General features: G+C 42.0%; 51 protein-coding genes, 4 tRNA genes and 1 other annotated feature (1 of these 56 running past the window's edge). Of the genes, 43 read left to right on the top strand and 12 right to left on the bottom strand.

Annotation, left to right across the window (positions count from 1 at the left end):
• Window positions 1–268: the start of an MBL fold metallo-hydrolase gene (locus PR766_RS02060; protein ID WP_036967174.1), read on the bottom strand. 605 nt of this gene lie to the left of the window's left edge; the window shows 268 of its 873 coding nt (coding positions 1–268); it begins with the start codon at window positions 266–268; its stop codon lies off the left edge, out of view.
• Window positions 269–393: 125 nt separating this feature from the next.
• On the opposite strand from PR766_RS02060, the gene PR766_RS02055 reads away from it, so the two are divergent.
• Window positions 394–1,308: a LysR family transcriptional regulator gene (locus PR766_RS02055; protein WP_006662637.1), complete on the top strand. Its 915-nt coding sequence runs from the start codon at window positions 394–396 to the stop codon at window positions 1,306–1,308.
• On the opposite strand, the gene PR766_RS02050 is transcribed toward PR766_RS02055, so the two are convergent.
• A complete protein-coding gene (locus PR766_RS02050; protein WP_036962643.1) occupies window positions 1,288–2,223 on the bottom strand; it encodes a LysR family transcriptional regulator in 936 nt (311 codons plus the stop codon). The genes PR766_RS02055 and PR766_RS02050 overlap by 21 nt on opposite strands.
• 123 nt (window positions 2,224–2,346) lie before the next feature.
• On the opposite strand from PR766_RS02050, the gene lysA reads away from it, so the two are divergent.
• Complete coding sequence (gene lysA / locus PR766_RS02045) at window positions 2,347–3,606, top strand: diaminopimelate decarboxylase (protein ID WP_154636357.1); 1,260 nt, start codon at window positions 2,347–2,349, stop codon at window positions 3,604–3,606.
• Window positions 3,607–3,943: 337 nt separating this feature from the next.
• Window positions 3,944–4,390: a sel1 repeat family protein gene (locus tag PR766_RS02040; RefSeq protein WP_230086835.1), complete on the top strand. Its 447-nt coding sequence runs from the start codon at window positions 3,944–3,946 to the stop codon at window positions 4,388–4,390.
• 118 nt (window positions 4,391–4,508) lie between these two features.
• Here the strand turns inward: PR766_RS02040 and fadE are convergent, their stop codons facing one another.
• Window positions 4,509–6,974 (bottom strand): acyl-CoA dehydrogenase FadE, encoded by a 2,466-nt coding sequence (gene fadE / locus PR766_RS02035; protein WP_006662633.1) that lies wholly within the window; start codon window positions 6,972–6,974, stop codon window positions 4,509–4,511.
• A 338-nt stretch (window positions 6,975–7,312) separates the two neighbouring features.
• Between fadE and lpcA the strand changes: the two genes are divergently transcribed.
• Entirely contained in the window at window positions 7,313–7,891 is a 579-nt protein-coding gene (gene lpcA, locus PR766_RS02030; protein ID WP_006662632.1) for a D-sedoheptulose 7-phosphate isomerase, read from the top strand.
• A 26-nt stretch (window positions 7,892–7,917) separates the two neighbouring features.
• The gene (locus PR766_RS02025) at window positions 7,918–8,685 is read left to right on the top strand and encodes a class II glutamine amidotransferase (protein ID WP_006657390.1); all 768 of its coding nucleotides are present in this window, start codon (window positions 7,918–7,920) and stop codon (window positions 8,683–8,685) included.
• On the opposite strand, the gene PR766_RS02020 is transcribed toward PR766_RS02025, so the two are convergent.
• Complete coding sequence (locus PR766_RS02020) at window positions 8,656–9,393, bottom strand: L,D-transpeptidase family protein (protein ID WP_154636358.1); 738 nt, start codon at window positions 9,391–9,393, stop codon at window positions 8,656–8,658. The two genes, PR766_RS02025 and PR766_RS02020, sit on opposite strands and share 30 nt — an antisense overlap.
• 415 nt (window positions 9,394–9,808) lie before the next feature.
• On the opposite strand from PR766_RS02020, the gene PR766_RS02015 reads away from it, so the two are divergent.
• The 8 genes from PR766_RS02015 (at window position 9,809) to nqrM (ending at window position 17,152) form a co-directional block, all read left to right on the top strand.
• A complete protein-coding gene (locus tag PR766_RS02015; RefSeq protein ID WP_154636359.1) occupies window positions 9,809–11,152 on the top strand; it encodes a Na(+)-translocating NADH-quinone reductase subunit A in 1,344 nt (447 codons plus the stop codon).
• Window positions 11,153–11,156: 4 nt separating this feature from the next.
• Window positions 11,157–12,395, top strand: a complete 1,239-nt coding sequence (locus tag PR766_RS02010; RefSeq protein WP_036962636.1) for an NADH:ubiquinone reductase (Na(+)-transporting) subunit B — start codon at window positions 11,157–11,159, stop codon at window positions 12,393–12,395.
• Entirely contained in the window at window positions 12,388–13,182 is a 795-nt protein-coding gene (locus PR766_RS02005; RefSeq protein WP_006657394.1) for a Na(+)-translocating NADH-quinone reductase subunit C, read from the top strand. The genes PR766_RS02010 and PR766_RS02005 overlap by 8 nt, the downstream gene beginning before the upstream one ends.
• Window positions 13,175–13,804, top strand: coding sequence for an NADH:ubiquinone reductase (Na(+)-transporting) subunit D (locus tag PR766_RS02000; protein WP_006657395.1), 630 nt, complete (start codon window positions 13,175–13,177; stop codon window positions 13,802–13,804). Before PR766_RS02005 ends, PR766_RS02000 begins: the two co-directional genes overlap by 8 nt.
• A 4-nt stretch (window positions 13,805–13,808) precedes the next feature.
• Window positions 13,809–14,405 carry an NADH:ubiquinone reductase (Na(+)-transporting) subunit E gene (gene nqrE, locus PR766_RS01995; RefSeq protein ID WP_006657396.1) on the top strand — a complete coding sequence of 199 codons (597 nt, stop codon included), beginning with the start codon at window positions 13,809–13,811 and terminating at the stop codon, window positions 14,403–14,405.
• A gap of 15 nt (window positions 14,406–14,420) precedes the next feature.
• On the top strand, window positions 14,421–15,647 hold the full coding sequence (gene nqrF / locus PR766_RS01990; protein WP_006657397.1) for an NADH:ubiquinone reductase (Na(+)-transporting) subunit F: 1,227 nt from the start codon (window positions 14,421–14,423) through the stop codon (window positions 15,645–15,647).
• A 230-nt stretch (window positions 15,648–15,877) separates the two neighbouring features.
• Window positions 15,878–16,909, top strand: coding sequence for an FAD:protein FMN transferase (locus PR766_RS01985; protein ID WP_006657398.1), 1,032 nt, complete (start codon window positions 15,878–15,880; stop codon window positions 16,907–16,909).
• Between the two features lie 15 nt (window positions 16,910–16,924).
• A complete protein-coding gene (gene nqrM, locus PR766_RS01980; protein WP_006657399.1) occupies window positions 16,925–17,152 on the top strand; it encodes a (Na+)-NQR maturation NqrM in 228 nt (75 codons plus the stop codon).
• 69 nt (window positions 17,153–17,221) lie between these two features.
• On the opposite strand, the gene PR766_RS01975 is transcribed toward nqrM, so the two are convergent.
• Window positions 17,222–17,587: a hypothetical protein gene (locus PR766_RS01975; RefSeq protein ID WP_036962634.1), complete on the bottom strand. Its 366-nt coding sequence runs from the start codon at window positions 17,585–17,587 to the stop codon at window positions 17,222–17,224.
• Window positions 17,588–17,811: 224 nt separating this feature from the next.
• The gene (locus PR766_RS01970; RefSeq protein ID WP_154636360.1) at window positions 17,812–18,708 is read right to left on the bottom strand and encodes a glycerophosphodiester phosphodiesterase family protein; all 897 of its coding nucleotides are present in this window, start codon (window positions 18,706–18,708) and stop codon (window positions 17,812–17,814) included.
• Between the two features lie 233 nt (window positions 18,709–18,941).
• Between PR766_RS01970 and dinB the strand changes: the two genes are divergently transcribed.
• Window positions 18,942–19,997 (top strand): DNA polymerase IV, encoded by a 1,056-nt coding sequence (gene dinB / locus PR766_RS01965; RefSeq protein WP_036962630.1) that lies wholly within the window; start codon window positions 18,942–18,944, stop codon window positions 19,995–19,997.
• A gap of 71 nt (window positions 19,998–20,068) precedes the next feature.
• Here dinB and pepD read toward each other — a convergent pair whose 3' ends face one another.
• The gene (gene pepD / locus PR766_RS01960) at window positions 20,069–21,529 is read right to left on the bottom strand and encodes a beta-Ala-His dipeptidase (protein ID WP_036962628.1); all 1,461 of its coding nucleotides are present in this window, start codon (window positions 21,527–21,529) and stop codon (window positions 20,069–20,071) included.
• A gap of 319 nt (window positions 21,530–21,848) precedes the next feature.
• Here pepD and gpt point away from each other — a divergent pair, with 319 nt between their 5' ends.
• From gpt to luxS, 18 genes are all read left to right on the top strand, one after another.
• Window positions 21,849–22,313: a xanthine phosphoribosyltransferase gene (gpt, locus tag PR766_RS01955; RefSeq protein ID WP_006662626.1), complete on the top strand. Its 465-nt coding sequence runs from the start codon at window positions 21,849–21,851 to the stop codon at window positions 22,311–22,313.
• Between the two features lie 180 nt (window positions 22,314–22,493).
• Window positions 22,494–23,744, top strand: a complete 1,251-nt coding sequence (frsA, locus tag PR766_RS01950; protein ID WP_154636361.1) for an esterase FrsA — start codon at window positions 22,494–22,496, stop codon at window positions 23,742–23,744.
• 71 nt (window positions 23,745–23,815) lie between these two features.
• Window positions 23,816–24,217, top strand: coding sequence for a sigma factor-binding protein Crl (crl, locus tag PR766_RS01945; protein ID WP_154636362.1), 402 nt, complete (start codon window positions 23,816–23,818; stop codon window positions 24,215–24,217).
• Between the two features lie 115 nt (window positions 24,218–24,332).
• Window positions 24,333–25,436, top strand: coding sequence for a glutamate 5-kinase (gene proB / locus PR766_RS01940; RefSeq protein ID WP_154636367.1), 1,104 nt, complete (start codon window positions 24,333–24,335; stop codon window positions 25,434–25,436).
• A gap of 2 nt (window positions 25,437–25,438) precedes the next feature.
• Window positions 25,439–26,692 (top strand): glutamate-5-semialdehyde dehydrogenase, encoded by a 1,254-nt coding sequence (gene proA / locus PR766_RS01935; RefSeq protein ID WP_154636363.1) that lies wholly within the window; start codon window positions 25,439–25,441, stop codon window positions 26,690–26,692.
• A 293-nt stretch (window positions 26,693–26,985) separates the two neighbouring features.
• Window positions 26,986–27,483 (top strand): shikimate kinase AroL, encoded by a 498-nt coding sequence (gene aroL / locus PR766_RS01930; RefSeq protein WP_006662621.1) that lies wholly within the window; start codon window positions 26,986–26,988, stop codon window positions 27,481–27,483.
• A gap of 126 nt (window positions 27,484–27,609) precedes the next feature.
• On the top strand, window positions 27,610–29,754 hold the full coding sequence (aas, locus tag PR766_RS01925; protein WP_006662620.1) for a bifunctional acyl-ACP--phospholipid O-acyltransferase/long-chain-fatty-acid--ACP ligase: 2,145 nt from the start codon (window positions 27,610–27,612) through the stop codon (window positions 29,752–29,754).
• A 1-nt stretch (window position 29,755) separates the two neighbouring features.
• Window positions 29,756–30,958, top strand: a complete 1,203-nt coding sequence (gene lplT / locus PR766_RS01920) for a lysophospholipid transporter LplT (protein ID WP_006662619.1) — start codon at window positions 29,756–29,758, stop codon at window positions 30,956–30,958.
• 14 nt (window positions 30,959–30,972) lie between these two features.
• Window positions 30,973–31,488 carry a nicotinamide-nucleotide amidase gene (gene pncC / locus PR766_RS01915; RefSeq protein ID WP_036962717.1) on the top strand — a complete coding sequence of 172 codons (516 nt, stop codon included), beginning with the start codon at window positions 30,973–30,975 and terminating at the stop codon, window positions 31,486–31,488.
• 92 nt (window positions 31,489–31,580) lie between these two features.
• Window positions 31,581–32,648, top strand: a complete 1,068-nt coding sequence (gene recA / locus PR766_RS01910; RefSeq protein ID WP_006657414.1) for a recombinase RecA — start codon at window positions 31,581–31,583, stop codon at window positions 32,646–32,648.
• 325 nt (window positions 32,649–32,973) lie between these two features.
• Window positions 32,974–35,601: an alanine--tRNA ligase gene (gene alaS / locus PR766_RS01905; RefSeq protein WP_154636364.1), complete on the top strand. Its 2,628-nt coding sequence runs from the start codon at window positions 32,974–32,976 to the stop codon at window positions 35,599–35,601.
• 226 nt (window positions 35,602–35,827) lie between these two features.
• Entirely contained in the window at window positions 35,828–36,013 is a 186-nt protein-coding gene (gene csrA, locus PR766_RS01900; protein WP_004264815.1) for a carbon storage regulator CsrA, read from the top strand.
• A 436-nt stretch (window positions 36,014–36,449) separates the two neighbouring features.
• Window positions 36,450–36,542: transfer RNA gene (locus PR766_RS01895), tRNA-Ser, on the top strand.
• A gap of 11 nt (window positions 36,543–36,553) precedes the next feature.
• Window positions 36,554–36,630, top strand: a tRNA-Arg gene (locus PR766_RS01890).
• 157 nt (window positions 36,631–36,787) lie between these two features.
• Window positions 36,788–36,864, top strand: a tRNA-Arg gene (locus PR766_RS01885).
• A 102-nt stretch (window positions 36,865–36,966) separates the two neighbouring features.
• A tRNA-Arg gene (locus tag PR766_RS01880) sits at window positions 36,967–37,043 on the top strand.
• A gap of 187 nt (window positions 37,044–37,230) precedes the next feature.
• Entirely contained in the window at window positions 37,231–38,790 is a 1,560-nt protein-coding gene (gene gshA, locus PR766_RS01875) for a glutamate--cysteine ligase (protein ID WP_006662617.1), read from the top strand.
• 154 nt (window positions 38,791–38,944) lie between these two features.
• Window positions 38,945–39,460, top strand: a complete 516-nt coding sequence (luxS, locus tag PR766_RS01870; RefSeq protein ID WP_006660916.1) for an S-ribosylhomocysteine lyase — start codon at window positions 38,945–38,947, stop codon at window positions 39,458–39,460.
• 80 nt (window positions 39,461–39,540) lie between these two features.
• On the opposite strand, the gene PR766_RS01865 is transcribed toward luxS, so the two are convergent.
• Both PR766_RS01865 and PR766_RS01860 read right to left on the bottom strand, forming a co-directional pair.
• Window positions 39,541–40,827: a CNNM domain-containing protein gene (locus PR766_RS01865; RefSeq protein WP_006662616.1), complete on the bottom strand. Its 1,287-nt coding sequence runs from the start codon at window positions 40,825–40,827 to the stop codon at window positions 39,541–39,543.
• A 42-nt stretch (window positions 40,828–40,869) separates the two neighbouring features.
• Window positions 40,870–41,661: a cytochrome C assembly family protein gene (locus tag PR766_RS01860; protein ID WP_006660914.1), complete on the bottom strand. Its 792-nt coding sequence runs from the start codon at window positions 41,659–41,661 to the stop codon at window positions 40,870–40,872.
• A 285-nt stretch (window positions 41,662–41,946) separates the two neighbouring features.
• Here PR766_RS01860 and ffh point away from each other — a divergent pair, with 285 nt between their 5' ends.
• The 8 genes from ffh (at window position 41,947) to PR766_RS01820 (ending at window position 49,965) form a co-directional block, all read left to right on the top strand.
• Complete coding sequence (gene ffh, locus PR766_RS01855) at window positions 41,947–43,308, top strand: signal recognition particle protein (RefSeq protein WP_006660913.1); 1,362 nt, start codon at window positions 41,947–41,949, stop codon at window positions 43,306–43,308.
• A gap of 137 nt (window positions 43,309–43,445) precedes the next feature.
• Entirely contained in the window at window positions 43,446–43,694 is a 249-nt protein-coding gene (gene rpsP / locus PR766_RS01850) for a 30S ribosomal protein S16 (RefSeq protein ID WP_006660912.1), read from the top strand.
• An 18-nt stretch (window positions 43,695–43,712) separates the two neighbouring features.
• Window positions 43,713–44,261, top strand: coding sequence for a ribosome maturation factor RimM (gene rimM, locus PR766_RS01845; RefSeq protein ID WP_006660911.1), 549 nt, complete (start codon window positions 43,713–43,715; stop codon window positions 44,259–44,261).
• Between the two features lie 37 nt (window positions 44,262–44,298).
• Complete coding sequence (gene trmD, locus PR766_RS01840; protein ID WP_006660910.1) at window positions 44,299–45,063, top strand: tRNA (guanosine(37)-N1)-methyltransferase TrmD; 765 nt, start codon at window positions 44,299–44,301, stop codon at window positions 45,061–45,063.
• 41 nt (window positions 45,064–45,104) lie between these two features.
• Window positions 45,105–45,458, top strand: coding sequence for a 50S ribosomal protein L19 (gene rplS, locus PR766_RS01835; protein WP_006660909.1), 354 nt, complete (start codon window positions 45,105–45,107; stop codon window positions 45,456–45,458).
• Window positions 45,459–45,887: 429 nt separating this feature from the next.
• On the top strand, window positions 45,888–46,982 hold the full coding sequence (locus PR766_RS01830; protein WP_006660908.1) for a 3-deoxy-7-phosphoheptulonate synthase: 1,095 nt from the start codon (window positions 45,888–45,890) through the stop codon (window positions 46,980–46,982).
• 13 nt (window positions 46,983–46,995) lie between these two features.
• Window positions 46,996–48,117, top strand: a complete 1,122-nt coding sequence (gene tyrA, locus PR766_RS01825; protein ID WP_006662613.1) for a bifunctional chorismate mutase/prephenate dehydrogenase — start codon at window positions 46,996–46,998, stop codon at window positions 48,115–48,117.
• 291 nt (window positions 48,118–48,408) lie between these two features.
• A complete protein-coding gene (locus PR766_RS01820) occupies window positions 48,409–49,965 on the top strand; it encodes a methyl-accepting chemotaxis protein (RefSeq protein WP_154636365.1) in 1,557 nt (518 codons plus the stop codon).
• A 64-nt stretch (window positions 49,966–50,029) separates the two neighbouring features.
• Here PR766_RS01820 and pheA read toward each other — a convergent pair whose 3' ends face one another.
• From pheA to bamD, 3 genes are all read right to left on the bottom strand, one after another.
• Entirely contained in the window at window positions 50,030–51,202 is a 1,173-nt protein-coding gene (pheA, locus tag PR766_RS01815) for a bifunctional chorismate mutase/prephenate dehydratase (RefSeq protein ID WP_006660905.1), read from the bottom strand.
• 25 nt (window positions 51,203–51,227) lie between these two features.
• Window positions 51,228–51,347, bottom strand: a sequence feature (Phe leader region).
• Between the two features lie 168 nt (window positions 51,348–51,515).
• A complete protein-coding gene (gene raiA, locus PR766_RS01810; RefSeq protein ID WP_006662611.1) occupies window positions 51,516–51,845 on the bottom strand; it encodes a ribosome-associated translation inhibitor RaiA in 330 nt (109 codons plus the stop codon).
• A 363-nt stretch (window positions 51,846–52,208) separates the two neighbouring features.
• The gene (bamD, locus tag PR766_RS01805; protein ID WP_154636366.1) at window positions 52,209–52,937 is read right to left on the bottom strand and encodes an outer membrane protein assembly factor BamD; all 729 of its coding nucleotides are present in this window, start codon (window positions 52,935–52,937) and stop codon (window positions 52,209–52,211) included.
• Window positions 52,938–53,074: 137 nt separating this feature from the next.
• Between bamD and rluD the strand changes: the two genes are divergently transcribed.
• From rluD to clpB, 3 genes are all read left to right on the top strand, one after another.
• On the top strand, window positions 53,075–54,052 hold the full coding sequence (gene rluD / locus PR766_RS01800) for a 23S rRNA pseudouridine(1911/1915/1917) synthase RluD (RefSeq protein WP_006660902.1): 978 nt from the start codon (window positions 53,075–53,077) through the stop codon (window positions 54,050–54,052).
• A complete protein-coding gene (yfiH, locus tag PR766_RS01795; RefSeq protein WP_036962614.1) occupies window positions 54,052–54,786 on the top strand; it encodes a purine nucleoside phosphorylase YfiH in 735 nt (244 codons plus the stop codon). The genes rluD and yfiH overlap by 1 nt, the downstream gene beginning before the upstream one ends.
• 125 nt (window positions 54,787–54,911) lie before the next feature.
• Window positions 54,912–57,485, top strand: coding sequence for an ATP-dependent chaperone ClpB (gene clpB, locus PR766_RS01790; protein WP_006660900.1), 2,574 nt, complete (start codon window positions 54,912–54,914; stop codon window positions 57,483–57,485).
• The last annotated feature ends 186 nt before the right edge of the window (window positions 57,486–57,671 follow it).

The following is a 57,671-nucleotide window of genomic DNA, read 5'->3' as shown; positions in this document are numbered from 1 at the left end:
AATAGTAATCAGGATCAGAATGGCTGATATAAATAGTTGTCAGTTTTTTATCCAGTTTTTTGATTTTATCCACTAACTGCTGGGCGTCATTATTTTGAAACTGAGCGTCAATCAATACCACTTCTTTATCGCCACTGATAATTTCAGAGGAAACGGGAAACACACTGTTATTGCCTGGGTTATAAACATCTAAGGTTAAGTTCGCCGCTTGAGCAAAGTGAGTGGCAGTGGCAAACGCGGTTGCAGTTAATACAGTCGATAATTTCATTTGTCTATCCTAATGTTGAGTGATGTTGTGTGCCTGGTTCGGCTTGGTGTGTATATTAAATTGCAATTAAGGTGAGAAAAACGCCATAATAAGGTCATGTTTGTTGCATAAATCGGTCAAATGATATGGATAGACTCAAAGCGGTTCAGGTGTTTATTACCATCGTAGAGCAAGGGAGCCTCAGCGGTGCGGCAGATAAACTGGATATGTCACGTGCGATGGTGACGCGCTATCTGGCAGAAATGGAACAGTGGGCGGGAGTTCGCTTACTTAACCGTACCACTCGGCGGCTAAGTTTGACCTCAGCAGGTGAAGGGGTTTATCAACAATCACTACAATTGAATGCTCTCTCGCTCAGTGTACCCGTCGAGCAAAAGCATGATGCTAAAGCGCTAGCAGGGCTTGTGCGTATTAGTTGTTCTCAGTCGATTGCTCAAAGTGCGCTATCTCTTGCGATTTCTGAGTTTTTACAGATTTACCCTAATATGATGATTGATATGCAGATTTCGAATAAATCGGTGAATTTAATCGAGGAGCGTATCGATCTGGCTATCCGCATTACCAATCAGTTAGAACCGAATTTAATTGCCAAGCCGCTATCAACCTGCCATTCCGTAATTTGTGCTTCACCTAAATTTTTGCAAGGCAAACATTTGCCAATAAAACCTGAAGATTTGGTGTTGATGGAATGCTTAACTTACAGCTTTTTTGGGCGCAGCATGTGGCGTTTTGAAAAAGAGGGGGAGGAATCGACCGTATTAGTGGATGGACGTTTAAGTGCCAATGAGTCGGTTTTTTTGATGGAAGCCACGTTGAATGGCGCAGGTATTTCAATGCAACCGTATTATTCTGTAGCTAACTATTTGCAATCGGGGGAGTTGATCCAGCTACTACCTGACTACACACCAATGCCTTTAGGAATTTATGGTGTGTATACCAGCCGCCAGCATATGCCAACGCCATTACGCGCGGTTATCGATTTTCTCGGCAACTGGTTTAAAACATCCCCGCATTGGCTGTCACTGATGTCGCAACGCTGAAGCGAGGTCATGCTCAATTTGAGCAAAGGTACGTTGTAGGTGCTCGGTGAAAATATGAGTGAGCTGCGAAGAAGGGCGATGATTTGGGGTAATTAAGCTCACTGTAAATGGAATTGAAAAACTGAGTGGGCGGATCACCAGCTTGCCTGAGGATTGCTGATAAAAATCTAACGCGGTGAGAGGGTTAACGATGGAGACGCCAATCCCTTTCAGTGTCATGGCACAAATCGAGGAGGCAGAATGGGTTTCCATCACCATTTTTCGCTCTACTTGGTGTTCGGCAAAGGTGGTATCAATTAATTGCCGATAGCTATCTGTTAACGAGAGGCTAATAAAGCGCTCTTGGTGAAAATCTTGTGGAGTGAGGACTTTTTTTTGCTCAAAAGGATGTCCCGCAGGGAGTACGCACACTTCATTCAATGAACCTAATGTCAGTTGTTCCGTGCCCGGCGGAGTTTGTAAGTGCTCAGTTAGCCCAACATCATAGCGCTGGGCAGATAGCCACTCTTCTAATACGGGGGACTCCTGAGGGATCACCGTTAAGTTCACATCAGGGTAATTTCCCATAAATGTTTGGCACACTTGTGGCAGTAACGATTGGGCGAATGCCGGTAAGCAGGCAATAGAAATTTGGGCGTGTTCAAAGCGACGAATAGTCTCTGCCGAATTGCGAATGCGTTCTAGACCATAATAAGAGTGTTCGACTTCTTCATGAAAACGCAAGCCTTGCGCCGTGGGGTGCAGGCGACCTTTGACCCTATCGAATAATTTAAATTGTAATAAATGCTCGAGTCTCGCCAGTTCTCGGCTGATGGTTGGCTGAGAGGTATTTAGCAATGAAGCCGCTTCCGTGAGGTTGGGCGTGGTCATTACCGCACGAAAAATTTCAATATGTCGCCAAGAAATAGCCTGCATGATTGCTCCTCTCGTATTTATATATCAGATATGAATAGACTCTAGCAAAAAGGATATTTTTTTTCCCGTCTTATTCGTCTAATAATCGAACTTACTATAATAAAACTTGCCAACGAGGTTCCGATGACCACATTCGCCAACACCACCAGCCAGTATTTAACCCCTGAACATTTACGTACACTGCCTGCGCAGTTTGGTACGCCAGTCTGGGTGTATGATAGTGAAGTGATTATTGACCGTATTGGGCAATTAAAAGTGTTCGATACCGTCCGTTTTGCTCAAAAAGCTTGTTCCAACATTCATATTTTGCGTTTGATGCGTGAGCAGGGCGTGAAAGTGGATTCGGTGTCATTGGGTGAAATTGAGCGTGCATTAGTGGCGGGCTTTCAGCCGGGTCGTGAAAAATCGGAAATCGTGTTTACGGCGGATGTGCTCGATCCAGCTACGTTGCTGAAAGTGACAGAGTTAGATATTCCGGTGAATGTGGGCTCTATCGATATGCTGCAACAGATTGGTGAGCATAAAGCCGGCCACCCCGTTTGGCTGCGTATTAATCCGGGTTTTGGGCATGGTCATAGCCAAAAAACTAATACGGGTGGAGAGAACAGCAAGCACGGAATTTGGCATCAAGATTTACCGGAAGCATTAGCGAAAATCCAGCAGTACAACCTAAAGTTAGTGGGCATTCACATGCACATTGGCTCCGGTGTTGACTACCAGCATCTTGCCAATGTGTGTGATTCTATGGTGGAGCTGGTGATGTCTGCGGGCGTGGATATTGAGGCTATTTCGGCGGGTGGTGGTTTATCAACGCCTTATCGTGAGCATGATGAAATCATTGATGTTCAACATTATTACAGCTTGTGGGATAACGCTCGCCAGCGTATTGAGCAGCATCTAGGTCATCACATTGAATTAGAAATTGAACCGGGGCGCTATTTAGTTGCAGAGTCGGGTGTTTTACTGGCACAAGTGCGCGCGGTTAAGGATATGGGTAGCCGCCACTATGTGTTAGTTGATAGCGGTTTTAATGATTTAATGCGCCCTGCGATGTATGGCAGTTATCACCATATTTCGGTATTGCCAGCAGACGGCAGCAGCGTTGGCCATCAGCCATTAAAAGAAACAATTATTGCAGGACCACTTTGCGAGTCGGGTGATGTATTTACTCAGCTAGAAGGTGGAATGGTGGAAACGCGCTTATTGCCAGATGTAAAAGTTGGCGATTATTTAGTATTTCATGATACTGGAGCTTATGGTGCATCGATGTCTTCTAACTATAATAGCCGCCCATTGCTGCCAGAAGTGTTGTTCGTTGACGGTAAGCCTACATTAATTCGTCGTCGTCAAACTATTCAAGAGTTACTAGCCTTAGAACTGTAAATTAATTTTGAATACTTAATATTGGCTTTTTAATATCGATAAAAGACTCTGCTAGCAGGGTCTTTTTTATGATTTAAATAACTCATTTAGGGGATTTTCTATTTTATAAATAAATGTAAGGTTTAACCTCTTTTATTCACATATTCGGCGAAGAGATGAAATTAATTCTATTTTTAACGTTATTAATTATTCAAGGCTGTCATTCTAATGATAAGGAACATACTGATTTAGCGACAAAAGCATACTTTCTTTTAGTTACTCTAATGAGTATAGACAATATGACCCCAAATTATTATCTAACACTCCTCCTCCCAGAACACAAATTGATTATAACTATTTGAGATTACAGTCAAGTAAAGGTGACTCAAATAGTAGCTTGTTACTTTTTCATCTTTTCTATATTAGTTCAAACTGTAACTTTGTTGATTTAAATAATGTTGAACCGACTAAGAGATGCCTTAGAGCTATCGACTATTTAAATAAATCCATAGATCAAAATCCAGATAATAGCCTCGCATTATATGAAATGGCTGTTTTACATCATCGTGGTATTGGCTTTTCAGTAAGTAGAAAAAACGCTATTAAATATTTAGAGAAAGTTATTAATAAAGGAGGTAAAGACAGTGATTTAGCCTGTGAATATATTGGTTATATTTATTATTTTAATGATGATGGTGAAGGGAAGGATATTGAGAAAATGAAATATTATTTTGATTTGGGGGCCAAAAAAGGTGGGAAGATTTGCCTAAAAAACCTTAAAGATACAATGGAGTTATCACGTTAGTCTTACAATTAAAGGAAAATATATCATGCATGACGAACTACTAACCAAAATTAACAAGGGAGCCATTGGCTCCCTTGTTGTTTTTAGTACGGTGACAATTTTTAGCGCGTTAGATTAATTATGCCGCTTTTTTCTTTTTCGACTGAGATTCATCCTCTGACTCAGTGTGTGGCTTTTTTGATGGAATCACACCTAAATCGTCGAAATCAAATTCGTCGACATTAATCGTACGTAAGCGGCTGGCTTCGGCTTTACGTAAAATGTCGGCTTCTTCTTGGGTGATAATGTTTTCTGGCAACATTTGATCAGCTAACTTATCCAAACGCGTGAAGCTGAATTTACGCTCTTTTAAGCGGCAGATACGTTCGAAAATTGGCTCTGCGGCAATAATGTCATAGAGCGCTTGGTTTACTAAACCGTGAGGGTTATTGGCAACCGGTGTTAAGAACTGTCCACGTCCAATTCTATCGCGCGTTTCAGATGGTTCCATAATCAATTGTGCCAGCTTGTGATCCAGTCTATCGGATGGCATTGACATGGCACGACCTGTCGGGAACAACACTATGCGTAATGCACCTGCGATAAAGCGATTCGGGAAGTTCTTCAGTAAATCATCCATCGCTTTTTCAGATTGATACAGACAATCTTCAACCGCCCATCTCACCAGAGGTAAATCGGCTTTTTGACGGCCTTCATCTTCATAACGTTTTAACGTAGCTGATGCGAGGTACAGATGGCTCAGAATGTCACCAAGACGTGCAGATATGCGCTCACGACGTTTTAAACTGCCACCTAAAACACCCATGGAAACATCAGAGAGTAGGGCTAAGTTAGCACTATGACGGTTAAGCATTTGATAGTAACGGCGGGTTTCATCTTTGGTTGGTGTGCTGCTGCCACGACCATTGGTTAAACCTAGCCAGAAACTACGGCATTTGTTACTGATCACATGACCAATATGACCGAATACCGCTTTATCAAATTTGTGCAGGTTGTTATCTTGAGCCGCAGCCATCTCTTCGAGAACATATGGATGGCAACGAATTGCACCTTGTCCAAAGATGATCATACTGCGAGTGAGAATATTCGCCCCTTCTACCGTAATCGCGATTGGGGCACCTTGGTATGATCTGGCGACGAAGTTAGAGTCACCTAAACAGATACCTTTACCACCAGTGATGTCCATCGCATCAATAATGGAGCGTTGACCTCGGTGGGTACAGTGATATTTAACAATGGCTGAAAGTACCGCGGGTTTCTCGCCTAACATGATACCGGAAGTAATTAATGTTGCTGCCGCATCCATCAGGTAAGCGTTACCAGCAATGCGTGCTAACGGTTCTTCGATACCTTCCATTTTCCCGATAGGAAGTTTGAATTGGCGGCGAATGTAGGCATAAGCACCTGTTGCCATTGCCACGCTCTTCAGGCTGCCTGTAGAGTTAGATGGCAGGGTGATACCGCGTCCAACAGACAGACACTCCACTAGCATTCTCCAACCTTGCCCCGCCATTTGTGGACCACCGATAATGTAATCGATAGGAACGAAAATATCTTTACCGCGGGTTGGACCATTCATGAAGGGTACGTTCAGAGGGAAATGGCGATGACCAATTTCGACGCCTGGCGTGTTTGTTGGGATCAAGGCACAGGTGATACCGAGATTTTTCTCTCCACCCAGTAACTTATCGGGATCCGTTAATTTAAAGGCGAGCCCTAATACTGTCGCAATAGGTGCTAGGGTGATGTAACGCTTGTTCCATGTTAAGCGCATCCCTAAAACTTGCTCACCTTGCCATTCGCCCATGCAGACAACACCTGCATCAGGGATAGCACCTGCATCTGAACCTGCTTCTGGGCTTGTTAGTGCAAAGCATGGGATCTCTTCACCAGTAGCTAAGCCTGGTAAATAACGTTTTTTCTGCTCATCAGTCCCATAATGTTGCAGTAATTCACCAGGACCTAAAGAGTTCGGTACGCCGACAGTGATAGCGAGAATACCGGATACCCCTGCCAACTTTTGTAAAACTTGAGATTGTGCGTAAGCAGAGAACTCTAATCCGCCATACTCTTTTTTGATGATCATGGCGAAGAAACGGTGGTCACGCAGATATTGCCAAACTTCTGGCGGTAAATCAGCGAGTTCATGAGTGACTTCAAAGTCATTCACCATGCCGCAAACTGTTTCTACTGGACCATCAATAAACGCTTGTTCTTCAGCGGTTAATTGCGGTTTTGGGTAGTTGTGAAGCTTGTTCCAATTTGGTGCGCCGCGAAATAGGTCACCTTCCCACCAAGTAGTTCCTGCATCAATCGCTTCTTTTTCAGTGCGAGACATGGGTGGCATTACTTTTTGGAACATTGCCATCGCTTTTGATGAAAAGAGAGATTGACGAATTGGTGTGATGACAAATGGGAGTAAAACAAGAGCGACTGGGAGTAGCATCCAATAGCTCCAAATATTGGCTGCACCCATTGCTGCAGTGTAAGCAAGTAATACAATTGTGCTCAGAACGAGAGAGCTTTTGTGGTAGCTCAACACGCCGATTAACGCAATAAATAAAACAATACTGAGAAGGATCATAGTGAAACTCCTGTCTACTTGTAAGAGGTCTGACCTGTTTGTTTTATTAATCTATATCCGGTAATAAACAATTAGCAAGGTGTTTACATCTTAATTACAACTTGGCTCACAAAATCATCAGTTAGTTTTGAGAAGAAACAATATTGGGAAATTTAACGAGGTTGATAAGTCGATAGAGAAAAGCGCACTGATGGAGATTTCGCCAACGATACCCCATACGATACAATCAGCAGTAGAAACAAAATGTACCCTGTGCAACAATCGGTAAATCAAAGATAAATTACCTATAAAAGGGTAATTATCTCCATCAAGAATTCGTGAAAATTAAGGGGAAACTCATGTACCAAGACTTGATCCGTGGTGAGCTGAATGAAGCAGCAGATACATTATCAAAATTTTTAAGTGATGATGCTAATCTGCAAGCGATTGAGAAAGCTGCGGTATTGCTGGCAGATTCTTTCAAAGCTGGTGGTAAAGTTATTTCTTGCGGCAACGGTGGCTCCCACTGTGATGCGATGCATTTTGCTGAAGAGTTGACGGGGCGTTACCGTGAAAACCGCCCAGGTTACCCTGCAATTGCCATTTCTGATGTTAGCCATTTATCTTGTGTAAGTAACGATTTTGGTTATGAGTTTGTATTCTCTCGCTTTGTTGAAGCAGTCGGGCAAAAAGGCGATGTTCTGCTGGGTATTTCAACATCAGGTAATTCTGGCAACATTATCAAAGCCATTGAAGCTGCTCGTGCGAAAGGCATGAAAGTGATTACCCTGACTGGGAAAGATGGTGGAAAAATGGCGGGAAGCGCAGATGTAGAGATTCGCGTTCCACACTTTGGTTATGCAGATCGCATTCAAGAGATTCACATCAAAGTGATCCATATTTTGATTCAGTTAATTGAAAAAGAGATGGTGAAATAACCATTTTTAGTTCTAGGAGACTTTAAATGTGCGAGTTGCTTGGCATGAGTGCCAATGTACCAACAGATATTACGTTTAGCCTAAGTGGGCTGATTTCCCGAGGTGGACAAACAGGCCCACACAAAGATGGGTGGGGGATCACTTTTTACGAAGGTTTAGGCTGTCGCACATTTAAAGATCCTCAACCCAGTTTTGTCTCTCCTGTCGCACGCTTTGTGCAAGAATACCCGATAAAGTCAGAAAGTATTGTTGCGCATATTCGTCAAGCGAACCGAGGGGATGTGTCTCTGGTTAATACCCATCCGTTTACGCGGGAATTATGGGGGCGAAATTGGACTTATGCGCATAACGGTCAATTGAAAGGTTTTCGATCATTAAAAACAGGTCACTATCGCCCAATTGGGGAGACGGACAGTGAATGGGCATTTTGTTGGATTTTGCATCAATTGAATCAGAAATACCCAAGAAAACCAAGAAATTGGCAAGCTGTTTTTCGTTTTATTGGTACTTTAGCGCAGCAACTGCGTGAAAAAGGTGTTTTCAATATGCTGCTGTCTGATGGGCAGTATTTGATGGCATTTAGTTCGACTAAATTGCATTGGATTACCCGAAGAGCGCCATTTGGTAAAGCAAAATTACTGGATCAAGACATCGAGATTGATTTCCAACAATGCACAACGCCAAGTGATATTGTTTCGGTGATTGCCACGGCACCACTAACAGGTAATGAGACGTGGCAAAAAATCGAACCCGGTGAATTTGTGCTATTCCACCGTGGTCAACGCATACTGTGACTTAGATCCCAATAACTTAGAGGGTGTTTCTGGCATGCTGTTAACATGATATTTACCTAATGTTACTGATATTTCAGCAGGGTTGCCAGTTCGCTCAAAATAGTCATAAGCGGGTTGAAGTTGTTTCCAAAAGGCGTAATGCGCCGAGTTGCGGTAGCGCAGCATGTTCATTTTTGTCATTCGGAATGGATAAATGCTGACATCAATGGCGGGTTGACCATTTTGAAGTGCTTGTTCCACGATTTGATAAATCTCACCCATGGACTTATCTGTCATTGCATAGCACCCGACAGAGACACAGCTACCATGTATCATCAGATAGTTGCCTGAGTATCCCTGCGTTTTATCAAATTCATTAGGAAAGCCAAGATTAATAGATCGGTAATATCGACTATTCGGATTGAGCTGTGAGTGTGTAATTTGATAAAAGCCCTCTGGACTTTTTAAGTCACCTTCCATCTTTTTGGGACCCAGTCCGCCAGAAAACTTACAAATAGGGTAGGTTTTGACTAATTTATACTTTCCTACAGCCGTTTTTTGGTAGAGCTCAAGCACGCCTTCTTGCTTAAATATTTGAATAAATATCGATGAATCAGGCTGAGTTGCTGGCTTATTATTAAGGGATAATAATACATCTTCTTTTTGTGCATAAGAAGAACATGCAAATGTGATGAGTAAATATACACCGATAGTTTTACTTATATGCATAATTAAGCCGAATAATGAAAAATAACCTGATTAAAAATGGACCAAATTCAACATATTTTAGACGAATGGAACAAAATTTAATATATCAAGTTAATAATTTTCTAATGAATCATTATTGATTAGAAATTAGTCGACACTCGATAAATGTGAGCCAATATGTAGGTTTTTACGAGTTGTTACAACAATATTTTAAATTTTATTGCGATTTGCTTGAACTAGGTCACTTCTATAACCGGACAGAGGGCGAGGGAACTGATAAAATTGACGTCGGCAGAAGAAGATAAAGTGTAGCAATATTGTTAGATTTACTGACTCAAGCAGCGAAAGCAACTTGAGTTATTTTTATTATTGAGTCGCTATCATTCATTGCTGAATCGTTAGCTTAGGGTTTAACTGATAAACTTGTGCAGATCTTATGATTAAAATTAAAAAAGGCCTTAACCTTCCCATCGCAGGTGAGCCAGCCCAAGTGATAGAAGACGGCCCGAAAATTCAACACGTAGCAGTGCTAGGTGAAGAATATGTCGGAATGCGTCCTTCGATGCTGGTTAAAGAAGGTGAGCGTGTAAAAAAAGGGCAGATTCTTTTTGAAGATAAAAAGAATCCTGGCGTGGTATTTACTAGCCCAGCTGGTGGCAAGATTATTGCCATACACCGCGGTGAGCGTCGTGTACTTCAGTCCGTTGTTATCGAAGTTGATGGTGACGAACAAGAGACTTTCGAGTCTTATTCCACAGAGCAACTTCCATCACTGACGAAAGAGCAGGTTGAACAAAATCTTTTAAGATCCGGTTTATGGACTGCTTTAAGAACGCGCCCATTTAGTCGTTCTCCAGAGCCAGGTTCATCCCCAGTAGCGATTTTTGTGACTGCAATTGATACAAATCCTCTTGCTGCTGATCCTTCTATTATCATTGGTGAAAATGCGCAAGCCTTTAATGACGGTCTCATCGTTTTGAGCCGACTCACGGAAGGCAAGGTGCATGTTTGTCATGGTGCAGGCGAATTGCCAAAGCAAGCTGCTAATACGCAAATCACATATACCCAATTTTCAGGACCGCACCCAGCGGGTCTGGCAGGGACTCACATTCATTTCCTTGAGCCTGTTAGCATTCGTAGAAAAGTGTGGAGCCTTAATTACCAAGATGTGATTGCTATCGGTAAATTATTTACCACGGGTCACCTTTATACTGACCGCGTTGTTTCTGTTGCAGGTCCACAAGTTGAGAAACCTCGCTTGTTGCGTACCCGTCTTGGCGCAGATATCTACGAACTGACTAAAGGTCAACTTAAAACAGGTGAAAACCGTTTAATTTCCGGCTCTGTATTGTGGGGGGTGACCTGTGATGATGCTCATCACTACCTCGGTCGTTTCCATAATCAAATCTCTGTTTTAGCGGAAGGTCGCGATAAAGAGTTATTTGGATGGATTATGCCTGGTGTGAATAAATTCACGATTACGCGTACCACCATCGGACATTTTCTGAAGAACAAACGCTTTAATTTCACGACGACGATGAACGGCGGTGAGCGTTCAATGGTGCCAATTGGTAACTATGAACGCGTGATGCCACTCGACATTATGATCACTCACTTACTGCGTGATTTACTTGCGGGTGATACCGATACGTCTCAGGAACTGGGTTGTCTGGAACTCGATGAAGAAGACTTGGGTCTGTGCACCTATGTGTGTCCAGCTAAGTATGAATATGGTCCAGTACTGCGTGATGTTCTGACCAAGATTGAGCTAGAAGGGTAATTCCATGGGTCTGAAAAATTTATTTGAAAAATATGAGCACCAATTTGAACCCGGTGGAAAATTAGCAAAATTCTATCCATTGTATGAAGCGGTTGTAACAGTCTTCTATACGCCGGGCACAGTAACAAAAGGTCGCTCACACGTACGCGATACTATCGACCTCAAGCGCATGATGATTTTAGTCTGGCTTGCGGTTTTCCCAGCGATGTTCTGGGGTATGTATAACGTCGGTAACCAAGCGATTCCCGCGCTGCATCATTTGTACAGTGGCGCTGAACTACAGCAGGTTTTAGCGAGTGATTGGCATTATTCTCTTGCGCAGTTATTAGGTGCATCGTTAACACCTGATGCTGGCTGGGGCAGCAAAATGCTGCTAGGGGCTGTTTACTTCCTACCAATTTACTTAGTGGTCTTTTTGGTTGGTGGTTTCTGGGAAGTGTTGTTTGCCATGATCCGTGGTCATGAAATCAACGAAGGCTTCTTCATTTCATCAATCTTATTTGCGCTGATTGTTCCGCCTACCATTCCATTATGGCAAGCGGCGCTCGGTATCACCTTCGGTGTGGTTGTCGCAAAAGAGATTTTCGGTGGTACAGGTCGTAACTTCCTTAACCCTGCGCTAGCGGGTCGTGCATTCCTCTTCTTTGCTTATCCTGCACAAATTTCAGGTGATTTAGTCTGGACTGCTGCGGATGGTTTTTCTGGTGCAACGCCTCTGTCCCAATGGGCGACTGGTGGTGCGAGTTCACTGGTGAACACAGTGACTGGCGAGCCAATCACTTGGATGCAAGCTTTCTTAGGGAATATGCCTGGTTCAATTGGTGAAGTTTCTACCTTGATGATCTTCATTGGTGGTGCATTTATCATCTTCTTCCGTATCGCCTCTTGGCGCATCGTGGCAGGTGTGATGCTGGGTATGATTGCGATGTCCTACCTGTTTAACTTTATCGGTTCAGACACCAATCCACTGTTTGCAATGCCATGGTGGTGGCATATGGTCTTAGGTGGCTTTGCCTTCGGTATGATCTTTATGGCGACAGACCCGGTTTCTGCCTCCTTTACTGATAAAGGCAAGTGGGCTTATGGGATTTTGATCGGCGTAATGTGCGTACTTGTTCGGGTTGTGAACCCTGCATATCCTGAAGGGATGATGCTTGCAATCCTGTTCGCCAACCTGTTTGCTCCTCTGTTTGACTATATGGTCGTTCAAGCAAATATTAAACGGAGAAAAGCCCGTGGCTAATGATAAACCAGTAAATAAAGATGGCGTCGGCAGAACATTTCTCGTCGTTTTCATTCTCTGCTTAGTGTGTTCCGTCGTTGTTGCCGGTGCTGCGGTTGGTCTGAAACCTCAGCAGCAAGAACAAATAATGCTAGATACTCAGCGTAATATTTTGAGTGTTGCAGGTCTGCTGCAACCAAAAATGAGCGCAGAAGAAATTCAAAAAGTGTATGGCGAACGTATTGAACCGAAGCTACTGAACTTCAAAACGAATGAGTTATCTGACAGCGTCAGTCGTTATGATTTAAATAGCGAGCTGCGTAGCGAAGAGAGCAGCATCGCACTTTCACCCGCAGAAGATATTGCCAAGATTCGTCGTCGTGCCAATAGTGCCGAAATTTATCTGGTTAAAGATGAACAAGGGAAAGTCACTCAAGTGATTCTGCCAGTTTACGGCTCTGGTTTATGGTCGGTGATGTATGCCTTTATTGCGGTGGATATTGATGGCGTAACCTCGCGTGGTATTACTTACTATGCACATGGTGAAACACCGGGTCTGGGTGGTGAAGTTGACAACCCTCAATGGAAAGCACAGTGGCCAGGTAAAAAACTGTTCAATGAGCAGGGTGTACCTGCAATCAAGATCGTGCGTGGTGGTGCCACCGATAGCCCATATGGTATCGATGGTCTTTCAGGTGCAACGCTGACGTCAAACGGTATCCAACATATGTTTGATTTTTGGTTGGGTGATAACGGTTTTGGTCCGTTCCTGAAAAAAGTTCGTGAAGGAGCGCTGAATAATGGCTGATTCAAAAGAAGTAAAACGCGTCCTACTTGGACCTTTGTTTGATAATAACCCGATTGCATTACAGGTTTTGGGTGTGTGCTCTGCATTAGCGGTTACCACAAAACTGGAAACTGCACTGGTTATGACTATTGCAGTAACGTTAGTTACCGCATTCTCTAACTTTTTTATCTCATTAATTAGAAATTATATACCGAGCAGTGTTCGTATTATTGTTCAAATGGCCATTATCGCTTCATTAGTGATTGTGGTTGACCAAATTTTACGTGCCTATGCCTATGAAATTTCGAAACAACTTTCGGTATTTGTTGGCTTGATTATCACCAACTGTATCGTGATGGGGCGTGCTGAAGCGTATGCAATGAAAGCGCCGCCAATCGAAAGTTTTATGGATGGTATCGGTAACGGTCTTGGTTACGGTGTGATTCTGGTTCTGGTTGGCTTCCTTCGCGAGCTCTTTGGTTCCGGAAAACTGTTTGGTATCACGGTATTTGAATCACTGCAAAATGGTGGTTGGTACATGCCAAATGGCTTATTCCTGTTAGCGCCAAGTGCATTCTTTATCATCGGTATGCTGATTTGGGGTCTACGGACTCTGAAACCAGCTCAGATAGAGAAGGATTAAGAGCATGGAACATTATATTAGCTTGTTTGTAAAAGCCATTTTCATCGAAAACATGGCGTTAGCTTTCTTCTTAGGGATGTGTACATTCCTTGCAGTATCGAAGAACGTAAAAACTGCCTTTGGGCTGGGTATTGCAGTAACGGTGGTACTTGGTATCTCCGTTCCAGCGAATAACTTAGTGTACAACTTGGTTTTACGTGACGGTGCGTTAGTTGAAGGCGTGGACCTATCCTTCCTGAACTTCATTACCTTTATCGGTGTCATCGCGGCATTGGTTCAAATTCTGGAAATGATTTTAGATCGTTACTTCCCATCATTGTATAACGCGTTAGGGATCTTCTTGCCGTTGATCACCGTAAACTGCGCAATTTTTGGTGGTGTTTCTTTCATGGCTCAGCGTGACTACAACTTTACTGAATCCATCGTGTATGGCTTTGGTTCTGGTATTGGTTGGATGTTAGCGATTGTCTTAATGGCAGCGATTCGTGAAAAAATGAAGTATTCAGATATTCCTGCGGGTCTAAAAGGGTTAGGCATCACCTTTGTTACGACCGGTTTGATGGCATTGGGCTTTATGTCCTTCTCCGGTGTGCAGCTATAAAGGCGAGAAGAATTCATGGATATTATTATTCTAGGCGTAGTTATGTTCACCCTGATTGTCTTGGCGCTGACAGGTTTAATCCTGTTTGCAAAGTCCAAGTTAGTCAATACAGGGAACATTAAAATTGAAGTTAACGGTGATCCTGATAAGAGTTTCGATGCTCCAGCAGGTGACAAGCTGTTAGGTATGTTAGCTAACCAAGGTATCTTTGTTTCTTCTGCCTGTGGCGGCGGTGGTTCATGTGGTCAGTGTCGCGTGAAAATCAAAGAGGGTGGTGGAGACATTCTGCCAACTGAGTTATCTCATATCAACAAGCGTGAAGCGAAAGAAGGTTGCCGTTTAGCGTGTCAGGTTAACGTAAAACAAGACCTGAAAATTGAATTGCCAGAAGAAATTTTCGGCGTGAAAAAATGGGAATGCGAAGTTATTTCTAATGATAACAAAGCAACTTTCATTAAAGAGCTGAAGTTAAAAATTCCAAACGGTGAAGTGGTTCCCTTCCGTGCTGGCGGCTATATTCAAATTGAATGTCCGCCTCATGTTGTGAAGTACTCAGACTTCGATGTTCCTGAAGAGTATCGTGAAGATTGGGATAAATTTAATCTGTTCCGCTATGTTTCTGATGTCAAAGAGCAAACTGTACGTGCTTACTCAATGGCAAACTATCCAGAAGAGCGCGGTATTATTATGCTGAACGTGCGTATTGCAACGCCACCTCCGCGTAATCCAGATGTACCGCCAGGTATTATGTCATCTTACATCTGGTCATTGAAACCAGGTGATAAAGTCACTATCTCTGGACCATTTGGTGAGTTCTTTGCGAAAGAAACGGATGCTGAGATGATCTTTATCGGCGGTGGTGCGGGTATGGCGCCTATGCGCTCCCACATTTTTGACCAATTACGTCGTTTAGATACTAAGCGTAAGATCAGTTTCTGGTATGGTGCACGTTCGAAACGTGAAATGTTCTATACAGAGGATTTTGATCAATTAGCTGCGGAACATGACAACTTTACATGGAATGTTGCACTTTCTGACGCTTTGCCAGAAGATAATTGGGACGGTTACACAGGATTTATTCATAATGTCTTGTATGAAAACTACCTCAAAGATCATCCTGCACCAGAAGATTGTGAGTTCTACATGTGTGGACCTCCAGTGATGAACGCTGCAGTCATCAAGATGTTAAAAGACCTTGGTGTTGAGGACGAAAATATCTTGCTGGATGATTTTGGTGGCTGATTAGTTGCTTTAAATTATCGGTTAAGCGCCCAAAATACTGGGCGCTTATTGACTAAAAAGAGGAAAAAAGGATTTTTTTCCTCTTTTTGGTTGTAAACTAGGGAGCGCCGAATAGGCGCTCCTATTTTAAACGTGAGTATTCTCTAGATTTGTGAATGTTGAGTTTGTTAGACGTCTCAGCACCTACTCTTTCTCTAGTGGGCGCTTACAATTAACGCTGAGAAATTTTTATGCTAAACAGAAAAGTATTGACTCCAGTGCTGCTATTCGCAGCGACGCTCCTTCTTGCCGCATGTGGTGGACCTGAACAAAAGAACCTTCAGGGGCAAACCATGGGAACCTATTATTCTGTTAAGTTCGTGACAGACTCATCAGAGCCTTCTTCAGAAGCTATTCAAGCTGAAATTGACAAACGCTTGGAAGAGGTCAACGACCAAATGTCAACCTATCGCCCTGGCTCTGAATTAAGTCGTTTTAATCAATCCAATGAGGTGAATGAACCATTCCCAGTGTCAGCGGCGACAGCAAAGGTCGTCAGCAAGGCAATTGAAATAAACAAGCTTACTGATGGTAGTTTAGACGTCACAGTCGGACCGCTGGTTAATTTGTGGGGGTTTGGGCCTGAAGGTCGAGTGACTAAAGCACCTACTGACGAAGAGTTAGAAAAGCGCCGTGCATGGATCGGTATCGATAAACTCTCTGTTCAAGGTAATAACCTAATTAAGACAATCCCTGAACTGTATGTTGATTTATCCTCTATCGCTAAAGGGTATGGCGTTGATGTGGTTGCTGAATATTTGGAGTCCATCAATATCAATGATTATATGGTTGATATTGGTGGTGAAGTCCGTACCAAAGGGAAAAATGGAAAAGATGCACCGTGGCGTATTGCGATTGAAAAACCGGCAACTGACGGTGTGAGCCAAACGGCACAAGAGATCATTGAACCTGGTGATTTATCGATTGCCACTTCGGGGGATTATCGTAACTATTTTGAACAAAATGGCGTGCATTTTTCTCATACCATCGATCCAAAAACAGGTAAGCCTATTTCCCATAATTTAGTTTCAATCACAGTATTAGCCGAAGACTGTATGACAGCGGATGGTTTATCGACAGGGTTAAATGTGATGGGACCAGAAGCAGGTTTAGCCTTAGCAGAAAAAATGAATGTGCCTGTTTTTATGATTATTAAGACAGATAAAGGTTTCGAAGAGCGTTACACTAAAGCATTCGAACCATTTTTACAGAAAAAACAGTAAAAGGAGGAAAACGAAATGTTGAATGTTTTTCTTGCAGCCTTTGCTTTATTTTTGTTGGCATTTTTAGGTATGTCTCTTGGGTATATCATCAAGCGTAAAAGTATCCAAGGTAGCTGTGGCGGTTTGAGTAGTATCGGGGTAGAAAAAGTGTGTGACTGTCCCGAACCATGTGATGCACGTAAAAAGCGCATGGCGCGTGAAGAAGCCCGCAAAAAAATGTTAGAGAAAAACCGCATTTTGTGATTTTAAACTGTAATAAATACAAACCTTAGTCATTGATTGATGGCTAAGGTTTTTTATTTTTAATTGAAATTAAATTGGGTTCATTTTTTTTGCGCATGAATTAAATCTAGGATAAGAAACGTGCATTTCTTTTTTATTCCCATCGAAGCTGATCATGATATGACTATATTCAGCTTTATTTGCATTACACGTTAGGAAATCGCCGCTACTCCATTTTATACCGTCACTCGTCGTTATGTTTCCAATCCATTCACTTTTCCCTGTCGAGGAATACGAGATGTTAAATATATCATTGAGAGTTTTATTATTAGATAAATTGTATGTGACAAAGGCATTATCATATTCACTCTCGTTACTTTTATAAATTATTTCAACTTTCTTGATAGTTTCATTCCATTTGTTTTCAATTGATATCGTGCCTTTTGAAATAGACATATTACCTCTTGCTCATGTTTTTATTTGGTATGACATTGTAGCTAGATGTTGAGGATTCAAATTTTCCTCAAAATGAGTTTGGCAGTATCGTATTGAAATGTAATTAATATTTAATATCATGTATTAATGAAAAGAAATGAAATATGAGGGACATTTATAATAAAGATAAGCTACTTAAATTAAATGAGAGGCTATTGAATAAAAGTAGCCTAATAGTTTTAATGTTATTTTTTGAAGGCTTTTGGTGAATCGACCATCACTGCATCCACGCCAATTTCTTTAGCAAATTGGTAGTCATCTTGATTATTGACACCAAACACGATGATATAGGCGTTGCCATTTTTTCTAAAACAGTCGATGGCTTCTTTATCCCACGATAAGGTGGCAGGGGAGCGAGCTTCCCCAAGCGTGTATTTCTCAACAATTTCAACTTTGCGACGTAATTCAAAGCCGTACCAGCGCGTGGTAGATTTGTCATTCTCAATAGAACATTTGTGGTCCATGACACTATTTGCCAGCATAGTGCGTGTTTCATCGCGGCTTTCAAATAACTGTAATTGAGTTGAAAGTGGTTTCAGGGCTTTCAAAAAAGCATCATTGGTGGAATAAAAGCGAACTTGGCTAAATGCATTGGTTTTGTTTAGTAATGCCAGAATAGCGAGAGCTTGATTATTCGGATCTGCATCAGGCGATTTTAAATCGATATAAAAAACGGTATCAGGGTATTTTTTTAACACCTCTTCTAGCGTCACGATGGTGGTCTGTGTCGCAGGCAATTGTTGATTGTGTTTCTGATTAAATTTGTAAGCCGCATTGATTTGGTTTAACTGATTTGCGGTGTAACCTGAAATGAATCCACTTTTATCGGTTAACGCGTCTAAGTCACTCGGGCGGTAAAGGACTAATTGGTTGTCTTTACTGAGCTGCACAGTGAGCCAAATCGCATCAACCTTATTGCTTTTAGCTTGCTCAATGGCATAAAGGGTGTTTTCTGGTGCATCAGCCGTACCTGCACGGTGTGCAACAATATGTGGTGTTAAGGAGAAAGCGGATTGACTAGCCAAAAGTAGTAAGCCTATCGCGACAGACTTTTTGAAGACTGATGTTGATATAATTTGCATTTGTATAATCCATAATGATAGTAAATTCAATGCACTAACATGAAGTTAATTGAATGGTTGTTTTAATATTTTCAGGCTGTGTTGTAAGTAGTTTGCCTATGAATTAGGAGTAACTTTCCGTTTTTTCGTGCTTTTACAGTGTCTCAGAAATACGTTTCAATCAGATGAATAAGTTGCGTGGCTAATAAAACAACTGTATATTTATTCAGTAATCATTGGTTGGAGCGTCTATCATGCGTAAAATTATTCATATTGATATGGATTGCTTTTTTGCAGCGATAGAAATGCGTGACGACCCGAGTTTACGTAATGTTCCTCTTGCAGTCGGAGGTAGTGCGGACAGACGTGGTGTGTTGAGCACCGCGAATTATGAAGCGAGGCGTTATGGGGTGCACAGTGCGATGTCGACAGCTCTGGCATTAAAGCTTTGTCCTCACCTTAAGGTGGTCCCCGGTCGTATGGCTGTCTATAAGGATGTGTCTAACCATATTCGGCAAATATTCGCTCGCTATACGGATCTTATTGAGCCGCTCTCTCTGGATGAAGCTTACTTAGATGTTACGGATTGCCAGCAACTTCATGGTTCAGCCACATTAATTGCAGAGGCTATCCGCCAGCAAATTTTCGATGAGTTACAGTTAACGGCTTCTGCGGGTATTGCACCGATTAAATTTCTCGCAAAAATTGCGTCTGATATGAATAAACCCAATGGGCAGTTTGTGATCACTCCGCAAGAACTGCCCACATTTGTTGCCTCCCTTCCATTAAAAAAAATTCCTGGTGTCGGTAAGGTGACGGCGCAAAAGCTCGCAGATATGGGGTTGCTGACCTGTGCAGATGTGCAGAAATATGACATGTTGGCACTGATAAAAAGCATGGGGAAATTTGGTCAGGCGCTGTGGGAGCGTTGCCATGGTATTGATGAACGAGCGGTGAATCCTGAGCGTTTACGTAAGTCAGTCGGGGTTGAGCGTACGCTAGCGAAAGATATTCATCAATGGGAGGATTGCTTGCCGTTACTTGATACGCTGTACGATGAACTGCATTTTCGTTTAGAGAAAGTAAAGCCGGATTTACGTATTGCTCGCCAAGGCGTGAAGCTAAAATTTGATGATTTCCAACAAACTACACAAGAACATGTCTATCCGACGATAAATAAACAGGACTTAATTCAGCTAGCAAAACAGGCTTGGGAAAATCGTAGAGCAGGGCGCGGTGTCAGATTGGTTGGGTTACATGTGACGTTGCAAAATCCACAAATTGAAAGGCAGCTTTCATTATTTTTATAGAGTAAAAACATAGGGTCATAAACCGTAGCTTATGACCCTGATATTTATAACATTGATAATCCAATGTTGAATTAGTTTTTAACTGGAATCGCTTTCAAGATAGCGGTTAATAATGTCCAGTATTGACCTACGCTTTCGATATGAACGCGTTCATCTGGTGAGTGAGCACCGCGAATCGTTGGTCCAATTGATACCATGTCCATTAATGGGTAAGGTTTTTTGAACAGACCGCATTCAAGACCCGCATGGATAACCATGATATTTGGAATTTTACCAAACAGTTTTTGGTAAGTGTCGCTAACAATATGCATGACTGGTGAGTCTGCATCTGGCTGCCAACCTGGATATCCACCTTCAGCACGGTATTGAGCTTTCGCCAGTTTAGTCAGTGAAGTCAGCATGTTCACAACGTAGTTTTTACCAGAGTCGATTAGTGAGCGGATTAAGAAGATCACTTCGGCTTTGTCTTCTGTCATGTTGACAACGCCTTCATTCAATGAAGTCTCAACAACGCCTTTCACGACATCGCTCATACGGATTACGCCGCTTGGTGCCGCGTTCAGGAAGAAAACTAAACGTTGTTGGCAATCATCTGTCAGCGCTTTTAGGTCACTTGACGTTTCATCTAACAGTAAGACTAAATTAGGTTCAACAGCCGCGAGTTCATTTTTCAGAATGCCTTCATAGCGTGCTCTTAATGCAGTGAGTTCAGCGACTTTGTCGGCAGGTACTGCAATGGTTGCATGACCTTCGCGTGGAATTGCATTACGCAGGGTACCGCCTGTGAATTCCAACAGTTTTAAGCCTAAATCTTCAGCATGACCCGCTAAGAAACGAGCTAATAATTTGTTTGCATTACCTAAACCTAAGTGTATGTCACCACCAGAGTGACCACCTTTTAGACCTTTCAGAGTCATAATAAAGGTTTTATAACCTTGCGGTAATGCTTCGCGAGTTAAATCAAAGGTCGCGGTGAAATCAATACCGCCAGCACAACCCATGTAAATTTCGCCTTCTTCTTCTGAGTCTGTGTTGATCAGAATATCTGCTTGTAACCAGTTTGGTTGTAAGCCGAAAGCGCCATCCATACCTGTTTCTTCGGTCATAGTCAGCAAGACTTCTAATGGACCGTGTTCAACACTTTCATCAGCTAATACAGCTAATGCAGATGCCATACCAATACCGTTATCTGCACCTAATGTTGTGCCTTCCGCGGTTACCCACTCACCATTAATATAAGGACGGATAGGGTCTTTCGTGAAATCGTGCTCTGTGTCGTTATTTTTTTGCGGCACCATATCTAAGTGAGCTTGCAGTACGACAGGTTTGCGGTTTTCATAACCCGCAGTTGCTGGTTTACGGATTAAAATATTACCAACTTGGTCGCGTTCAACGTGAAAACCTTTTCCTTTAGACCATTCCATGATGTGAGCGGCTAAAGCTTCTTCGTGTTTTGATGGATGCGGAATGGAGCAGATTTTTGCGAAAATATCCCACAGTGGTTGTGGTTTTAGCGTTGATAATTGTGACACGTTCTTCTCCTTGGTACTTTTATCGTAATCTTCCCGTCATATTTCAAGCTAGAGATTGGCTCACACCCAAAACAATCGACTGACGGCGTTCACCACTTAATTTAAGATTGTACTTAAGTGTAATAACTCAAGTTTTAAGCGGTTTTATGTATTGATTCAGCATAACACTTTACATCGAATAATGGAGAGCGTTAATAAGAATTATTCATTTAGTGGGATGGTTTCGCTGGTTTTTCCTGCGCCAAATCACTATAATCTCGCGCAACCTTTTTTCCGCAAGACACATTTCTGTTTTACTCACCTTCGGGACCCGAATTTTATGAGCGAAAAATATGTCGTAACGTGGGATATGTTGCAAATACATGCCCGTAAACTCGCACAACGTTTATTACCAGCAAAACAATGGACTGGTATTATTGCCGTTAGTCGCGGTGGTCTAGTTCCTGCTGCACTGTTAGCGCGTGAGCTGGGTATTCGTCATGTTGATACCGTTTGTATCTCTAGCTACGACCACGATAATCAGCGTGAACTCAACGTGATTAAACGTGCTGAAGGCGATGGCGAAGGCTTTATCGTGATTGACGATTTAGTGGACACTGGCGGTACAGCGAAAGCGATCCGCGATATGTATCCAAAAGCACACTTTGTCACTATCTTTGCAAAACCAGCTGGTCGTCCATTAGTTGATGACTATGTTGTTGATATCCCTCAAAACACTTGGATTGAACAGCCTTGGGATATGGGCGTTGTGTTTATTGATCCCTTGTGTGAACAAGATAAATAGTGTGAACAAGATAAATAAGTCTATTGGGTTAAGCTGTTGTAGGTAGTGGTTGTTTTATAAAAAACTCCACATTATTACCTAAGTGATTTTAGCGAAACACGATATGATAGAAGGGAGTGCATTATGCACTCCCTTTTTTGTTTATGTGACAGATTTAATTGGTAAAAGTAGGGAATCCACATGACTCAGCAAAATTTATCCGAAAAACTGTTTAAACCTCGCGTTAGGCAAGTTGAAACATCGACTTTGGTTTCTTATTCCTCCCATACTCTGTCGCAATTACAAAACCACAGTGTATTAAGTGGTTCTCAGCATAATCATTGGTATCGCATGCTTAATCGCTTGATGTGGATCTGGCGTGGTATTGATGCCATTGAAATTGAAGAAGTCTTAAGCCGTATTGCTATCTCGGCTGCTAAACGTAGCCGAGAAGAGTGGCTCGATACTGTGATTGGCAATCGCCGTGGAAATTGGTGCTTTGAATGGTCCCACCAAGCCATGAAGTGGCAACAAAAAGCGTTAGAATTTGAAAAAGGTCAAGAAGCCTGTGATGCATGGCTACGCGCAGCAAACTTATATAGCATTGCTGCATACCCGTTTATTAAAGGGGATGAACTTGCAGATCAAGCCATTGTTTTAGCGTGTAAAGCTTATGATAGCGCAGCAAAATTCTCTCAGTATCAATTGAAAAAAATCCCATTCAAAGTGGATGGTGGCAAAGAGGTTTGTGGATTTCTTCATATCCCATCCAATGTACAAGGACCTTATCCAACGGTGATGGTATGTGGCATGCTCGATAGCTTACAAACCGATTATAGCCGTTACTTTAGAGACTATTTAGAGCCTCGTGGTATTGCGATGTTAACATTGGATATGCCATCGATAGGTTACTCTGGGAAATATAGCCTTTCGCAAGAAACTAGCACGTTACATGAGCAAGTTGTTCGTCAACTCGATACCATTCCATGGATTGACCATACACGATTTGCTATCACTGGGATCCGCTTTGGCGCGAATATTGCTGTACGTTTAGCGTACATGTGCCCAGATAAAATTAAAGCCGTTGCGGTATTAGGTCCGATTGTTCACAGCCTGCTGCATGAAGAAAAATATCAAAAAGACATTCCGCGTATGGCATTGGATGTTTTTGCCAGCCGTCTGGGTATTTATCAAGTCGATGGTCAATCGTTACGTCATGAATTAAGTTGCTATTCTCTTCGGAAGCAAGGGTTACTGGGGCGTCGTAATCAAGTTCCAATGATGACGGTCTGTTTCAAAAATGATCCTTATAGTCCGAAGGCTGATTCAGATTTAATTGCTCGCTCATCTATGGATAGTCATTTATTGATGTTGCCAAGTAACCCTGTTTTAGAGGCTTTTGAGCGTTCCATGTCAGAAACAACGAAATGGTTAGAAAGTAAAATATTATAATTCTATTGAATAACTTGCTTATTTTTTAACATTTGTTAAAAAGGGATCTTCCCAAGAAGGAGATCCTTAATATGGCGTTACCGACTGATTACACGAATGGAAAATTTTTAAAGAAGTTTGCTGCAATGGGTCCTTATTTACGTGAACAACAATCTGTCAAAAATTGTTATTTTTTTGATAGTTTGGTGGTTTGCGTTAATGCGAATATTGTGCCAGAAAACCGTGAATTCTGGGGGTGGTGGTTAGAGTTAGCCCCCACCGATAATGGATTCGAATTTGCCTATAATTTAGGGATCTATACTGGTCAGGGAAAATGGCAAACGAAAACTTTGAAGGATGGGTCAACGGCGGAAGCGGTAGAAAAGAATTTGCACGCCTTCCATCAACGCCTTTCCCAACAATTATCTGCCCTTGAGTTAAGCTTGTTCCCTTCTCCCTTGATGACAGAATTAAAGCTGGAATTAAGCGCATAAAATTGTTTTAAACCAACTTTTGTTTAATTTTGCGTTATGCCTGTTGGCATAACGCGCATCTCCTGATAAAACTGATACCCACTTTGTATTTATTAATCCTAATGGCAGAAAAATGATGAAAAATAGCCAAACACTTGTGGTTAAACTTGGCACGAGTGTCTTAACAGGGGGCTCACGTCGTTTAAATCAAGCTCAAATTGTTGAGCTGGTTCGACAATGTGCGCAGCAATATGAAAAGGGTCACCGAATTATTATTGTCACATCAGGTGCAATTGCCGCTGGGCGTGAACATCTCAATTACCCCGAACTGCCCGCTACCATTGCATCTAAACAGCTGCTGGCGGCAGTCGGTCAAAGTCGTTTAATTCAATTATGGGAAAGACTTTTTTCCATTTATGGTATTCATATTGGTCAAATGTTATTAACGCGTGCCGATCTTGAAGATCGTGAGCGGTTTCTTAATGCTCGCGACACACTGCAAGCGCTATTAGATAATGGCATTATTCCAGTAATTAACGAAAATGATGCTGTAGCAACCGCAGAGATTAAAGTCGGGGATAATGATAACTTATCCGCACTGGCTGCAATTCTCGGAGATGCCGACAAATTACTGCTATTGACTGATATTGAAGGTTTATACGATGCGGATCCGCGCAGTAATCCGGATGCTAAATTGATCCCTGAAGTGCGCGGTATAAATGATGAATTACGTCGTATGGCTGGGGACAGCGTAACGGGATTAGGCACTGGTGGAATGGCAACGAAGTTACAGGCTGCGGATGTTGCGGGGCGTGCTGGAATTGATGTGATTATCGCCGCGGGTAATAAGCCCGATGTCATTAATGCGGTGATTGAAAATATTCCCGTTGGAACCCGTTTCTATGGTCAAAAAAATCCAATGGAAAATCGTAAACGTTGGATTTTTGGCGCACCTGCGGCAGGGGATGTTTATATTGATGATGGCGCACAATTAGCGATTACAGAAAAAGGCAGTTCATTGTTACCAAAGGGTATTAAGAAAATTGAAGGCGATTTCTCTCGTGGTGCAGTGATCCGTATTCGCAATATGGCAGGTAAAGATTTGGCACACGGCGTGAGTCATTATAATAGTGATGCACTCAGAATGATTGCGGGTCATCATTCCCAAGATATTGGTAAAATCCTTGGCTATGAACACGGCGCTGTAGCCGTTCATCGCGACGATATGATAGTGAGTTAATTATGTTAGAACAAATGGGTAAAGCGGCGCGTGAGGGGTCATGGCAGTTGGCTCAATTAAACACAAAACAAAAAAATTTGGCACTTGAGCAAATTGCTAATCTGTTAGAACAAGAAAGCGCAAGTATCTTAGCTGCAAATCAGTTAGATATGGAGCAAGCCCAACAAAGTGGTATGAGCGAAGCGTTACAAGATCGCTTATTACTGACGCCATCACGTTTAAAAAGTATTGCGGATGATGTTAGAAAGGTATGTCAACTGGCAGATCCAGTAGGACAAATCCTCGATGGCAGCGAGCTCGATAGCGGATTGAATTTACAGCGCCGTCGTGTCCCGTTAGGGGTCATTGGGGTTATTTACGAAGCTCGTCCTAACGTAACGGTCGATGTCGCTTCCTTGTGCTTAAAAACGGGAAATGCTGTTATTTTGCGTGGCGGAAAAGAGACGCATAATACGAATCTCGCAGTAGTTAATGTGATTCAACAAGCGTTAAAAAACAGTGGACTACCTGCAGATGCGGTACAGGCTATCAATAATCCCGATCGCGAATTAGTGACAAAATTATTAAAGTTAGATCGCTATGTTGACATGTTGATCCCGCGCGGTGGTGCTGGCTTACATAGATTATGCCGTGAACAATCGACGATCCCAGTCATTACTGGGGGAATTGGTGTTTGCCATACGTTTGTTGATGATTCGGTGGACTTTGATAAAGCACTGAGCGTGATTACCAATGCTAAAGTTCAGCGACCAAGTGCATGTAACTCGTTAGAAACGTTGTTAGTTCATGAAGATATTGCCGCGAGTTTCTTGCCGCGCCTAAGTGAGAAAATGGCACAACAGCAAGTGACGTTGCATGCGAGTGAGAAAGCAATGGCATTTTTAAAAGGTGGCGCAGCGAAAGTGGTACCTGTTCAAGCTGAAAATTTAGTCGATGAATGGTTATCTCTTGATCTTAATGTTGAAATTGTCTCGGATATTGATGCTGCCATCGAGCATATTCGCCATTATGGCACCGCACATTCAGATGCTATTTTGACGGAATCTATTCGCCAAGCAGATTATTTTGTTCAACGTGTGGATTCGGCTGCGGTGTACGTTAATGCAAGTACGCGCTTTACTGATGGTGGACAGTTTGGACTCGGTGCCGAAGTGGCAGTAAGCACCCAAAAACTCCATTCTCGTGGACCAATGGGATTAGATGCTCTGACAACGTATAAATGGATTGGTTACGGGGATTTTTTGAGTCGTCCATAATCTAACAATAATAATCTTAAGCCACACTGAGTGTGACTTAAGTTGCAGACAAAGAGGGATAAAAGCGTGGTTTTTCCCTCTTTGTGTTATCAGGTGAAAATCAATAAATTGATTTTCCTCGTTTATTTTTACAACTCTAAAGTACCATTTCCAAACCCAATAGGTTTTAAAATGGTTCGAGCCACACTGAGTGTGGCTTTATTTTTTTAAATTATTCGCCATTTTGGCTAACCGGCTAGAAGCATGTGTGTGGAAAATTTATCATAGAAATCATGATGAAGGGATGAATATTAATGTTTTACATTATTGGTCCAAGAGGTTCAGGAAAGACAACGATTGGTAAGAAACTCGCTGAGAAAACGGGTTACCAATTTATCGATACCGACAAACTTATTCTGGAGCGGGCAGGAATGAGCATTGCTGATATTGTTCAGCAACAGGGGTGGAATTATTTTCGGCAACTTGAAAGTCAAATTCTTGCGTCAATTGAGCCGCAAGATGCCATTATTTCTACAGGTGGCGGTATTATTTTAGCGCCAGAAAATCAGCAGGTTATGCGAGAAAATGGCACTGTTATTTATTTACGCTCAACGCCAGAAACACTGGTAAAGAGATTAGCGGCAGAACCGCAAGCGGATCAGCGACCGAGTTTAACGGGGAAATCACTGCTTGAAGAAATTGAAGAAGTGATGACGCAGCGTGATCCTATCTATTTATCCACTGCCCACCACGTTATTGATGCCAATCAATCCATTGATGCTATTATTAAGCAGATCGCAAATTTGAGATAAATGTCAGATGTACTCACGCCTTTAGGAATAAACCTCTTAATGAGGGCGGTTGGTCACGAGATAATTATTGTAGTATCTAATTGTTAATCAATAGATAAAATTATCACCATAAGAAAGGGAATCATTATGTTGGCAAAAATAATAAAAAAAGTACTGAGGTTTTTGTTTCGCGTAGAAGTCATTGGTAATACGAATGAGTTCAATCAAGACAAATGCATCATTACGCCGAACCATGTTTCTTTTCTTGATGGTGTGTTGATCGCACTGTTTTTACCTGTGAAGCCAGTCTTTGCCATGTATAGTTCTGTGGCAACACCTAAGATGATCAAGCGGCTCAAGCCTTATGCGGATATTGTTGCATTAGATCCCAAAAATCCATTAGGTCTTCGACACCTTGTTCGTGAAGTGGATAAAGGGCGTCCGATTGTTATTTTTCCTGAAGGGCGTATTACTGTTCACGGCTCTTTGATGAAGATCTATGAAGGGGCCGCCTTTGTCGCTGCTAAGTCTGGTGCCAAAGTGGTGCCAATTCGTATTGATGGTGCAGAAAGAAGCTACTTTGGACGCTTAAAGGGGATTATCCCGTTAAAGTGGTTTCCAAAAATCACATTACATATTTTACCTGCTGAAAGTATTCCAATGCCGGATGCGCCTCGCGCCGTCGAGCGTCGAGCCTTAGCCGGTGAACATCTTTATCAAATTATGAAAGCGGCACGCATGGCGAGTCGCCCAGAAATGACATTGGTCGAAGCCTTTATTGATAGTATTGAACGTTATGGACGCCGTTCTCGCTGTATTGAGGATATTTCGTTCAAAGAAGATAGCTATCAAGGGCTGCTCAAAAAGTCACTTGGTGTTGGGCGAATTATCGAACGCTATACCCATGAAAATGAGCGTGTAGGATTATTGCTACCCAATGCGACAGTGACAGCGGCAGCAATTTTCGGCTGTTTAATGCGCGGGCGAGTGCCTGCGATGCTGAATTACACGGCGGGAAGTCATGGGATTAGTAATGCTTTAAAAGCCTCAACGGCAAAAGTGGTTTTTACTTCACGACAATTTTTGGAAAAAGGGAAACTCACCCATATTCCGGCGCAAGTACCGGAAGCAACATGGATTTATCTTGAAGATTTAAAAGACACCGTGACGCTCCAAGATAAGTTGTGGATTGTGAAGCATTTATTCTCACCGCGTAAGGCGATTGTTCCTCGTAATATCGATGATGAAGCGATTGTCTTGTTCACTTCAGGCTCCGAAGGTACCCCTAAAGGAGTTGTACACAGTCACCGTAGCTTGATGGCTAACGTTGAGCAGATCAAAACGATTGCTGATTTTACTCCGCGTGATCGTTTTATGTCATCACTGCCTTTATTCCATGCCTTTGGATTAACCGTCGGATTATTTATTCCACTATTTTCGGGTAGCCGAGTTTTCTTATATCCAAGCCCGTTACATTATCGAATTATTCCAGAACTGGTATATGACCGAAATTGTACGGTTTTATTCGGTACGTCAACGTTCTTGGGGCATTACGCACGTTTTGCTCATCCGTATGATTTTGCAAGAGTTCGTTATGTTGTTGCGGGCGCAGAAAAGCTTTCGGATAAAACCAAGAAAATTTGGTACGACAAATTTGGTATTCGAATTCTTGAAGGCTATGGCGTGACTGAGTGTGCACCGATTGTATCTATTAACGTACCAATGGCAGCAAAAGAAGGCTCAGTGGGGCAAATTTTACCCTGTATGGAAGCCCGTATTATTCCGTTACCAGGTATTGAACATGGCGGAAAACTTCAGCTGAAAGGTCCTAATATAATGAAGGGCTATTTGCGCGTAGAGGCGCCGGGTGTACTCGAAGAACCGAAAGCGGAAAATGCGCAAGGTGAATTAGAATCAGGCTGGTATGACACGGGTGATATTGTTGAGCTGGACAATAAAAACTTCTGCACCATTAAGGGGCGAGTTAAGCGATTTGCTAAATTAGCGGGGGAAATGGTTTCCCTAGAAAGTATTGAGCAGATGGTGTCTGAAATTTCGCCAAGTTGCGAGCACGGTGTCGTAACCAAACCGGATAGTAGTAAAGGGGAGGCATTAGTCCTATTTACGACTGATAAAGATCTCGACAGAAGTGCCCTATCAGCAGCGGCAAAAGGAAAAGGTTTAACAGAATTAGCGGTTCCACGAGATATTCGCTGGGTGAAATCGCTGCCTGTATTGGGTAGCGGAAAAACTGATTTTGTCACATTAAAACAGATGGCGTTAGGGGACTAATATGCAAGAAAGCACACCAAATACGCCATTAATGAGTACCGGAATGAAAGCGGTTCTGGCGTCTCAGTTTTTATCTGCATTTGCAGATAACGCATTGCTATTCGCGATATTAGCTCAGCTAAAATCTGAGTTTTACCCAGAATGGAGCCACCCTATTTTACAGATGGTATTTGTCTTCACCTATATCGTGTTGGCACCGTTTGTGGGGCAAATAGCGGATCGGTTTTCTAAAGGCCGAGTCATGTTATTTTCCAACATATTTAAATTTGTTGGGGCTCTGGGGATTTGCTTAGGGGTTAATCCATTCCTGTGTTACGGGTTAGTGGGCGTCGGTGCTGCGGCTTATTCTCCAGCAAAATACGGTATTTTGGGGGAATTGACCGGTGGTGATAATTTAGTTAAAGCTAATGGTTTAATGGAAGCTTCCACTATCGCAGCAATTCTAGTTGGCTCGGTTGTTGGTGGTATACTTTCCGATATTAATTTATTGCTGGCATTAGGCACGTGTTCCTTACTGTATGCTTTAGCCGTAATTGTTAACTTTTTCATTCCTCATTTGGCGGCGGCGAGACCAGGTACAGGCTGGAATTTTAAACAGTTACTGATGGACTTTCTTTCTGCCTGTCGTATTTTATGGGCGAACCAAGAGAGCCGTTTTTCCCTTGTAGGAACCAGTATGTTCTGGGGAGCCGGAGTGACGTTGCGTTTTTTGCTGGTGGCGTGGGTACCTGTAGCACTTGGTTTGCAAGATAACACAACGCCAACTATTTTGAATGCGATGGTTGCGGTGGGAATTGTCGTTGGGGCAGGATTAGCGGCAAAATTTATTACCTTAAAAACGGTTTATCGCTGTATTCCTGCCGGAATTGTGATTGGGGTCATGGTTGTATTCCTGTCACTACAAACTCATATTATTCCTTCTTATTTCATCTTGATGGTATTAGGCGTTTTTGGTGGATTATTTGTTGTTCCATTAAATGCATTACTTCAGGAAAAAGGTAAAGAAACTGTTGGGGCAGGGAATGCTATCGCAGTACAAAATTTGGGAGAAAACAGCGCGATGCTATTAATGCTGGGGTTATATTCTCTGGCAATGAAGGTCGGGTTCTCCGTGGTGAGTGTCGGCGTTGGTTTTGGTGTCGTATTTGCAGTGGCGATCGCGGGATTGTGGATGTGGGATCGTGCCCGTAAAAAAACAGCATAATGGTGAATAGCCAAATGATAGATGAGAAGCAACTCGAAACATTAAGTATTCAGTTAGGACAACGCTTACTGCAATTGGGTAAAACAGTCACTGCGGCTGAGTCTTGTACTGGCGGCTGGATTGCTAAAGTCTTGACAGATATTTCTGGTAGTTCAGCCTATTTTTATCGTGGATTTGTGACCTACAGTAACGAAGCCAAGCACCAAATGATTGGAGTGACAAATTTATCACTAGAGCAGTTTGGTGCAGTGAGCCAGCAAGTAGTACAAGAAATGGCTGTTGGGGCATTACATGAAGCGCAAGCCGATTTTGCGATGTCAGTCAGTGGTATTGCAGGACCAGGTGGCGGTAGCCAAGAAAAGCCCGTTGGTACAGTCTGGTTTGGTTTTGCATTAAAGCAGGCAAATGGTACTGTCGATGTCGTGACTCGGCATCAGATATTTCAAGGTGATCGGAATCAAGTTCGTTTGCAATCAACTGGTTATGCGCTAAAAATGCTTTTGCAGTTAATATCTGAAAAATTTCCTTGATACTGTATGATTATACAGTATACTTAGTTTCAACAAATCGAATTCAATCGTTTTATTCGCAATGGTTTCAACCATTGCCATAGGGAGTAAACATGGCTATTGATGAAAACAAACAAAAAGCACTTGCGGCAGCATTAGGTCAAATCGAAAAGCAATTCGGTAAAGGATCTATTATGCGTCTCGGTGAAGACCGTACAATGGATGTTGAAACCATTTCAACAGGTTCTTTATCTCTTGACGTTGCTTTAGGTGCAGGTGGTTTGCCATTAGGGCGTATTGTTGAAATCTACGGCCCTGAATCCTCAGGTAAAACGACGTTAACTTTACAAGTTATTGCGGCTGCTCAACGTAGCGGTAAAACGTGCGCATTCATCGATGCTGAGCATGCTCTTGACCCTATCTATGCAAAAAAACTAGGCGTCGATATTGATAATCTGCTGTGTTCTCAACCTGATACCGGTGAGCAAGCATTAGAAATCTGTGATGCACTCACTCGTTCTGGTGCTGTGGATGTTATCATCGTTGACTCCGTTGCTGCGTTAACGCCAAAAGCAGAAATTGAAGGTGAAATCGGTGATTCACATATGGGTCTTGCGGCTCGTATGATGAGCCAAGCAATGCGTAAATTAGCCGGTAACCTGAAAAACTCAAATACCTTGCTGATCTTCATCAACCAAATTCGAATGAAGATTGGTGTGATGTTTGGTAACCCAGAAACTACAACTGGCGGTAACGCGCTGAAATTCTATGCTTCTGTTCGCTTAGACATCCGTCGTATTGGTGCAGTGAAAAACGGTGAAGAGATCGTTGGTAGCGAAACCCGTGTTAAAGTCGTAAAAAACAAAGTTGCGGCGCCATTTAAACAGGCTGAATTCCAAATTCTATATGGTGAAGGTATCAACACCTTTGGTGAGTTGATTGACCTAGGGGTTAAACACAAGCTAATTGAAAAAGCAGGTGCTTGGTATAGCTATAATGGTGACAAGATTGGTCAAGGCAAAGCTAACTCAACAACCTACTTGAAAGAGCACCCTGAAGTAGCACAGGAAATTGATACTAAACTGCGTGATTTATTATTAAACCACACAGGTGAATTTAAGAGTGCAGCGACTGATTTCATCAATGATTCTGATGAAGAAGAAGTACCAGAAGAATTTTAATTCAATAGTAACATGTTGAAATAATTTAAAATAAAAAGCGCCATTCTTAATTGAATGGCGCTTTTTTGTGTCTGCCTATCACAATAATAGTTTATTGAACAGTTTTTCTGTGGAAAAATACCCCAACCAGAGGTATAAACATACTTTCAGAAAATATTCAGACGCTTTACAATGAAAGCCGCGAATGGATGTATCTATATTTTACTTCTATACAAAGAGACTTTATCTTATCAGTCACTTTTTAATCGGAGAGTTGATTAGAGGTGATGTTACATTCCATCTCAACAATTCGTAATTCTGTTTTCAGCTTGATATCGGGATAAATATGAGTAAAAGCACCGCTGAGATCCGTCAAGCGTTTCTCGACTTTTTCCATACGAAAGGTCATCAGGTGGTAGCCAGCAGTTCGCTAGTGCCAAATAATGACCCAACACTATTGTTCACTAACGCAGGGATGAACCAGTTCAAAGATGTATTTCTTGGTCTGGATAAACGAGCATATTCCCGAGCGACAACCGCACAACGTTGTGTACGTGCAGGTGGTAAACATAACGACTTAGAAAACGTGGGCTATACTGCTCGCCACCACACATTCTTTGAAATGTTAGGCAACTTTAGCTTCGGTGATTACTTTAAACACGATGCTATTCGCTTTGCATGGGAACTTTTAACTAGCGAACAATGGTTTAACCTACCAAAAGAAAGATTGTGGGTTACTGTGTACGCAACAGATGATGAAGCTTTCGATATTTGGAACAAAGAAATTGGTGTTCCTGTCGAACGTATTATTCGCATTGGTGATAATAAAGGCGCGCCTTACGCATCTGACAACTTCTGGCAGATGGGCGACACAGGTCCTTGTGGTCCTTGCACCGAAATCTTCTATGATCATGGTGATCATATCTGGGGTGGACCTCCTGGTAGTCCTGAAGAGGATGGCGACCGTTATATTGAAATTTGGAACCTGGTCTTTATGCAGTTTAACCGTCAATCAGACGGTACAATGGAACCTCTGCCAAAACCATCTGTAGATACAGGGATGGGGTTAGAGCGTATTTCTGCGGTTCTGCAACACGTTAATTCTAACTATGAAATTGATATTTTCCGTGAACTGATTGCTGCGGCCGCCGAAGCAACAGGTGCAACGGATTTATCCAACAAATCCTTACGTGTTATTGCTGACCATATCCGTTCATGCGCATTTCTCGTCAGTGATGGTGTTATCCCATCCAACGAAGGTCGTGGCTACGTTTTACGTCGTATTATTCGTCGTGCTGTACGCCATGGTTATATGCTGGGTGCGAAAGAGACTTTCTTCTATAAATTAGTTTCTACCTTAATTAAAGTTATGGGACCTGCTGCGGAAGAGCTGCAACGTCAACAAGCTCTAGTTGAGAAAGTTTTAAAAACTGAAGAAGAACAGTTTGCTCGTACTTTAGAACGTGGTCTGCAATTATTAGACGAAGAGTTGGCATCACTGAAAGGTGATACGCTGGAAGGCGAAACTGCATTCCGTCTCTATGATACTTATGGATTCCCTCTAGATTTGACTGCTGACGTTTGCCGTGAGCGCAACATCAAAGTTGATGAAGCTGGTTTTGAACGAGCAATGGAAGATCAACGTCGCAGAGCAAGAGAGTCAAGTGGCTTTGGTGCAGACTATAACGCCCTAATCAAAGTTGATAAACGCAGCGAATTCTCCGGCTATCAGCATGATGAACAGCAAGCGACGATCATCGCATTATATAAAGATGGTCAGCCTGTCGATTCATTGCATACCGGTGATGAAGGTTTAGTGATCCTTGATAAAACTGCATTCTATGCTGAATCAGGTGGTCAAGTTGGTGATACTGGCGTTTTAACGAATGACAGTGCTCAGTTTACGGTGATGGATACCCAAAAATATGGTCAAGCAATTGGTCATGTCGGTAAAGTTGAATCAGGCTCATTAGTTGTCAACCATCGAATTGCAGCTATAGTCAATAGTGAAAGGCGTAATGCAATTCGTCTAAACCACTCTGCGACTCACTTATTACATGCCGCGTTACGCCAAGTGTTAGGTGAGCATGTTTCTCAGAAAGGCTCGCTGGTGAATGACAAGTATCTCCGTTTTGACTTCTCTCATTTCGAAGCGATGACGCAGCAGCAATTACGCCAAGTAGAAGATATTGTGAATGCGCAAATTCGTCAAAACTCAGAAATTGAAACTGAGTTGATGGATTTAGAGGGTGCGAAAGCAAAAGGGGCTATGGCATTATTCGGTGAAAAATATGAAGAGCGCGTACGTGTTCTGAGTATGGGGGATTTCTCCATCGAATTATGTGGTGGTACGCATGCTAGCCGCACGGGAGATATTGGATTATTCAGTATCTTAAGTGAATCTGGGACCGCCGCAGGGGTTCGTCGTATCGAAGCGACAACAGGTGCCGCCGCCATGGAGCATTTACATGCTCAATCTGAACAGCTTTCTGCAATTGCCCATCTGTTAAAGGGTGACGTGAATAGCTTAGTTGAGAAAGTCAAAGCTGCATTAGATAAATCACGAAATCTTGAAAAAGAGATTTTGCAGTTAAAAGATCAGCAAGCGTCTCAAGAAAGTGCTTCACTAAGTAGTAAAGCGAAAGATGTTAAAGGTATCAAATTGTTAGTTAGTCAATTAAGTGATACTGATCCTAAACTATTGAGAACAATGGTCGATGATCTAAAAAATCAGCTGAAATCGGCGATTATCGTGCTTTCAACCACAAGTGGTGATAAAGTCAGTATAATTGTTGGTGTGACTAATGATTTGACTGCTAAAATTAAAGCAGGTGATTTGGTCTCCTATGTTGCTCAACAAGTAGGCGGTAAAGGTGGCGGTCGACCAGACATGGCGATGGCTGGAGGTACTGACGTAAGTGCATTACCGACAGCGATGGAAAGTGTCGAACAATGGGTTGATTCAAAACTATAATTGCTGTGAAGTTACCCCATTTTAGTGGGGTAACTTTAATCTGTTGCAGCATTGTTAATGTGTTGCCGGTAGTGTTATATTTTGCTTGTAAATAATTAGAATTATTGCCATTGATGGCATCAATGCTTTAGGTGAATGTCATTGCTTTACGTTTTCACGGTGTGTGATGGACAATAGCGGGGAATACCTAGAGACCCGACTCTTTTAATATTTCAAGGAGCAAAGAATGCTTATTCTGACTCGTCGAGTTGGTGAAACACTCATGATAGGCGATGAGGTAACAGTGACTGTATTGGGCGTAAAAGGCAACCAAGTACGTATTGGTGTTAATGCCCCAAAAGAGGTTTCTGTTCACCGTGAAGAAATTTATCAACGGATCCAGGCCGAAAAGACTCAACCAGACAATCAATAATAATAAATAAGCGTCCAGTGAGTGATCACACAGCAATAATGGACGCTTGTCTCTCCTATTTTATCTCTAACTATATTCCTATACCTTTTGATTCCCTATTGGCCTGGCATCGTTACGTTGATGTTGAGCATTATTTCTTGGGGTGACCTCGGCTTTTTTCTATATCATTTTTATACTGTTAACTAAAGAGTGCTTAATCTCATCAATTTTTTACTGAATTTTCTATTGGAAAATAGTGAATAATTAAAAAGAAAAAAGCTCAGAAATATGGCTTTTTCGGTGTTAAACTAATCATCTTGCTTGTGAAATGTGCAAACGATCGTTGGAATGCAAAAAGTTTGGAAAAATTGTTTGACTTCTAAGTCTAGGAAAGTAATATGTGCGCCACACAGAGACGAGATGTTTAAGAAAAACAAATCGTATGTGACTAAAATATGGTGAGGTGGCCGAGAGGCTGAAGGCGCTCCCCTGCTAAGGGAGTATGCGGTCAAAAGCTGCATCGAGGGTTCGAATCCCTCCCTCACCGCCATTTTAGGCTCTGCATCCGTAGCTCAGCTGGATAGAGTACTCGGCTACGAACCGAGCGGTCGGAGGTTCGAATCCTCCCGGATGCACCATTTTCAACCTTATGAGTGAAACTGATAAGGTGATGTTTTGGTTTATAGCGAACTAAAACAAAGTAGTTTAGATTTTATATGATATTAAATATCATAAAATAGTGAAGTAGATTTTGATTAAGCAGTATTGAGAGAGAAGTACGTATTGCACTGAAATGCATCCGTAGCTCAGCTGGATAGAGTACTCGGCTACGAACCGAGCGGTCGGAGGTTCGAATCCTCCCGGATGCACCATCTCTTAAACACTTCTGTAATGTATCAACAATCCTTTCATCAATTTTGAAATCCAAATTACTGCTGTGTTTCGACAGCATCGATTGATAATCGACAAATTCTGCATCCGTAGCTCAGCTGGATAGAGTACTCGGCTACGAACCGAGCGGTCGGAGGTTCGAATCCTCCCGGATGCACCATCATTAAGAAACTCCTCAATTAGAGGAGTTTTTTTTTGCCTAAAAATTGGCGTATAACCCAATTTCCTTCTGTTTTTCTATTTTCTCTTCTTGGTAAACCACACATCTAGACAGCGACAATTTATGTGATTTAAGCTAAAGTAATCGCCTTATTAAAATAAAACTAAATCACAGGCGGGAGGTCGATTTGATCCCGGACGTATCAAAAGCGCTCTCATGGTTAGAGGCGCACCCGGAAATTCTCAATGGTATTCAACGTGGTATTGAGCGTGAAACATTACGTGTGTCACCTCAAGGAGCGTTAGCCGAGACATTGCATCCAAATGAGCTGGGGAAAGCACTCACCCATAAATGGATCACCACAGATTTTGCGGAATCCTTACTCGAATTTATTACACCTGTAGATAAAAGTATTAGCCATAATTTGGCTTTTCTGCGGGATCTGCATCGCTATACGGCGCGCCATCTGCACGATGAAAGAATGTGGCCACTCAGTATGCCTTGCTTTATTGAGAGTGAAGATAAAATCACACTGGCGCAGTATGGCACCTCTAATGTAGGGCAGTTCAAAACCTTATATCGTGAAGGTTTAAAAAATCGCTATGGTGCATTAATGCAAACCATCGCTGGCGTACACTATAACTTCTCATTCCCCATTGAGTTTTGGAAGGCATGGGCAGGGATTGAAGACGCTGAAAGTGGTAAAGAAAAAATATCTGAAGGTTATTTACGGCTGATCAGAAATTATTATCGCTTTGGTTGGGTGATCCCATACTTATTTGGTGCTTCTCCCGCTATTTGCGGTTCTTTCTTGAAAAATAGAGAGACCTCATTAGACTTCAGCAAAACTGAGTGTGGTACCTACTACCTGCCTTATGCAACGTCATTGAGAATGAGTGATTTGGGATACACCAATAAATCTCAGAGTGATTTAAATATTACATTTAACCACCTTGATGAATATGTGGAAAATCTGAAGAAAGCCATCCACAAGCCTTCTGCTGAGTTTGAAAAGCTGGGCGTAAAAAAAGACGGTAAATATGTTCAGCTGAACACTAATGTGCTGCAAATCGAGAACGAATTGTATGCACCAATTCGTCCTAAGCGAGTGCCTCTGGGCAATGAATCACCTTCAGATGCGCTATTGCGTGGTGGTATCGAATATATTGAAGTTCGTTCTCTCGATATCAATCCATTTAGTCCTATCGGTGTTAATGAGACTCAAGCTCGCTTTGTAGACTTATTCCTGATTTGGTGCGTGCTTGCTGATGCCCCTGAAATGAACGTTCAGGAGTTAGATTGCTGCCGTAAGAATTGGAACCGCGTTATCCTCGAAGGACGTAAACCAGGGCAGGTAATCGGTTTTGGTTGTGGTAGTGAGCTCAAGCCTCTAGTCGAAGTTGGACAAACACTATTCAAAGATTTGATCCGTGTTGCGGAAGTCTTAGACACCTGCTGTGATGCGAAATATAAAGATGTATGCTATCAGTTTGTCGCTATGTTTGAAGATCCAAACCTGACTTACTCAGCCCTAGTGATGGACGAAATGTTAGAAAAGGGTATTGGTGGTTATGGGCTGGAGTTAGCTGAGAAATATTATCAGCAATTAATTAACGAGCCTTATGAAGTGATCACTGAAGAGCAATTTGAACAAGCTCGTTTGGCTTCCATTGAAAAACAGAAATTGATGGAGCAGGACAAAAGCGAAAGCTTTGAAGAGTATCTTCGGATTCACGCAGGACGCTAAAAGAAATGGCCACAACAAGGTGGCCAAATAAAAATCTCTTAGAGAATTAGGGATGATAACAATTTGCGCGTCTTTCACATAGTAAGACTCTGCATTTTTGGATTAGTTTCATTTTTTTCAAAATTATTTTTTTTATTTTTATGGAGGTCATGAAATGCCGTTATTAGACAGTTTTACTGTGGATCACACGCGTATGGCTGCTCCTGCTGTTCGCGTAGCAAAAACGATGAAAACGCCTCATGGGGACGCTATCACTGTGTTTGATTTACGTTTTACAGTCCCAAATAAAGAAGCAATGACAGAAAAAGGAACGCATACCTTAGAGCACCTTTTTGCTGGATTTATGCGTGACCACCTTAATGGAAATGGCGTGGAAATTATCGACATTTCACCAATGGGATGCCGTACAGGTTTCTACATGAGCTTGATTGGTCAGCCAGATGAACTGCGTGTAGCGAAAGCATGGAAGGCGGCTATGCAAGATGTGCTCAATGTTCAGGATCAAAATAAGATCCCTGAACTTAACGTATATCAATGTGGAACGTATACGATGCACTCACTTGAAGAAGCTCAGCAAATTGCTCGAAATATCATTGCGAAAGATATTCAAGTTAATAAAAATGATGAACTCGCTCTTCCTGAAGAGAAGTTAGCTCAGCTTCACGTTTAGTTATTCAAAGAAACAATGTTTGAAAAAGCCTTAAAATCATCGAATAATTGTTCGTGGTTTTAAGGCTTTTTATGTAGAACTTAAAACTCAGGGACTTGTGAGTTAAAGCCAAGAGGTGTGATTTTTACTTGTTTAATAATATTATCGCTGACAGCTAAGACTTCGATAACATAACGCCCGATAACAATTTGTTCCTCTGGTTGAGGTACATCTCCCAATACTTCCAGAACCATACCGTTAACCGTTCTAGGACCCTCTACAGGAAGGTTCCAGTCGAAAGCTTTGTTTAGGTCTCGGATGTTGGCGGAGCCGTCCACAAGGACACTGCCGTCACTTTGTGGCATAACCTCTTCAGCAAGTGAAGGTGACATGGATGTTGTAAAGTCACCCACAATCTCCTCCAAAATATCTTCTACGGTGATTAAGCCTTGAATTTCACCATACTCATCGACAATGATCCCTAGCTTTTCTTTTTTATGTTGAAAGTTGATTAACTGAACATTCAGGGGAGTACTATTGGGAATGAAATAGATGCTATCCGCGGCTTTAATTAAGTTTTGCTTGTTGAATTCGCGCTTTTCAACCATTAGACGGTAAGCTTCTCGTACGCGTAAAATACCGATCGAATCGTCAAGCGAATCACGATATAGCACAATGCGCCCATGAGGGGAGTGGGTGAGCTGCCTCACGATAGACTTCCAGTCATCATTTATATCAATTCCCACAATTTCATTTCGTGGCAGCATGATATCGCCGACGGTGACTTTATCTAAATCGAGAATCGAAATTAACATGTCCTGATTGCGTCGACTGAGCTTATTCTTGGACTCATGAACGATAGTGCGTAACTCTTCCTTATTAACCGCATCATTGCGAGTTGCGGAGACTTTTATCCCACAGCAGCGCATAAATAGGGTCGAAATAGTATTAAATGCCCATACAACAGGTAACATGATTTTTTGCAGTGGTGTAAGAATAAAACTGCTAGGGAAGGCAATTCGTTCAGGGTAAAGGGCTGCAATCGTTTTTGGCACCACTTCTGCAAACAGTAAAATGACGAAAGTGAGAATACCTGTTGCGATAGCTACCCCCATATTTCCATATAGACGCATTCCAATAATGGTTGCGAGAGCGGAAGCGACAATGTTGATGAGATTATTGCCAATGAGAACTAAGCCGAGTAGACGGTCAGGGTGGCGTAGGAGTTTCTCAACACGAACAGCGGAGCGATTACCTTGTTTCGCTAAATGTTTTAACCGATAACGGTTCAATGTCATCATACTGGTTTCTGAAGCCGAAAAATAAGCAGATAAAAAAATTAAAACAATCAGTATGATGATTAGAGTACCAGTAGATACTTCATCCAAAACAAGGTTCCTTATAACGGTCGTGTAAGACTAAAATGGTGTTTATACCATAGTTAATTGCTGGATTAGACGATTGCCAAAAAACGCTAAGGTAAGGATCAGTGAACCGCCAACATGGAAAAATAAAACGCGCTTGCCTCTCCATCCACCATGGAAATGCCCCCACAGTAAAATGACATAAACAAACCAAGCAATGACAGAGAGTACAGATTTATGAATATTCTCTTTATCAAAGATATTATCCATATAAATGAAGCCAGTACACAATGTTAGCGTTAGTAAAATGACGCCTACTTGTGTGACATGAAACATTTTGCGTTCAATCACCATCATGGGAGGCATATCAGGGCTGAATTTTAAAATTTTATTTTTAAGCTGATAGTCGATAATCGCCACTTGAAAAGCATATAACGCAGCAATCAGTAGCGTTGCATAACTTAATAAAGCTAATCCAATATGCACAAATAATGGCGTACTTGCTTCTAAATGAGTAATAAACTCACCAGGCATAATGGTGGATAAAATTAGGTTAATAATTGCGAAACTATACACAATTGGGGTTAAGTACCAAGCCCTTCCTAAATATGAAACCACCGTCATAATCAAACACATTAATAAACTGACGGATGATCCTAAATTTAGGAGTGTGAGATTTTGCCCGCTAGCCTCACTAAAAATTTGTAATTTCAAGGTGATTGCGTGAGTGACCATCGCTACGATAGCTAATAAAATAGCCAATCGACGATAAAGCGCTTGCTTACGCACTTGTGCTGGGACGATCAGAAGCAGGCTGACCATGTATGTACAAACTGCTATGACTGCAAATACGGGCATAGTATAGTGTCGTTATTCATTTTGAGTGGATAGATATTGACTAGTATAACTCGTGCAAGTGTAGGCTCCAACTAATAGGTATGATGTATCGCTGTATATTCTTTACTAATCGCTCATTTAGGCTAATTAAACGAAGCAGCGAAACCCCATCAAGTGTGATACAATCGGCGACCAACATCAGCGTTGAATTGTGCCGTGGCTATCTTGAGTTTGCCCTTGAAATACAGCGCGCGAGTAACCAAATAAGGCTACATATAGGCCCATAACAGAATTGAGCTAAGACACATGTTTGATAACTTAACTGACAGACTATCGCGCACTTTGCGCAATATCAGCGGGCGTGGACGTCTGACTGATGACAATATTAAAGATACATTACGCGAAGTTCGCATGGCATTACTGGAAGCCGACGTTGCTCTGCCAGTCGTCCGTGAATTTATTCAAAAAGTTAAAGAAAGCGCTGTTGGTCAAGACGTTAATAAAAGCCTAACCCCAGGCCAAGAGTTCATTAAGATTGTACAAAATGAACTGACCCGTGCAATGGGTGAAGAAAATCATCAGCTGAATTTATCTGCTCAGCCTCCTGCTGTGGTTTTGATGGCGGGTTTACAAGGTGCGGGTAAAACAACCAGCGTTGCAAAACTGGGTAAGCTGTTAAAAGAAAAACAGAAGAAAAAAGTCTTAGTGGTTTCCGCCGACGTATATCGTCCTGCGGCGATCAAGCAATTAGAAACATTAGCCGAAGCGGTTGGGGTTGATTTCTTCCCCTCTGAAGTACAAGAAAAGCCAGCTGCAATTGTCCAAAAAGCATTAAAACACGCACAATTACAGTTTTATGATGTGCTGTTAGTGGATACAGCGGGCCGCTTACATGTCGATGAAGCGATGATGGAAGAGATCCAAGAAGTTCATCGCATTATTAATCCAGTTGAAACACTGTTTGTGGTTGATGCCATGACAGGTCAAGATGCGGCAAATACAGCGAAAGCATTTAACGAAGCGCTACCATTAACAGGGATTGTATTAACCAAAGTTGATGGTGATGCCCGTGGTGGTGCCGCGTTGTCTATCCGTGCAATTACTGGTAAGCCAATCAAATTCTTAGGGGTTGGTGAGAAAACTGATGCCCTTGAACCATTCCATCCAGAGCGTGTAGCTTCACGTATTTTAGGCATGGGTGATGTGTTATCTCTGATTGAAGAGATCGAACACAAAGTTGACCGCGATGAAGCTGAAAAATTAGCTAAGAAGTTGAAAACAGGGGATACCTTTGATCTCAATGACTTCTTAAATCAGCTAAAACAGATGCGTAATATGGGCGGAATGACCAGCATGCTGAGTAAGATGCCAGGGATGTCCCAGTTACCTGATGCCGTTAAATCCCAAATGGATGATAAAATTACTATCCGTATGGAAGCTATGATCCAATCGATGACGCGTAAAGAGCGGGAAAAACCAGAGATCATCAAAGGGTCACGTAAACGTCGTATTGCTGCGGGTTCAGGCACTACCGTACAAGAAGTGAATAAGCTTTTAAAACAGTTTGATGATATGCAGCGCATGATGAAAAAGATGAAAAAAGGCGGTCTCGCCAAGATGATGCGCGGTATGAAAGGTATGATGCCTCCGGGATTTCCGGGGCGTTAAGCAATGAAGCCTGAAACAAAAGTATACTTTTGATTGATTTTTGCGTCAAAGTAAGTAAACTTTTCGGGCTTTTTATATGACAGCCGGACTCTATCCCTCGATGGAGTCTGGTTGTTTTGTTAACTAATGAGGATGTTATGGTAACAATTCGTTTATCTCGTGGCGGCGCTAAAAAACGTCCGTTCTACCAAATCGTTGTAACCGATAGCCGCAATGCGCGTGACGGTCGTTTCATTGAGCGTATCGGTTTCTTCAACCCGATCGCTGCTGGTCAAGCAGAAGAATTGCGTTTAGACCTGGACCGTATCGAGCATTGGGTTGGCTTAGGCGCAACTATTTCTGACCGTGTTGCACAACTGGTCAAACAAGCTAAAAAAGTAGCTTAATCTGTCACGGTGGTAACAATGAGCAAGCAAACTAAACTAGTGCCTCCTTCAAACCCAATCGTATTGGGAAAATTAGGCGCGGCATACGGTATTCGTGGTTGGCTCAAAGTTTTTTCCTCCACCGAACATGCTGAAAGTATTTTTGATTATCAACCTTGGTTTATCCAACGCTCTGGTCAATGGCAACACATTGAAATAGAAGATTGGAAACATCATAACAAAGATATCATCGTCAAGCTCAAAGGGGTCGAAGACCGTGATGCAGCCGCCCTGTTAACTAATTTTGAAATTGCGGTTGATTCAACCCAACTTCCTGATTTGGATAACGACGAATATTACTGGAAAGACCTAATGGGTTGCCACGTAGTGACGTCAGAGGGTTATGACCTTGGTACCGTTATTGATATGATGGAAACTGGATCGAATGACGTTCTAGTGATTAAGGCAAATTTAAAAGATGCATTTGGCATCAAGGAGCGGTTGGTTCCGTTTCTTGATGGGCAGGTTATCAAGAAAGTCGATCTCTCCACTAAAATTATTGAAGTGGAGTGGGATCCTGGTTTTTAAATCTCCGGTTTACCGGTTTTAATGAGTGGGATAAATCATGTGGATTGGGGTAATTAGCCTGTTTCCCGACATGTTCCGCGCAATAACCGAGTACGGGGTAACTGGTCGGGCAGTGAAGAATAGCCTGCTAACCGTTGAGTGTTGGAATCCGCGAGATTTTACTCACGATAGACACAAAACAGTTGATGATCGCCCCTACGGTGGTGGTCCAGGCATGCTGATGATGGTGCAACCGTTAAAAGATGCAATCCACGCAGCTAAAGCTGAGGCCGGTGATGGTGCGAAAGTGATTTATCTTTCGCCTCAAGGTCGCAAACTTGGTCAAGACGGAGTTTGTGAACTGGCAACAAATGAGAAGTTAATTCTTGTTTGTGGTCGTTATGAAGGTATTGATGAGCGAATCATTCAAACCGAAATTGACGAAGAATGGTCAATCGGTGATTACGTTCTCAGTGGTGGGGAACTCCCCGCTATGGTGTTGATAGACTCAGTCTCTCGGTTTATCCCTGGAGTACTCGGTCATCAAGCTTCGGCTCAAGAAGATTCTTTTGCAGATGGCTTGTTAGATTGTCCTCACTATACCCGACCAGAGGTGTTAGATGGTATGCAAGTTCCTGATATCTTACTTTCAGGAAACCATGCCAAGATCGATAGCTGGCGCATGAAGCAGTCACTCGGTCGTACCTGGCTTAGAAGACCTGAGCTTCTAGAAAGCCTAGCTCTGACTGACGAGCAGAGGATGTTGTTAGCTGAATTCCAACGGGAATATCAAGCTGAGCAACCAGTGAATCCAGACAATTAATTGTCTAAACATATCAGTTTACCTAGGGTAAGAGAGTTATTATGAGCAACATTATTAAACAACTTGAACAAGAGCAGATGAAGCAGGATGTACCTTCATTCCGTCCGGGTGACTCCGTGGAAGTTAAGGTATGGGTCGTAGAAGGCTCTAAAAAACGTCTGCAGGCATTTGAGGGCGTGGTTATCGCTATTCGTAACCGCGGTCTGCACTCTGCATTCACTGTTCGTAAAATTTCTAACGGCGAAGGTGTTGAGCGTGTATTCCAAACTCACTCTCCAGTCGTAGATAGCATTGCTGTTAAACGTCGTGGTGCTGTTCGCAGAGCTAAACTGTACTACCTGCGTGAGCGTTCTGGTAAGGCAGCTCGTATCAAAGAGCGTCTGAACGCCAAGTAATACGCTTTCGCTACATCCGAAAGTTATAATTGAGGCCCGCATATTTGCGGGCCTTTTTTATATTCGTCATATTTCAAGCTCTCGCGGTGTTGGCTACGTTCATTCGTACTAATCACATACTCATGTATGCGCCTAGCGACAACTCGAACTATTTAGTATATATCGTTCAATCAATCCCATTGTGTAAATTTATATTTACTTATTTTATTCATGCTTTGCTTTTGAATATGATATTTTTCTCCAAATTTTAAATAATATTATTTAAATTCAACTGGATGTGTAAGTGTAACTTTTTATGTACGTATGATTGAATTATTTTACGGTTTTGGATTGAATTCTTTACGATGCATGATATGTTATCTCTCACGCACCAAACACAAGATCGATAAATAACACCATCTATAAATAATAAGCTAAGTAGGTAATTAAATGATCATGCAAAAAGATGTACTCAATAATGTGAATATTCAAGACGAACAGGTTCTAATTACTCCTGAGAGTCTGAAACAAAAATACCCGTTGAGTCACAGCAATCTGCATGCCATTGCGACATCGCGTAAAGTGATTGCTGATATTATTCATCAGCGTGACCCGCGTTTACTCGTGGTATGTGGTCCTTGCTCAATCCATGATGTGGATGCTGCCATTGAATATGGTGAGCGTTTACAGAAACTTGCTGCTGAATTAAGTGATAGCTTATATATTGTGATGCGTGTGTATTTTGAAAAACCTCGTACAACGGTAGGTTGGAAAGGCTTAATTAGCGATCCATTCATGGATGGTAGTTTTGAAATGGAAAAAGGTCTGCATATTGCACGTGACCTGCTAACGAGCTTAGTTAACATGGGGCTACCACTGGCGACAGAAGCTTTAGATCCCAATAATCCACAATACTTAGGTGATTTATTCAGCTGGTCTGCTATCGGGGCAAGAACAACAGAGTCTCAAACTCACCGTGAAATGGCGTCAGGTTTATCAATGCCAGTTGGTTTTAAAAATGGGACTGACGGAAGTTTATCCACTGCAATCAATGCGTTAAAAGCAGCTGCGATGCCACATCGTTTTATGGGAATTAACCAGTCAGGTCAAGTTTGTTTACTTCATACCAGCGGAAATAAAAATGGTCATGTGATCTTGCGTGGCGGAAAGGCACCAAATTACGATGAACAAAGCATTGCAGCATGTGAAGCCGAAATGAAAAAAGCAGGGCTTGAGCCATCATTAATGGTGGATTGTAGCCATGGTAACTCGAATAAAGATTTCCGCCGCCAGCCACTGGTTGTTGATTCAATTATCGAGCAAATTATTAATGGTAATGAATCAATTACAGGTATTATGCTTGAAAGCCATATTAATGAGGGTAACCAGTCATCAGAACAGCCACGTGAAAACATGAAATACGGTGTTTCAGTGACGGATGCTTGCATTAACTGGGAAGAAACTGAGTCTGTGTTGCGTAAATTACATCAAGCATTAACACCAATGCTAGAGCAGCGCGGGCAAAAATTAAGCAAAGTGAGCTGAGCAAGGTATTGGTATGTCTGCTGAATTATCCCACTTACGGGAACAGATTGATGAAGTTGATAAGTCATTATTAGATTTGTTAGCGAAACGACTTCAGCTCGTCGCTGAAGTTGGTGAAGTCAAAAGTCAACATGGGTTACCTATCTATGTCCCTGAGCGTGAATCCAGTATGTTGGCAGCTCGTCGCGCTGAAGCGGAGCGAATGGGGATTCCGCCTGATTTGATCGAAGACGTTCTTCGACGGATTATGCGTGAATCTTATGCGCGGGAAAATGATAAAGGTTTTAAAACGTTAAACCCTGCGGCTGGTCCTATTGTTATTGTGGGCGGGGAGGGGAAAATGGGGCGGCTATTTCATCGTCTCCTTTCCCTATCAGGATATCAGATCAAATTATTAGGTGAGCAGGACTGGGATAATGCGACCGACATTGTTTCTGGTGCGAGTGTGGTGATGGTCAGTGTGCCTATTCACCTTACAGTCGATGTGATTAGACGGTTGCCAAAGCTGGATTCCGATACAATTTTAGTGGATATCGCTTCGGTGAAGCAAAAGCCCTTAGAAGCAATGTTAGCCGTGCATCAAGGACCTGTCCTTGGGCTGCACCCGATGTTTGGTCCTGATATTGGTAGCGTTGCTAAGCAAGTTTTTGCTTACTGTGATGGGCGAGATGCTAAATCGTATCAATGGTTACTGGAGCAGCTGCAAGTTTGGGGGGCACGCTTAAAAGCGATTAAGCCCGAAGAGCATGATCGTAATATGAGCTTCATTCAAGCGCTGCGACACTTTACAACATTTACGTATGGACAAAATTTAGCTAAGGAGCAGGTTGATTTACAGCAACTATTAGATCTATCTTCTCCAATTTACCGCCTTGAATTAGCGATGGTTGGGCGCTTATTTGCACAAGATCCACAGTTGTATGCTGATATCATTATGTCTTCGGATGAAAATGTAGAGTTGATCCGCCGTTACTATCAACTGTTGGGGCAATCTATTGAAATGTTAGAGCGTAAAGATAAAGCCGAATTTATTCGACAATTCGAACAAGTCAGCCAATGGTTTGGTGAAGATGCACATCATTTTATGAAAGAAAGCCAATCTCTATTACAACGGGCGAACGATAACCGTAAGTAATCTTTACCGCTATTACCCTGTAGCTTATGGGGTGTAGCGGTTCTTATGCGAAAAGTGCGAATGACATTTTTATGACTTATTTTTATTTAAAATAAGTAATTGTACTTACTCCCGTGTGTTATCCCAAATTTTGAGAAATCTATCGGTAAGATATGGCGGGATCTTTTGCTTAAATGACAATTAATCAATTTATAATATCGATATTTATAAATTAAACGATTTATCTAATAAAGATCCCCCATCATCGACCGATAACACTAATCATTAAATGATGATAAGTGTGGTAAACCGATGTCTTTTAAAAACCTCAAAATTAGTTTTAAGTTAACAATTGCGTTTGGCGTTTTCATTGCGTTAATCGTTTTAAGCTCTCTATTTTCATTAGTGAATATGAATCGTGCAAATGACCGTATTCAGAATGTTATCTTCAAAAGTTATCCTATTACAGCTAATGCAAATGCCGTGATGGATAACTTTTATACTTATATTGCTATGCAAGAATTGATTTTATTGGATGATCGAGGGAGTGATAAGCGTAAGGATGAGTTAGTTAAAATCAGCCAAAATATTTCTGACTTATTGGATGAATTGGATAGAAACATCACGGATAGCCGCTCTCGTGAAGTGCTTGATAATATTCATGAGGTAAGGGGAAAATTCATCAATTCTCAACAAGAGATGATGAACTTGATGAATCAAAATAATCGACAAGCTGCGATTGAAGTCATGATGACAAAAACGTCGGCTATTCAGAGAGAGTATCGTGAACAAGTTCAAAACCTCATTGCTATCCAAAATATGCTAATGCAAGAAACGGGTTATCAAGTTGAAGATGACTACAAAGCAAACCGTGTTTTATTGGCATTTCTATCGATTATTAGCATCATTGTTGGCTGCATTATGGGGTGGTATATCACGCGTATTATTACTCGACCTTTAGAGCAAGCCGTTGATTTCTCTAAATCAATTGCGAGTGGAGATTTGACTAAAATTATTCAAGCAGAATCTAAAGATGAAACAGGAATCTTATTGGAGTCGCTTGATGAAATGAAGGGGCACCTGCTTGACATAGTTCAAGAGGTTCAAAATAGCTCTGAAAGTATTTCTGCAGCAGCAGGGCAAATTGTCGCAGGTAACCAGAATTTAGCTGCTCGAACAGAAGAGCAAGCAGCCTCTGTTGAACAAACAGCAAGTTCGATGGAGCAGATAACTTCAACGGTGCAAAACACGACTGAGCATACACATGAAGCAACCATGTTGGCTGATAACACGGCTGTGACAGTCAAAAACAATGGGCAGATGATGATTCAACTGACGGATAAAATGCGCGCAATTAATGGCTCATCTCAGAAAATGACCGACATCATCAATCTTATTGATTCCATTGCATTCCAGACTAATATCTTAGCGTTAAATGCTTCAGTTGAGGCAGCAAGGGCTGGGGAACATGGTCGAGGCTTTGCAGTGGTTGCAGGGGAAGTCAGACTACTCGCACAGAAAAGCGCAGCATCAGCCAGTGATATTCGTTCGTTAATCGAGAACTCGTTTTCACAAACCCAAGAAGGAATGGAATTAGTTGAGCAAGCTAGCCAGCAGATCCATGGTATGGTCGCGAGTGTGGATGAAATGAATGCGTTACTTCGTGAGATTGGGCAAGCTAGCCGTGAACAAAGTGATGGAATTTCACAAATTAACAGCGCAGTAGGACAGTTAGATTTAACTACCCAACAAAATGCAGGATTAGTGGAGGAGTCGGTGGTAGCGGCAGACTCACTAAACGAGCAAGCCTACCATCTACAAGAATTAGTTAATTACTTTAAAATTAGTGCAGTGACACAAAAATCATAATTAATAGCGAACATAATTAAAAAATAACACAGGTTAGCTGCCTGTGTTATTTCTATAGCAAATATTATGATGTCACTTTTTCGGGTTCTACTGGAACAATGTTTTCTGACGGATAACAGCCAAGAATTTTAATAGAACGGGTGATTTCAGCCAGTTCTTTTAATGCTTGTTGCATATTATCTGAACGTAAGTTGGCGTGCACATCCACATAAAACATCTCTTCCCAAGGTTTACCATTAATTGGGCGTGATTCTAATTTACTCATCACTATTTTATTATTTTTCAAAATAATTAAAGCATCGACTAATGCACCTGCTTGCTGCCCCGTTGTAATTAACAGCGTGGTTTTTGCTGGAACTTGCTCAGTGACTTCAATTGCTCGGGGGGCTACAACAATAAAGCGCGTCATATTAATCTGCTGATTCGCTAAATTATGTTCTAACACATTTAAGCCATATAATGCGCCGCCCGCTTCACTTCCTAGTGCGGCAACATTTGGAGAGTTATGTTCCGCGACTTTTTGCATTGCAGTGGATGTGCTATCGCAATATTCAATTTTCCAATGAGGGAACTGAGATAAATATTGGCTACATTGCTGGAATGGTTGAGGGTGACTGTATACCGTTTCAATCTGACTTAGATCGCTACCCGTTATGGTTAGTAGGCAATGGTTAATAGGTAAACGGATTTCACCGACAATTGAGAGTGATGTATTTTGCAGTAAATCATAAACATCATTGATTGCACCAGAGCTTGTATTTTCGATCGGTAAAATACCGTAATCTGCTTGACCGCTTTCAACCAGTGAAAAAATATCTTGGAATTTATGACAGCTACATTCAACGAGCTGATCAAAATGGCGTGCAGAATATTGGCGAGCGGCAACATGAGAATAAGAGCCTTTAGGACCTAAAAATGCAAATCGAGCAGTATCACTTGGTGTCAGATTTAAATGTTTCTGAAGAATAGCTTGCTGGGTAAGAACTGAATCTTCAATGATCATCTGAAATAAACGGGTGATATAAAACCCATCAAGACCAAGCGGTTTACCTTTATTAATTAATACATCGAGTAATTGGCGTTCGCGTTCTTTATCACGAATTGGGCGGTTATCATCAATTTTGGTTTCCGCGACTTCAATTGCATAGCCTCGACGTTTCGCAAGAAGCCCAAGGAGTTCACTGTCTAACTGGCTAATTTTCTCACGTACTTTCAGTAAATTAGTGCTATTTTCCATTCTGCGACCCTATCAAACATCAGTGAATAAAAAAGCCCCCTAGGTAGGAGGCTTTAAAATATTGTCTTCTTTTTTTTCTCGAACGACAAAAGCCCCTTAATGTGAGTGGCTAAAGAAGAAAAAGAAAACAGCATTTAGTTTCATGGTAAATCCTTACAATTGAAGTTATTCAAATAGACATGATAGTGAGCGAGAAGTCAACAAAAAACAGTGCATAACGTAAAAACGCGCCCATGATGAGCGCGTTTGGAAGGTTTCAAGATAAGTGGATTGATAATATAAAAATATAACGTAACTACTTAAACGTAACTGATTACAACGTCTCTAGATTCGCTTCTTTTACACTATTTGTTGCCCTTCTTGATTCTCCTTTATGTTGCACTTTATTTAACTGTCTTTCGAGTTTGTTGATAAGTTCATTTATTGCAACGTACATGTCTTCATGTTTAGAGCTTGCTACCAACTGTCCGGTAGCGGTTTTTATGTTGGCATCAACCATAAAACCTTGAGGTTCTTTTGACAGCACCACGTGAGGACTAATCAAGGTAACTTGCCATTTATCGAGTTTTGCTAGACGGCTTTCAATGTGTTCACGAATTGCGGGTGTGATGTCCATTTGTTTGCTAGTAATGTTAACAATCATATAGTTACCTCTCATTGTTTCCGTCTTTGATGAATTCAGAATACCGATATCTAAGAATAAAAAAATGATTTAGATCACACTTAAATTATGGAAGGTGAGGCACCCACGTGAAGTGTGATTTTGGCTAAAAAAGGGGGGTAAAAGGATTGCCAAAGTAACGATATTGAGGGAAACTGGAAAAGTTGGCTATCGACACGGTAAATAGCCGGTACTTTTTTTGGGTAAAATTTTAGGTTATGAATGTTAAAAGAAAATATTGAAAAGTATCCGCTTAATGTCCTTTAAAATCTCGTCTGAGATATCCAAAAAAAACAGCAGCCGAAGCTGCCGTTTTTATCTTAAAACATCACGTTAGAAAATAATTTATTGGTTGGCAGCAATGATGCTACCGACTTTGTTGGCTTCTTTATCTAAGCCCATCTCTTTATACGCGATTTCCATATATGCTAATGCTTGACGCGTAGCCTCTGTGTCTGGATAGTCTCTCAACATTTGTTGGACACGATTAACAACCGCGACATAAGCACCACGTTTGTTGTAATATTCAACGACAGAGAGATCAAATTTTGCCAGACGATCTTTTAAGTAGACTAAACGCTTACTCGCATCGTTGGAATATGGGCTATTCGGATAATAACGAACTAGCTGGCTTAAATCTTTGAATGCAACTAATGCATGCTGTGGATCACGGTCAGAGCGGTCGATACCAAAGAAACCTTGTAACATGCTGTCATCTAACGCCATTGCCGTTAAGCCACGCATGTAAAGAACGTAGTCAATATTGGGATGAGTTGGATTTAAACGCATGAAACGGTCAATTGAAGCTATCGCCATTGGTAGCTCAGCTGATTTATAATAAGCATAAATCAGGTCTAACTGTACTTGCTGCGAATATGGACCAAACGGGTAGCGGTTATCCAACGCTTCAAACTGTTTAATTGCCGCGTTATAGTTACCGTCCTGTAATTTTTGCTGACCCGTACTATAAATCTCAGCTGGGGAACTATCGGGGCTGACTTCGTTATTGCTGGAGCATCCGGCGAGAGCCAGGCTCAACGTGGCAGCTGCCACCAGATATTTCATACGTCTCATCACGTGTTGGTTATCCTCTGACTGTATCGAGGGAGTCTATCCGTAAGGCTCCCGGCAAAATTCGAGTTACAATAGCATACATTTTAAATGAAACGGCAGCGCCGTCAAAACACAAACACCAAAAAGTAGATTAATTTATGGCTCAACAAGTACAATTAAGTGCAACTATCGCTGAATCACAGCTTGGTCAACGTTTAGATCAAGCTTTGGCTGAATTGTTCCCTGATTATTCACGTTCTCGAATAAAAGAATGGATTTTAGACGATAGAGTGCAGGTTAACGGCAAAGTTATCAATAAGGCAAAAGAAAAAGTTTTAGGTGGTGAACAAATTTCCATCGATGCCCTGATTGAAGAAGATACCCGTTGGGAACCTCAAGATATTCCACTTGATGTTGTTTATGAAGATGAAGATATCCTAATTATTAATAAACCGCGTGATTTAGTTGTTCATCCTGGTGCTGGCAATCCAGATGGGACGATCTTAAACGCATTATTATATCGCTATCCTGAAATTGCGGATGTCCCACGAGCGGGGATTGTTCACCGTTTAGATAAAGACACCACTGGCTTAATGGTTGTCGCAAAAACAGTGCCAGCACAAACTCACTTAGTGGAAGCTCTACAACGTCGTGAAATTACGCGTGAATACGAAGCTGTAGCGGTAGGACGTATGACTGCAGGCGGTATGGTTGAAGAGCCTATTTCTCGCCATCCAACCAAAAGAACGCATATGGCAGTGCATCCAATGGGAAAACCTGCTGTCACACATTACCGTGTCATGGAACATTTCCGTGCGCATACACGTTTACGCCTACGTTTAGAAACGGGACGAACTCACCAAATCCGTGTTCATATGGCACATATTAATCATCCATTAATTGGTGATCAATTGTATGGCGGACGTCCTCGCCCATTAAAAGGGGCAACGGAGGAGTTCCTTGAAGTTATGCGTAAGTTTGATAGACAAGCGCTGCACGCAACGATGTTACGTTTATATCACCCAATCACAGGCATTCAAATGGAATGGCATGCGCCATTGCCGGATGATATGGTGGAGTTAATCGAGGCGCTGAAAGCTGACACTGAACTTCACAAAGACGATATGGACTGGTAATGAATACTTTGATTTTCCCTGAATGGCCGCAACCTAAAAATGTTTCAACATGCAGTACAACGCGTATTGGTGGAGTGAGCCATCCACCTTTTGATAGCTTAAATTTAGGTGATCATGTTGAGGATTTGCCTGAGGCAGTCAGGGAAAATCGCCATCGTCTCGAAGAGCTTGCTCAATTGCCACAACAACCTGTGTGGCTTGAGCAAGTACATGGTACCCATGTTCTACATTTAACTGGGAATCAGATTAAAAATCGTCAGGCTGATGCTGTATATACCAACCAAGTAGGTCAAGTGTGCGCGATTATGACCGCAGACTGCTTACCTGTATTGTTTTGTAGTCGTGATGGGCAGGAAGTTGCGGCTGCCCATGCAGGGTGGCGGGGGCTGTGCAATGGCGTGCTGGAAAACACACTTGCACAATTTAAAGCGCAATCTAGTGATATTATCGCATGGATGGGACCCGCGATTGGTCCTAATAAATTTGAAGTTGGTGCTGAGGTTAAACAGGCGTTTGTTAGCCAATCAGCGGATTTAGCTGAAGCATTTGTATCTCAGAATGATAAATTTCTCGCAAACATCTATTTACTCGCCCGTAAAAAACTATTGAAAGCGGGGGTTTCTGCGGTTTATGGCGGAGAATTTTGTACAGTAAGTGATGAAAACAGATTTTTTTCCTATCGACGAGAGGGTAAAACAGGAAGAATGGCATCCCTTATATGGATAAATAACTAGTTATCGGAATAATGTTCCAAATTAAAAGATATTGAAGAAATAATCCCGCCTAAAACTTGAATATAAAAAAATAGACCGCATCTTATTTCCAGTAGCAAGTTTAATCTTATTCTATTGGAGGTGTTATGCGTCTGGACCGTTTAACGAATAAATTCCAGCAAGCTCTCGCTGACGCCCAGTCATTAGCCCTTGGGCGCGAAAATCAGTTTATTGAACCAATTCATTTACTCAGTGCTTTGTTTAATCAAGAAAGTGGTACAGTGCGTCCGTTATTGACGACGCTCGGCGTGAACGCAATTGCGTTCCAAAACAAAATTGAAGATGCATTGGCTCGACTCCCTCAAGTGCAAGGTGTCGCTGGGGATGTACAACCATCAAGTGACTTAATGCGTCATTTGAACTTATGTGACCAATTGGCACAAAAGCACGGAGATGACTTTATCTCCTCAGAATTATTTCTGCTCGCAGCTTTAGAAGCCAATACAACGCTCGCTGATATGTTAAAAGCGGCGGGTGTCAATAAAGACAATTTGAAAAAGGCAATAGAACAGATGCGTGGTGGCGAAAAAGTGAATGACCAAAGCGCTGAAGACCAGCGCCAAGCTTTGAAAAAATATACCGTTGATTTAACTGAACGTGCAGAACAAGGTAAGTTAGACCCTGTAATTGGTCGTGATGAAGAAATTCGTCGTACTATTCAAGTGTTGCAACGCCGTACTAAAAATAACCCAGTCTTAATCGGTGAACCTGGTGTGGGTAAAACGGCGATTGTTGAAGGTTTAGCACAACGTATTGTCAATGGTGAAGTTCCTGAAGGACTGAAAAACAAACGTGTTTTATCACTGGATATGGGCGCTCTAATTGCAGGGGCGAAATATCGTGGTGAATTTGAAGAGCGTTTGAAAGGTGTATTGAATGACCTTGCGAAACAAGAAGGTAATGTCATTCTGTTTATTGATGAATTGCATACCATGGTTGGCGCAGGTAAAGCTGACGGAGCAATGGATGCAGGTAACATGTTAAAACCTGCTTTGGCTCGTGGTGAGCTGCACTGTGTAGGGGCAACAACGCTTGACGAATATCGTCAATATATAGAGAAAGACCCTGCGTTAGAACGTCGTTTCCAAAAAGTGTATGTTGCAGAGCCATCAGTAGAAGACACCATTGCTATTTTACGTGGCTTGAAAGAGCGTTATGAATTGCACCATCATGTGCAAATTACAGACCCTGCGATTGTTGCTGCGGCGACATTATCGCACCGTTATATTACTGACCGTATGCTGCCAGATAAAGCCATCGACTTAATTGATGAAGCTGGTGCAAGCTTACGTATGCAGATGGATTCAAAACCAGAATCTTTAGATAGATTAGAAAGACGTATTATCCAATTAAAACTGGAACAACAGGCATTGAAAAAAGAGTCTGACGATGCCAGTAAGAAACGCCTAGAAATGCTAGAAGAAGAGCTGGCGGAAAAAGAACGTGAATATTCTGCGTTAGAAGAAGAGTGGAAAGCTGAAAAAGCCTCGCTAACGGGAACTCAGCACATTAAAGCTGAATTAGAAAATACGCGTATTGAGATGGAAAAAGCGCGTCGTAATGGTGATTTAGCGAAAATGTCTGAGTTGCAGTATGGGCGTATTCCTGAATTGGAAAAACAGCTTGAAGCCGCGACGAAAGCAGAAGGTAAAAGCATGAAGCTTTTACGTAACAAAGTCACAGATGTGGAAATCGCAGAAATCTTAGCGCGTTGGACTGGTATTCCAGTTTCAAGAATGCTTGAAAGTGAAAGAGAAAAATTGTTACGGATGGAGCAACAGTTACATCAACGTGTTATTGGACAAGATGAAGCCGTTGTTGCTGTGTCGAATGCGATTCGTCGTAGCCGTGCTGGGTTATCGGATCCAAACCGTCCAATTGGCTCATTTATGTTCTTAGGTCCAACTGGGGTGGGTAAAACCGAATTATGTAAAGCATTGGCAAACTTTATGTTTGATAGCGACGACGCCATGGTTCGTATCGATATGTCCGAGTTTATGGAGAAACACTCTGTATCTCGTTTAGTCGGTGCTCCTCCAGGATATGTGGGATATGAAGAAGGTGGTTATTTAACTGAAGCCGTAAGACGCCGCCCATATTCAGTGATCCTGCTGGATGAAGTTGAAAAAGCGCACCCTGATGTATTTAACATTTTGCTGCAAGTGTTAGACGATGGTCGTCTGACCGATGGTCAAGGTAGAACGGTAGATTTCCGTAATACGGTGATCATCATGACTTCAAACTTAGGTTCCGACCTTATCCAAGAACGTTTTGGTATGATCGGTTACTCAGAAATGAAAGATATGGTGATGGAAGTTGTTGCCCATAACTTTAGACCTGAGTTTATTAACCGTATTGATGAAGTTGTTGTATTCCATCCATTAGGTAAAGAGCAAATTACGAATATTGCGAATATTCAATTGGCTCGTTTATATAAACGTTTGGAAGAACACGGTTATGAAGTAACAGCAACGGCAGCTGCACTAGAAAAAATTGGTGAAGCTGGTTTCGATCCAATCTTTGGTGCTCGTCCGTTAAAACGTGCGATTCAGCAAGAGATTGAAAACCCACTGGCACAAGAAATACTGTCAGGCAAATTAATTCCGGGTAAACCAATTACTTTGGATGTTGAAAATGATGAAATCGTAGCAAAACAATAAGTCAGCTAAAGGAAATCATTTAAAGGTAAGGAAAAAGGCGACCGAATGGTCGCCTTTTTTATGCGAATATCGTGAGAAAAGGTGTTTTTTGGTGAAAAAATGCCCGTGAAGTATAAAAGATAATCAGTTGGAAATTATTTTTCAAAAAAACACTTGCCAGATTTTTCTGACTCCCTATAATGCGCC

Origin of the sequence: Providencia sp. PROV208, from assembly GCF_028479465.1 — a bacterium.
GTDB lineage: Bacteria > Pseudomonadota > Gammaproteobacteria > Enterobacterales > Enterobacteriaceae > Providencia > Providencia alcalifaciens.
This window is presented reverse-complemented; position numbering and strand designations above follow the sequence as displayed.

Bases quoted from the DNA above. Each gene is read 5' to 3' on its own strand.
- nqrE (WP_006657396.1), top strand. From the start codon at position 13,809: ATGGAACATTATATTAGCTTGTTTGTAAAAGCCATTTTCATCGAAAAC.
- rluD (WP_006660902.1), top strand. From the start codon at position 53,075: ATGGCTCAACAAGTACAATTAAGTGCAACTATCGCTGAATCACAGCTT.
- PR766_RS01830 (WP_006660908.1), top strand. From the start codon at position 45,888: ATGATCATGCAAAAAGATGTACTCAATAATGTGAATATTCAAGACGAA.
- rimM (WP_006660911.1), top strand. From the start codon at position 43,713: ATGAGCAAGCAAACTAAACTAGTGCCTCCTTCAAACCCAATCGTATTG.
- PR766_RS01970 (WP_154636360.1), bottom strand. From the start codon at position 18,708: ATGCAAATTATATCAACATCAGTCTTCAAAAAGTCTGTCGCGATAGGC.
- nqrM (WP_006657399.1), top strand. From the start codon at position 16,925: ATGTTGAATGTTTTTCTTGCAGCCTTTGCTTTATTTTTGTTGGCATTT.
- PR766_RS02055 (WP_006662637.1), top strand. From the start codon at position 394: ATGGATAGACTCAAAGCGGTTCAGGTGTTTATTACCATCGTAGAGCAA.
- aroL (WP_006662621.1), top strand. From the start codon at position 26,986: ATGTTTTACATTATTGGTCCAAGAGGTTCAGGAAAGACAACGATTGGT.
- lpcA (WP_006662632.1), top strand. From the start codon at position 7,313: ATGTACCAAGACTTGATCCGTGGTGAGCTGAATGAAGCAGCAGATACA.
- yfiH (WP_036962614.1), top strand. From the start codon at position 54,052: ATGAATACTTTGATTTTCCCTGAATGGCCGCAACCTAAAAATGTTTCA.
- PR766_RS02015 (WP_154636359.1), top strand. From the start codon at position 9,809: ATGATTAAAATTAAAAAAGGCCTTAACCTTCCCATCGCAGGTGAGCCA.
- trmD (WP_006660910.1), top strand. From the start codon at position 44,299: ATGTGGATTGGGGTAATTAGCCTGTTTCCCGACATGTTCCGCGCAATA.
- PR766_RS01820 (WP_154636365.1), top strand. From the start codon at position 48,409: ATGTCTTTTAAAAACCTCAAAATTAGTTTTAAGTTAACAATTGCGTTT.
- pheA (WP_006660905.1), bottom strand. From the start codon at position 51,202: ATGGAAAATAGCACTAATTTACTGAAAGTACGTGAGAAAATTAGCCAG.
- rplS (WP_006660909.1), top strand. From the start codon at position 45,105: ATGAGCAACATTATTAAACAACTTGAACAAGAGCAGATGAAGCAGGAT.
- PR766_RS02050 (WP_036962643.1), bottom strand. From the start codon at position 2,223: ATGCAGGCTATTTCTTGGCGACATATTGAAATTTTTCGTGCGGTAATG.
- frsA (WP_154636361.1), top strand. From the start codon at position 22,494: ATGACTCAGCAAAATTTATCCGAAAAACTGTTTAAACCTCGCGTTAGG.
- PR766_RS02000 (WP_006657395.1), top strand. From the start codon at position 13,175: ATGGCTGATTCAAAAGAAGTAAAACGCGTCCTACTTGGACCTTTGTTT.
- ffh (WP_006660913.1), top strand. From the start codon at position 41,947: ATGTTTGATAACTTAACTGACAGACTATCGCGCACTTTGCGCAATATC.
- nqrF (WP_006657397.1), top strand. From the start codon at position 14,421: ATGGATATTATTATTCTAGGCGTAGTTATGTTCACCCTGATTGTCTTG.
- PR766_RS02020 (WP_154636358.1), bottom strand. From the start codon at position 9,393: ATGCATATAAGTAAAACTATCGGTGTATATTTACTCATCACATTTGCA.
- raiA (WP_006662611.1), bottom strand. From the start codon at position 51,845: ATGATTGTTAACATTACTAGCAAACAAATGGACATCACACCCGCAATT.
- tyrA (WP_006662613.1), top strand. From the start codon at position 46,996: ATGTCTGCTGAATTATCCCACTTACGGGAACAGATTGATGAAGTTGAT.
- rpsP (WP_006660912.1), top strand. From the start codon at position 43,446: ATGGTAACAATTCGTTTATCTCGTGGCGGCGCTAAAAAACGTCCGTTC.
- bamD (WP_154636366.1), bottom strand. From the start codon at position 52,937: ATGAGACGTATGAAATATCTGGTGGCAGCTGCCACGTTGAGCCTGGCT.
- gpt (WP_006662626.1), top strand. From the start codon at position 21,849: ATGAGCGAAAAATATGTCGTAACGTGGGATATGTTGCAAATACATGCC.
- proB (WP_154636367.1), top strand. From the start codon at position 24,333: ATGAAAAATAGCCAAACACTTGTGGTTAAACTTGGCACGAGTGTCTTA.
- clpB (WP_006660900.1), top strand. From the start codon at position 54,912: ATGCGTCTGGACCGTTTAACGAATAAATTCCAGCAAGCTCTCGCTGAC.
- lysA (WP_154636357.1), top strand. From the start codon at position 2,347: ATGACCACATTCGCCAACACCACCAGCCAGTATTTAACCCCTGAACAT.
- recA (WP_006657414.1), top strand. From the start codon at position 31,581: ATGGCTATTGATGAAAACAAACAAAAAGCACTTGCGGCAGCATTAGGT.
- PR766_RS02010 (WP_036962636.1), top strand. From the start codon at position 11,157: ATGGGTCTGAAAAATTTATTTGAAAAATATGAGCACCAATTTGAACCC.
- csrA (WP_004264815.1), top strand. From the start codon at position 35,828: ATGCTTATTCTGACTCGTCGAGTTGGTGAAACACTCATGATAGGCGAT.
- crl (WP_154636362.1), top strand. From the start codon at position 23,816: ATGGCGTTACCGACTGATTACACGAATGGAAAATTTTTAAAGAAGTTT.
- aas (WP_006662620.1), top strand. From the start codon at position 27,610: ATGTTGGCAAAAATAATAAAAAAAGTACTGAGGTTTTTGTTTCGCGTA.
- luxS (WP_006660916.1), top strand. From the start codon at position 38,945: ATGCCGTTATTAGACAGTTTTACTGTGGATCACACGCGTATGGCTGCT.
- proA (WP_154636363.1), top strand. From the start codon at position 25,439: ATGTTAGAACAAATGGGTAAAGCGGCGCGTGAGGGGTCATGGCAGTTG.
- pncC (WP_036962717.1), top strand. From the start codon at position 30,973: ATGATAGATGAGAAGCAACTCGAAACATTAAGTATTCAGTTAGGACAA.
- PR766_RS02025 (WP_006657390.1), top strand. From the start codon at position 7,918: ATGTGCGAGTTGCTTGGCATGAGTGCCAATGTACCAACAGATATTACG.
- PR766_RS01985 (WP_006657398.1), top strand. From the start codon at position 15,878: ATGCTAAACAGAAAAGTATTGACTCCAGTGCTGCTATTCGCAGCGACG.
- dinB (WP_036962630.1), top strand. From the start codon at position 18,942: ATGCGTAAAATTATTCATATTGATATGGATTGCTTTTTTGCAGCGATA.
- PR766_RS01860 (WP_006660914.1), bottom strand. From the start codon at position 41,661: ATGCCCGTATTTGCAGTCATAGCAGTTTGTACATACATGGTCAGCCTG.
- alaS (WP_154636364.1), top strand. From the start codon at position 32,974: ATGAGTAAAAGCACCGCTGAGATCCGTCAAGCGTTTCTCGACTTTTTC.
- PR766_RS01975 (WP_036962634.1), bottom strand. From the start codon at position 17,587: ATGTCTATTTCAAAAGGCACGATATCAATTGAAAACAAATGGAATGAA.
- lplT (WP_006662619.1), top strand. From the start codon at position 29,756: ATGCAAGAAAGCACACCAAATACGCCATTAATGAGTACCGGAATGAAA.
- fadE (WP_006662633.1), bottom strand. From the start codon at position 6,974: ATGATCCTTCTCAGTATTGTTTTATTTATTGCGTTAATCGGCGTGTTG.